This window comes from Dysgonomonas gadei ATCC BAA-286, from assembly GCF_000213555.1.
Taxonomy (GTDB): Bacteria; Bacteroidota; Bacteroidia; order Bacteroidales; family Dysgonomonadaceae; genus Dysgonomonas; species Dysgonomonas gadei.
The window spans coordinates 57,672-115,342 of sequence record NZ_GL891985.1; the positions used below are offsets into that span (position 1 = coordinate 57,672).

Annotated in this window: 51 protein-coding genes (2 of these 51 cut by a window edge); 24 read left to right on the top strand and 27 right to left on the bottom strand. The window is 40.7% G+C overall.

Annotated features, from left to right (window positions below):
• Window positions 1-647, top strand: the 3' portion of a protein-coding gene (locus HMPREF9455_RS12765; RefSeq protein WP_006800122.1) for a hypothetical protein. The gene continues 223 nt to the left of window position 1, outside the view; the window shows 647 of its 870 coding nt (coding positions 224-870); its start codon lies beyond the left edge, outside the window; its stop codon occupies window positions 645-647.
• 7 nt (window positions 648-654) lie between these two features.
• Complete coding sequence (locus HMPREF9455_RS12770) at window positions 655-2,040, top strand: hypothetical protein (RefSeq protein ID WP_006800123.1); 1,386 nt, start codon at window positions 655-657, stop codon at window positions 2,038-2,040.
• A gap of 4 nt (window positions 2,041-2,044) precedes the next feature.
• Here the strand turns inward: HMPREF9455_RS12770 and HMPREF9455_RS12775 are convergent, their stop codons facing one another.
• From HMPREF9455_RS12775 to fbp, 3 genes are all read right to left on the bottom strand, one after another.
• Window positions 2,045-3,241 carry an MFS transporter gene (locus HMPREF9455_RS12775; RefSeq protein WP_006800124.1) on the bottom strand — a complete coding sequence of 399 codons (1,197 nt, stop codon included), beginning with the start codon at window positions 3,239-3,241 and terminating at the stop codon, window positions 2,045-2,047.
• A gap of 572 nt (window positions 3,242-3,813) precedes the next feature.
• A complete protein-coding gene (locus HMPREF9455_RS12785) occupies window positions 3,814-4,365 on the bottom strand; it encodes a YcxB family protein (protein ID WP_044216258.1) in 552 nt (183 codons plus the stop codon).
• 65 nt (window positions 4,366-4,430) lie between these two features.
• Window positions 4,431-5,462 (bottom strand): class 1 fructose-bisphosphatase, encoded by a 1,032-nt coding sequence (fbp, locus tag HMPREF9455_RS12790; protein WP_006800126.1) that lies wholly within the window; start codon window positions 5,460-5,462, stop codon window positions 4,431-4,433.
• 213 nt (window positions 5,463-5,675) lie between these two features.
• Between fbp and ybeY the strand changes: the two genes are divergently transcribed.
• On the top strand, window positions 5,676-6,095 hold the full coding sequence (gene ybeY / locus HMPREF9455_RS12795; protein ID WP_006800127.1) for an rRNA maturation RNase YbeY: 420 nt from the start codon (window positions 5,676-5,678) through the stop codon (window positions 6,093-6,095).
• A 4-nt stretch (window positions 6,096-6,099) separates the two neighbouring features.
• The gene (locus HMPREF9455_RS12800; protein ID WP_006800128.1) at window positions 6,100-7,023 is read left to right on the top strand and encodes a YeiH family protein; all 924 of its coding nucleotides are present in this window, start codon (window positions 6,100-6,102) and stop codon (window positions 7,021-7,023) included.
• 236 nt (window positions 7,024-7,259) lie between these two features.
• Here the strand turns inward: HMPREF9455_RS12800 and HMPREF9455_RS12805 are convergent, their stop codons facing one another.
• Window positions 7,260-7,703, bottom strand: a complete 444-nt coding sequence (locus tag HMPREF9455_RS12805) for a hypothetical protein (RefSeq protein ID WP_148401903.1) — start codon at window positions 7,701-7,703, stop codon at window positions 7,260-7,262.
• Window positions 7,704-7,974: 271 nt separating this feature from the next.
• Here HMPREF9455_RS12805 and HMPREF9455_RS12810 point away from each other — a divergent pair, with 271 nt between their 5' ends.
• The 3 genes from HMPREF9455_RS12810 to gltA all read left to right on the top strand — a co-directional run bounded on the left by HMPREF9455_RS12810 (window position 7,975) and on the right by gltA (window position 12,219).
• Complete coding sequence (locus HMPREF9455_RS12810) at window positions 7,975-9,633, top strand: tetratricopeptide repeat protein (RefSeq protein ID WP_006800130.1); 1,659 nt, start codon at window positions 7,975-7,977, stop codon at window positions 9,631-9,633.
• 262 nt (window positions 9,634-9,895) lie between these two features.
• Complete coding sequence (locus tag HMPREF9455_RS12815) at window positions 9,896-10,678, top strand: sulfide/dihydroorotate dehydrogenase-like FAD/NAD-binding protein (RefSeq protein ID WP_006800131.1); 783 nt, start codon at window positions 9,896-9,898, stop codon at window positions 10,676-10,678.
• Window positions 10,679-10,746: 68 nt separating this feature from the next.
• Entirely contained in the window at window positions 10,747-12,219 is a 1,473-nt protein-coding gene (gene gltA, locus HMPREF9455_RS12820; RefSeq protein ID WP_006800132.1) for an NADPH-dependent glutamate synthase, read from the top strand.
• A gap of 93 nt (window positions 12,220-12,312) precedes the next feature.
• Here the strand turns inward: gltA and HMPREF9455_RS12825 are convergent, their stop codons facing one another.
• Window positions 12,313-13,356 carry a hypothetical protein gene (locus HMPREF9455_RS12825; RefSeq protein ID WP_006800133.1) on the bottom strand — a complete coding sequence of 348 codons (1,044 nt, stop codon included), beginning with the start codon at window positions 13,354-13,356 and terminating at the stop codon, window positions 12,313-12,315.
• Between the two features lie 803 nt (window positions 13,357-14,159).
• On the opposite strand from HMPREF9455_RS12825, the gene HMPREF9455_RS12830 reads away from it, so the two are divergent.
• The 4 genes from HMPREF9455_RS12830 (at window position 14,160) to HMPREF9455_RS12845 (ending at window position 18,404) form a co-directional block, all read left to right on the top strand.
• Complete coding sequence (locus HMPREF9455_RS12830; RefSeq protein WP_044216307.1) at window positions 14,160-14,723, top strand: YdeI/OmpD-associated family protein; 564 nt, start codon at window positions 14,160-14,162, stop codon at window positions 14,721-14,723.
• 387 nt (window positions 14,724-15,110) lie between these two features.
• Entirely contained in the window at window positions 15,111-16,892 is a 1,782-nt protein-coding gene (locus HMPREF9455_RS12835; RefSeq protein WP_006800135.1) for a biotin/lipoyl-containing protein, read from the top strand.
• 124 nt (window positions 16,893-17,016) lie between these two features.
• Window positions 17,017-17,778, top strand: a complete 762-nt coding sequence (locus HMPREF9455_RS12840; RefSeq protein WP_083820972.1) for a DUF5040 domain-containing protein — start codon at window positions 17,017-17,019, stop codon at window positions 17,776-17,778.
• The gene (locus HMPREF9455_RS12845; RefSeq protein WP_006800137.1) at window positions 17,778-18,404 is read left to right on the top strand and encodes a 4'-phosphopantetheinyl transferase family protein; all 627 of its coding nucleotides are present in this window, start codon (window positions 17,778-17,780) and stop codon (window positions 18,402-18,404) included. Before HMPREF9455_RS12840 ends, HMPREF9455_RS12845 begins: the two co-directional genes overlap by 1 nt.
• 18 nt (window positions 18,405-18,422) lie before the next feature.
• Here HMPREF9455_RS12845 and pepE read toward each other — a convergent pair whose 3' ends face one another.
• The 3 genes from pepE to eno form a co-directional block, all read right to left on the bottom strand.
• Window positions 18,423-19,130, bottom strand: coding sequence for a dipeptidase PepE (gene pepE, locus HMPREF9455_RS12850; RefSeq protein ID WP_006800138.1), 708 nt, complete (start codon window positions 19,128-19,130; stop codon window positions 18,423-18,425).
• A 133-nt stretch (window positions 19,131-19,263) separates the two neighbouring features.
• A complete protein-coding gene (locus HMPREF9455_RS12855) occupies window positions 19,264-20,292 on the bottom strand; it encodes an N-acetylmuramoyl-L-alanine amidase family protein (protein ID WP_006800139.1) in 1,029 nt (342 codons plus the stop codon).
• Window positions 20,293-20,429: 137 nt separating this feature from the next.
• The gene (eno, locus tag HMPREF9455_RS12860; protein ID WP_006800140.1) at window positions 20,430-21,725 is read right to left on the bottom strand and encodes a phosphopyruvate hydratase; all 1,296 of its coding nucleotides are present in this window, start codon (window positions 21,723-21,725) and stop codon (window positions 20,430-20,432) included.
• A gap of 537 nt (window positions 21,726-22,262) precedes the next feature.
• Here eno and HMPREF9455_RS12865 point away from each other — a divergent pair.
• The 6 genes from HMPREF9455_RS12865 (at window position 22,263) to HMPREF9455_RS12890 (ending at window position 31,309) form a co-directional block, all read left to right on the top strand.
• Complete coding sequence (locus HMPREF9455_RS12865) at window positions 22,263-25,088, top strand: FAD-binding and (Fe-S)-binding domain-containing protein (protein WP_006800141.1); 2,826 nt, start codon at window positions 22,263-22,265, stop codon at window positions 25,086-25,088.
• Window positions 25,089-25,141: 53 nt separating this feature from the next.
• Complete coding sequence (locus HMPREF9455_RS12870; protein WP_006800142.1) at window positions 25,142-26,296, top strand: Gfo/Idh/MocA family protein; 1,155 nt, start codon at window positions 25,142-25,144, stop codon at window positions 26,294-26,296.
• 179 nt (window positions 26,297-26,475) lie between these two features.
• A complete protein-coding gene (locus HMPREF9455_RS12875) occupies window positions 26,476-27,867 on the top strand; it encodes a TolC family protein (RefSeq protein ID WP_006800143.1) in 1,392 nt (463 codons plus the stop codon).
• A gap of 35 nt (window positions 27,868-27,902) precedes the next feature.
• Entirely contained in the window at window positions 27,903-28,895 is a 993-nt protein-coding gene (locus HMPREF9455_RS12880; protein ID WP_006800144.1) for an HlyD family secretion protein, read from the top strand.
• 35 nt (window positions 28,896-28,930) lie between these two features.
• A complete protein-coding gene (locus HMPREF9455_RS12885; protein ID WP_006800145.1) occupies window positions 28,931-30,100 on the top strand; it encodes an ABC transporter permease in 1,170 nt (389 codons plus the stop codon).
• A gap of 12 nt (window positions 30,101-30,112) precedes the next feature.
• Window positions 30,113-31,309, top strand: a complete 1,197-nt coding sequence (locus HMPREF9455_RS12890) for an ABC transporter permease (RefSeq protein ID WP_006800146.1) — start codon at window positions 30,113-30,115, stop codon at window positions 31,307-31,309.
• Between the two features lie 42 nt (window positions 31,310-31,351).
• On the opposite strand, the gene HMPREF9455_RS12895 is transcribed toward HMPREF9455_RS12890, so the two are convergent.
• Complete coding sequence (locus HMPREF9455_RS12895) at window positions 31,352-31,648, bottom strand: putative signal transducing protein (RefSeq protein ID WP_006800147.1); 297 nt, start codon at window positions 31,646-31,648, stop codon at window positions 31,352-31,354.
• A 208-nt stretch (window positions 31,649-31,856) separates the two neighbouring features.
• On the opposite strand from HMPREF9455_RS12895, the gene HMPREF9455_RS12900 reads away from it, so the two are divergent.
• Window positions 31,857-33,362, top strand: coding sequence for a catalase (locus tag HMPREF9455_RS12900; RefSeq protein WP_006800148.1), 1,506 nt, complete (start codon window positions 31,857-31,859; stop codon window positions 33,360-33,362).
• A gap of 69 nt (window positions 33,363-33,431) precedes the next feature.
• Here the strand turns inward: HMPREF9455_RS12900 and HMPREF9455_RS12905 are convergent, their stop codons facing one another.
• The 8 genes from HMPREF9455_RS12905 to HMPREF9455_RS12940 form a co-directional block, all read right to left on the bottom strand.
• A complete protein-coding gene (locus HMPREF9455_RS12905; RefSeq protein WP_006800149.1) occupies window positions 33,432-33,668 on the bottom strand; it encodes a hypothetical protein in 237 nt (78 codons plus the stop codon).
• A 125-nt stretch (window positions 33,669-33,793) separates the two neighbouring features.
• Window positions 33,794-35,596, bottom strand: a complete 1,803-nt coding sequence (gene rpsA, locus HMPREF9455_RS12910; RefSeq protein WP_044216312.1) for a 30S ribosomal protein S1 — start codon at window positions 35,594-35,596, stop codon at window positions 33,794-33,796.
• 137 nt (window positions 35,597-35,733) lie between these two features.
• Window positions 35,734-36,897: an acyltransferase family protein gene (locus tag HMPREF9455_RS12915; RefSeq protein ID WP_006800151.1), complete on the bottom strand. Its 1,164-nt coding sequence runs from the start codon at window positions 36,895-36,897 to the stop codon at window positions 35,734-35,736.
• A gap of 38 nt (window positions 36,898-36,935) precedes the next feature.
• Window positions 36,936-37,973, bottom strand: coding sequence for an inorganic phosphate transporter (locus HMPREF9455_RS12920; protein ID WP_006800152.1), 1,038 nt, complete (start codon window positions 37,971-37,973; stop codon window positions 36,936-36,938).
• 12 nt (window positions 37,974-37,985) lie between these two features.
• Window positions 37,986-38,633: a DUF47 domain-containing protein gene (locus tag HMPREF9455_RS12925; RefSeq protein ID WP_006800153.1), complete on the bottom strand. Its 648-nt coding sequence runs from the start codon at window positions 38,631-38,633 to the stop codon at window positions 37,986-37,988.
• A gap of 161 nt (window positions 38,634-38,794) precedes the next feature.
• On the bottom strand, window positions 38,795-39,439 hold the full coding sequence (locus HMPREF9455_RS12930) for a carbohydrate-binding family 9-like protein (protein ID WP_006800154.1): 645 nt from the start codon (window positions 39,437-39,439) through the stop codon (window positions 38,795-38,797).
• 36 nt (window positions 39,440-39,475) lie between these two features.
• Window positions 39,476-40,072: a ribosome biogenesis GTP-binding protein YihA/YsxC gene (yihA, locus tag HMPREF9455_RS12935; RefSeq protein ID WP_006800155.1), complete on the bottom strand. Its 597-nt coding sequence runs from the start codon at window positions 40,070-40,072 to the stop codon at window positions 39,476-39,478.
• 15 nt (window positions 40,073-40,087) lie between these two features.
• Complete coding sequence (locus HMPREF9455_RS12940) at window positions 40,088-40,450, bottom strand: MmcQ/YjbR family DNA-binding protein (protein WP_044216314.1); 363 nt, start codon at window positions 40,448-40,450, stop codon at window positions 40,088-40,090.
• Window positions 40,451-40,557: 107 nt separating this feature from the next.
• Here HMPREF9455_RS12940 and HMPREF9455_RS12945 point away from each other — a divergent pair, with 107 nt between their 5' ends.
• Window positions 40,558-40,977, top strand: a complete 420-nt coding sequence (locus HMPREF9455_RS12945; RefSeq protein WP_006800157.1) for a hypothetical protein — start codon at window positions 40,558-40,560, stop codon at window positions 40,975-40,977.
• A gap of 3 nt (window positions 40,978-40,980) precedes the next feature.
• Window positions 40,981-41,466, top strand: coding sequence for a GNAT family N-acetyltransferase (locus HMPREF9455_RS12950; protein ID WP_006800158.1), 486 nt, complete (start codon window positions 40,981-40,983; stop codon window positions 41,464-41,466).
• Here HMPREF9455_RS12950 and HMPREF9455_RS12955 read toward each other — a convergent pair.
• From HMPREF9455_RS12955 to HMPREF9455_RS12965, 3 genes are all read right to left on the bottom strand, one after another.
• On the bottom strand, window positions 41,461-42,726 hold the full coding sequence (locus HMPREF9455_RS12955; protein ID WP_006800159.1) for an FtsX-like permease family protein: 1,266 nt from the start codon (window positions 42,724-42,726) through the stop codon (window positions 41,461-41,463). The genes HMPREF9455_RS12950 and HMPREF9455_RS12955 overlap by 6 nt on opposite strands.
• A 3-nt stretch (window positions 42,727-42,729) precedes the next feature.
• Window positions 42,730-43,083, bottom strand: a complete 354-nt coding sequence (rbfA, locus tag HMPREF9455_RS12960; protein ID WP_006800160.1) for a 30S ribosome-binding factor RbfA — start codon at window positions 43,081-43,083, stop codon at window positions 42,730-42,732.
• A 96-nt stretch (window positions 43,084-43,179) separates the two neighbouring features.
• On the bottom strand, window positions 43,180-43,824 hold the full coding sequence (locus HMPREF9455_RS12965) for an O-methyltransferase (RefSeq protein ID WP_006800161.1): 645 nt from the start codon (window positions 43,822-43,824) through the stop codon (window positions 43,180-43,182).
• A gap of 222 nt (window positions 43,825-44,046) precedes the next feature.
• Between HMPREF9455_RS12965 and HMPREF9455_RS12970 the strand changes: the two genes are divergently transcribed.
• Together HMPREF9455_RS12970 and HMPREF9455_RS12975 are read left to right on the top strand one after the other, a co-directional pair.
• A complete protein-coding gene (locus HMPREF9455_RS12970) occupies window positions 44,047-44,400 on the top strand; it encodes a cupin domain-containing protein (protein ID WP_006800162.1) in 354 nt (117 codons plus the stop codon).
• Window positions 44,401-44,610: 210 nt separating this feature from the next.
• Complete coding sequence (locus HMPREF9455_RS12975; protein WP_006800163.1) at window positions 44,611-45,693, top strand: linear amide C-N hydrolase; 1,083 nt, start codon at window positions 44,611-44,613, stop codon at window positions 45,691-45,693.
• Window positions 45,694-45,804: 111 nt separating this feature from the next.
• Here HMPREF9455_RS12975 and pyk read toward each other — a convergent pair whose 3' ends face one another.
• The 7 genes from pyk to thiM form a co-directional block, all read right to left on the bottom strand.
• On the bottom strand, window positions 45,805-47,271 hold the full coding sequence (gene pyk, locus HMPREF9455_RS12980; RefSeq protein ID WP_006800164.1) for a pyruvate kinase: 1,467 nt from the start codon (window positions 47,269-47,271) through the stop codon (window positions 45,805-45,807).
• 48 nt (window positions 47,272-47,319) lie between these two features.
• Window positions 47,320-47,748, bottom strand: a complete 429-nt coding sequence (gene aroQ / locus HMPREF9455_RS12985) for a type II 3-dehydroquinate dehydratase (RefSeq protein WP_006800165.1) — start codon at window positions 47,746-47,748, stop codon at window positions 47,320-47,322.
• A 191-nt stretch (window positions 47,749-47,939) separates the two neighbouring features.
• Window positions 47,940-49,202 (bottom strand): PLP-dependent transferase, encoded by a 1,263-nt coding sequence (locus tag HMPREF9455_RS12990; RefSeq protein WP_006800166.1) that lies wholly within the window; start codon window positions 49,200-49,202, stop codon window positions 47,940-47,942.
• Between the two features lie 110 nt (window positions 49,203-49,312).
• Window positions 49,313-50,122 carry a bifunctional hydroxymethylpyrimidine kinase/phosphomethylpyrimidine kinase gene (gene thiD, locus HMPREF9455_RS12995; RefSeq protein ID WP_006800167.1) on the bottom strand — a complete coding sequence of 270 codons (810 nt, stop codon included), beginning with the start codon at window positions 50,120-50,122 and terminating at the stop codon, window positions 49,313-49,315.
• An 83-nt stretch (window positions 50,123-50,205) separates the two neighbouring features.
• Window positions 50,206-50,859, bottom strand: coding sequence for a thiaminase II (gene tenA, locus HMPREF9455_RS13000; RefSeq protein WP_006800168.1), 654 nt, complete (start codon window positions 50,857-50,859; stop codon window positions 50,206-50,208).
• Window positions 50,860-50,861: 2 nt separating this feature from the next.
• Entirely contained in the window at window positions 50,862-51,500 is a 639-nt protein-coding gene (thiE, locus tag HMPREF9455_RS13005; RefSeq protein ID WP_006800169.1) for a thiamine phosphate synthase, read from the bottom strand.
• 1 nt (window position 51,501) lies between these two features.
• A complete protein-coding gene (gene thiM / locus HMPREF9455_RS13010; protein ID WP_006800170.1) occupies window positions 51,502-52,302 on the bottom strand; it encodes a hydroxyethylthiazole kinase in 801 nt (266 codons plus the stop codon).
• A 794-nt stretch (window positions 52,303-53,096) separates the two neighbouring features.
• On the opposite strand from thiM, the gene clpB reads away from it, so the two are divergent.
• Both clpB and HMPREF9455_RS13020 read left to right on the top strand, forming a co-directional pair.
• A complete protein-coding gene (clpB, locus tag HMPREF9455_RS13015) occupies window positions 53,097-55,688 on the top strand; it encodes an ATP-dependent chaperone ClpB (RefSeq protein ID WP_006800171.1) in 2,592 nt (863 codons plus the stop codon).
• Window positions 55,689-55,871: 183 nt separating this feature from the next.
• Window positions 55,872-57,671 carry the 5' portion of a S9 family peptidase gene (locus HMPREF9455_RS13020; protein ID WP_006800172.1) on the top strand. 135 nt of this gene lie beyond the right edge of the window, so the window shows 1,800 of its 1,935 coding nt (coding positions 1-1,800); the start codon lies at window positions 55,872-55,874; its stop codon lies beyond the right edge, outside the window.

A 57,671-nucleotide genomic window follows, 5' to 3' on the forward strand; every position in this document is an offset into this window, starting at 1 on the left:
AAAGAATGAATGACGGGGACGTGCTGCTGTATGCCGATTTGGGTTGCTTCTATAATCCGGACGGGCGCAAGCGTATGCTGGAATACTACGACATATTGGATAAGTCGGAAACAGGTATCCTTGGCTTCAGAGGGCAGGTTATCCCTACAAACGATATGCCCGAAATGATACGCTGCGACAATGAATGGACGAAAGGCGATATATTCGACTATTACGGTGTACGCAACGATAAGACTTTCACCCATACACCCCAATTCGAATCCACGGCTATATTCCTTAAGAAAAGCCCTTTGGTAATGCAATTTGTAAAGGATTGGTACCAGCCGTATCTGGACAATTATAGCATTATCACAGACGAACCTTCTCGCTCGCCAAACCTTGAAGGCTTCGTAGAGAACCGGCACGACCAGAGTATATATTCCATGCTGGCAAAGAAATACAAGATAGCTGAGGTTTCCCTGAATGAGATTTGCCCTTTCGATGAACATTACGACTGGGGTTTACTAAAGGATTATCCGATATGGGCCACCCGCAATCTGTATTATGAATCGACTTTCCATTACAGGCACCGTTACCGTTACAGGCAGCTTTATACCAATTGGTGGAAGGTAAAGTATTTCTTCAAAGACCTTTTAGGGAAATCATAAGTAGGCTATGAATATTAACAAGGCCGGAAAGGCTCGTCTGCTCTTCTTTGGTATCGCATTCCTACTGCTTACCTTCAGCTTTTATAGCAACCTTTTCAAGGTGGCCGTCCCTGTTCATTACAAGGAGTACGAAACCTTTGAAGAAGGGCTGGTTATAGGGCGGATGGTAAAGGCAGAGAAAGACGGACTCTTCGCTTCATCCGGATTCATGGGTGTGAATTACATTAAACCCGATAGCGTAAAGGATGAACTGCGTGTTAATGACTTGGGCTTGCGAGATTCCATTGTATCCGAAAACCAGTTCGATCAGATTAAATATTATCTTGGCGAGAAGGATGCTCCTAACGGCTATTGTGTCTATGTCAGCCATTCCGGAGGGCAGGCTTCCCTCTATTACCTGATACAGAAAGCGCTCCCTTTCAGCAATGAGACTAGCTATCAGATGCTCCGCTTTCTGAATGCCATGTTGATGGCAATAGGTTTCCTCGTATTTATCGGGTGGGTGTTACGCAACTTCGGGATTACTCCTGCCATAATCACTTTCCTGTTTACATTCCTTTCTCCTAAGATTGTTATGTTTGGCGGGAACGGACTATGGTGGTCGCTGTGGAACTTTTATGTTCCCTTCCTCGCCCTGCTTCTGGTTTTGGAGAAAAGGCACTCATTTCCGGGGAGTATATCCGATAAACGGATTTTTGTCACGTTGTTCCTTGCCGTCCTTGTCAAATTCTTCTTCTCTGGACTTGAGTTCAGTTCTACAACAATGCTGTCTATCTTCATCCCGATAGTGTATTACTCCTATCTGGAAAGGCAACGATTCTCAGAGTTCTTCATGTTTTCTTTCAAAGCCGGATTAGCCGCTTTAGGTGCAGTATTGGTACAATTCCTTGTCCTGATCCTTCAATTATGGACTTATCTGGGCAGTCTAGGAGGAGCCCTTGGCTACCTGCAAACGGCCTTTGTCCGTCGTTCATCGTTTGTCCAGTTCTCCGATCTGGAGGGAACGGATAACGACCCTTCATCACTTTCGTTTGTATGGAACAATGTCATTAAATACTATCTTCGCGAAAATAGCTGGGATTGGGGCTTTACTCCTGTTTTCATCCGTTTCCGCTTTGCCTATCTCATATTCATTATCATCGTATGTGCAGGCATTGTCTGGTTTCTTACCCGTAAATTACATGACCGAAAATATATCGCTTTGATACTTGCTACATTTACCTCGGTAGTGTGTCCTTTATCGTGGTTCATTATCTTCAAAGAGCATGCGTTCTGGCACATCCAACTCGATATAATCGTATGGTACATGCCATTCCTTTTACTTGGCTTTGCCGTGACAGGTACTGCAATATCCTTGTTGATATCCAAGATGAAAAGGGCAGAAAAACTCTAACTGCTTACATCTTGTATTTGGCTTTACTGCATAACAGCATATGTACGGATAAGCAAAGCAGGACAAGCAGACCACCGACACCTACAACACCATTCCATCCGTAGTATTGCCATGCTATACCTCCGAGGAATGTACCTAAAGAGCCTCCTATGAAATAGGATACCATATATACCGTATTTAATCTGTTAGAAGCTTCCGGATGTGTAGAAAAAACGATGGTCTGGTTGGTGACATGCATTCCCTGTAGCCCCATATCGAGAAGGATAATACCTGCAATCAGTCCTATATAAGTATTTCCGGAGAATCCGAATATCCCCCACGACAGAAGCATCAGGAGGCAGGCTATAAGAATTATCTTATTCTTATTTACTTTCCCCGACACAGAGCCGGTTACCGATGCTGCCAATGCGCCGACTATGCCGACAATACCCAGCGAACCCGCGACATCGCTTCCCTGAAAGAACGGCGCCTGTTCGAGCCTGAAAGTTAGGGTGGTCCAGAATATGGAAAAAGAACCAAAGCCTAATGCACCCCGTAAGGAAGCTAATCTGAGGGTGGGTATTTCTTTCGTATAACGGAATATAGATCCCATCAATTGACTATAAGTCCCCTTAAAGGTCGGTTGCATATCCGGCAACAGCCATGCGATAAGAACGCCCAGTACAACCATCATTCCGGCTGCAATGTAAAATACCTCACGCCAGCCGAGATATTCTCCCAGCAGGCCGCTAAAGACGCGTGAGGCCAATATACCGATAAGCAGGCCACTCATTACTATTCCTACATTTCTGCCTTTCTCTTCAGGTGCAGATAACTGGGCGGCTATGGGCACGAAGATTTGTGGTACTACAGATGTAAGCCCTATGAAAAAACTGGCGGTAATCATTACTGAAAGTGATTTGCTAAAAGCAAAGATCAGCAATGAAAGGATAATAAAGATAAAGTCTGTCAGTACTATCTTTTTCCGTTTAAACATGTCACCTAACGGGATTATGAGCAGAAGTCCTGCCGCATAACCTATCTGGGTAAACATGGCCACCCTGCTGACAGCGGCTTCGGACTCACCAAACTCTTTGGCTATCATCCCCAACAAAGGCTGGTTATAATAGTTATTTGCGACAACCAGTCCGGCTCCGACTGCCATCAGCCAAAGCGTACTTTTTGCCAGATACTGTTTATTTTCGTTGTTAGATAAAACCATTTTCTACTATTAATGTATTCTTAAAAGGAGACAAAGGTAACACAGAAAGCAATGAATAATTAATAATTAGCTTTTATTGATTAACAGAAACCAACGACTTATTACTTAAACTTACTACTTGTTAAAAGGTAACATTTGTCTCAGTAAATAGTCGGCAGTTAACAATGTTGCGCTTCGTTATAGTGAAGTGAGATTCATAACTCATCGTCTGATTTTCATTTATTAACCATATTTCGTTAAAACCTGACACATCTGACAGTTTTTCCACTGCTTTTATCTTGCCGTTTTCACATCTGTTGACTATATATAGTTGAAAAGCAACAAAGGTAACAGTTTTTATAATTTTTGTAGGGGCGAAAGATGTTTCGCCCCTACAGTTCCACAAAAAGTAACAAAGGTTACACTATTTCACTCATTTGCTAATTTACAAATTTGCTAATTTATCAATTCAAAGAGCTATCGGCTAACAGCTAAATGCTATTGGCTATATACATAGATAAAGTTGCAGGATAAGTATAACAATGTAAGTAACTATAATCTATTATAAAATATTTGAAACAGGCTTAACTCCCCTATTTCCATTTCCAATCCATATCTTCAACAAAAGAGACCTGATTATTCTCTTTGTATCGTAACAATCGCATCTTTACCTCCTCAGCATTATTCATCCGGTGCTTCGGTACTATAATACTTACCTGACGGCTCGTCACAATAAAGAAATGATGCTCCGTTTCAATTATAGTATCCATCTCTTTTACATCATAATGCCGATAGCCTTTCTTTGTTTCAATTTCGATAAATTCGCTTCCCAATAAGAGCTTTGTATTATAAGGAAATTCTGCCCGCATACTTTCTGATATATGTTTTCTATACATCCGCTTATAGAACCAGACCGACCACCATGGATAAATAATAAAAAAGAGAACTGATGAGCCTAGAAAAAAGTAGGAGAGCAGGCGATAGCCTTCATCGAAAAACAACAGAAGTCCGCACAGGAGCGACAGGCCTATCATTCTGTATTTTTCTTTTCTACGTTGTTTTATTTGCATCTCGTCCTTCGATGCAAAATACAATTGAAGTTGAAGTAAATCTTCTTCTTCGAGTTCATAATTCAATTCTAACATTGATAAGCTATATAGAAAAACTCCCATTGTTTTAAAATTGACAATGGGAGTTTTATATTTTTATATTATTGCTGTTTCTTCTCCTTTTCTTGTGCCTGAACAATAAAGTCCTTCAATTTCTCCACCATATTAGAACTTCCGCAATAGAACGGTGTGCGCTGATGAAGTTCGGTAGGCTGCAACTCCAAAATACGGTTTACGCCATCTGTGGCACTACCTCCAGCCTGCTCGGTAATGAAAGCCATCGGGTTACACTCATAGAGCAGCCTCAGTTTTCCTTTTGGCGACTTATGTGTAGACGGATAAAAATAGATACCTCCGGTGATCAGATTACGGTGACAATCGGAAACCAGACTACCTATATACCGGGCAGAGTAAGGACGATCTTCCTTCTCTTCCTGACAATATTTGATATAATCTTTTACACCTTGCGGAAAATGCACGTAGTTGCCCTCATTCACTGAATATATCTTCGCATTTTTGGGACATCTCATATTGGGATGCGACAGATAGAAGCTGCCTATAGCCGGATTCAGCGTAAACCCGTTTACCCCACGTCCGGTTGTATATACTATCATGGTAGATGTGCCGTACAGGATATATCCTGCTGCTACCTGATTGACTCCCGGCTGGAGAAAATCTTCCATTGTCACAGGAGATCCTATTGGCGAAATGCGCCGATAGATGGAAAAGATAGTCCCCACAGATACATTTACTTCAATATTCGAAGAGCCATCCAATGGGTCCATCAATACCACATATTTATTGTTATGTCCCTCATCCAGCCCCTGTATGGTTATAAAATTGTCATTCTCCTCGGAAGCAATACCACAAACAATTTCACGGTTAACCAACGTTTGTATAAATACATCATTGGCATATACGTCCAGCTTTTTCTGTTCTTCGCCTTGTACATTCACATTACCGGCTGCACCAAGTATATCTACTAGTCCGGCTTTATTCACCTTATAGCTTACCACTCTGGCAGCAAGCAATATAGAATTTAAAAGACGGGAAAGTTCACCTGTAGAGTACCTGAAATCCTCTTGTCTCTCAATAATAAACTCGTCGAGAGTTTTTCTTGTGATATTCTTCATACTATTAAATGCGTTAGTTATGTTATTAATGTTTCAAAGATAGTGATTATTTATATTGTTTAGCGGCTTCTTACATAAGGTTTATTTATTATCAGATAAATACCGTCTATAGTGTCTGTAGTCGGATTCGTATTGCTTTTCCCGATATTTTCTTGCTCCTGATTTTATTATGATTTACCTTTGTAAAATCATTTCTCTAATCAAAAATCGGTTATGGCGATAATATATCAGGCGGAAGAGGTAAAACTACCCTCTATAAAAAAGCGTGAGACCACAAGCTGGATAAAATCCGTAGCGGCTTCTTATAAAAAAAGAGTCGGGGATATTTCCTTTATTTTTTGCTCCGACAAGAAAATCCTGGAAATAAATAATCAATATTTACAGCACGATTATTATACAGATATAATTACCTTCGATTACACTGAAGGTGAGACTATTTCCGGAGATATATTCATAAGCCTGGATACAGTAAAGAGTAATGCTGAAAAATTTGAGACAAATTACAACGAAGAAATTCACCGGATTATAATACATGGAATCCTTCACCTGTGCGGGATCAATGACAAAGGCCCCGGAGAACGTGAATTTATGACCGGGTGCGAAAACAAAGCACTTAAAATGCTGGAGGAATAAAATCATGCAAAAATATCTGGGTAAATTATATTACATCATTCCTATCTGCTGTCTTTTCCCGTTCTTCTCCGCTCCTTTGGCCCTGTTTATCGGTATATTGCTTGCTATCTTCTATAAAGGGGAAGAGGTCGTAAAGACAGGAAAACTAACAAAATATCTACTACAGGCATCAATTGTATGCATGGGATTTTCCATGTCGGTACACGATGTTGTGCAAACGGGAAAAACAGGATTTATGATCACCGTTGTCTCTGTCGCCGTCACCATGGTTTGCGGTATTATTCTCGGAAGATTTCTTCAGGTACAGAAAAATACGACTATGCTTATTTCGGGAGGGACCGCTATCTGCGGAGGAAGCGCCATAGCAGCGATAGCACCTGTATTAGGGGCAAAAAACAACGAAATAAGTTTTTCTCTGGCTGTGATATTCGTATTAAATGCCGTGGGACTATTTATATTTCCCGTGATCGGACATTTACTGGAAATGGATCAGACGCATTTCGGTTATTGGGCCGCCATTGCCATTCACGACACCAGTTCTGTAGTCGGTGCCTGCTCTGCATATGGGGAACAAGCCTTACAGGTAGGTACTACCGTAAAACTTACCCGTACGTTATGGATTATCCCTTTAGCTTTGTGTATCGCATTCTTCAATAAAAACAAAGCATCTAAAATAAATATCCCCTGGTTCATCTTCCTATTCGTCGTTGCTATCATTATAGGTAATTATATACCGGGAATGGCCGAGACTAACGATCATTTGAGCTGGCTCGGGAAGAAAGGGATGATGGTTTCTTTATTTTTCATAGGCACATCCATAAATATGAAAGAGGTAAAGGAAACAGGTGTGAACACATTCCTGTTGGGTATAATCTTATGGATCATAATCGCCGTTCTTTCGTATTGCTGGATCCGCTTTGTTTTCTAAGAAACTGTTTTGAGTTATATCTATATCGCCAGTCTGTTTTGAACCGTTTTTAAGATAGATTTTAGCGTTTATTCCGGAATAATTCAATAGTCTCTAAAATGCAAAAGGGCAAATCTGTCCAGATTCACCCTTTCCATAGCTATTTGCAAGTAGCTGTTGCAAAAGACTTCCCCAATAATAAATTGTAATTGTAAGTAAGCTAAGTCTTGCGGGAAAAGTATCTTTGCCTAATAAACCTAACGTATATCGAATTCTCCGACAGCAATATTTGTTCCTGTTGCATCTGATAGAGTAATAGTATAACTACCACTATTCCACCCGGAGGTATTTATCTCAACTTTAGTATTAACACCATCGGGTGTAAATTGCCGTAAATAAACCGGCATACCTGCGTTATCAACAATTTTGATATTTATCTTTCCGTAAATGAACAGATTGACCTTTAAACCAAAATTACTTTGATAAATCTGTACAGGCTTAAACAGAGATACAGTCTTGCCGGCATCTGCCATCCTTGGTCTATTGGATCCTGTGAGGATCTTTACTGTAATTTCCCAGTCAACATCATCATCATTCACACTTAGGATGTAATAACTATTCTTACTATTGAACGAATACATATACGTGTTTATAATAAATGAAACAACCAAAACCAAAAAACACAGATAAATCTTTCTCATAGCCACAAGTAATTGCAAGGTTGTCTTTCTCTGTAAGTCTGATACAAAACTAATGGATGAAATAAACAAATGCAATGTTTTTTTGAATGATATAGATTTTTAAAAGTCCTATTTTACTTATATATTTAATAATAAAATGATTATAGTTTAAAATATATTATTTTATATAGATTTTTTCTTAGAATAATTATGTCATATTCCTTGTTTTGAAACCTTTTTTTGATTAACTATGAAGTCATTTTCAACAATTATCCTTCGAATGATTAAAATTATGTATAGAAATATTGGGTTTATATTCATGTTATGCGCTGCATTTTCATCATGTGATCCGAATGGAAATAAAGCAGAAGAAATATTAAGCAGGGCGGAGGTACTTTTAGAGCAAGACCCCAATGAGGCACTACAGATACTCAACAATGAGATCGATCCTAAGCATCTGGATAAAGAACTCTGCAACAAATATATACTTCTGAATATACAAGCCAAAGACAAAGCATTGGAAGATATAACGAATGACACTATAATCTTTGAAACAAAGAAATATTACGAAGATAAAGGCGATATGGAAAATACAGCCATAGCTTCCCTATACAGTGGATATGTTCTGGCCGCACGAGGAGACACTCAAATGGCTATGAGTACATACTTAAATGCTGAAACTTACGCAAAGGAGAGCGACAACAACGCCCTTAAGGGACTGATAGAAGTTTACATAGGAGACCTTTATCAGGATCAACTTTTGAATGACGAAGCAATTCTCAAATATAGACAAGCGATTCCACATTTCAATAAAGCGGGAAACTATAAGAATGAAATCATAGTCTATGACAAGATAGGTTCCAACCTGCTTATGAAAGGAGATATGGATAGCAGCTTCTACTATTATAATAAAGGTCTATCTCTGGCCAAGGCACACAACGACTCTATAGAACAAGCCTTTATTATTCGCAACATGGGTTTCGCTCTCGGCAGCGTTGGCAAACGGGACCAAGCCAGAGCATATTTCAGGCATTCGATACCTTACTTAAATGATAATGAAGAGGTAGCAAGAAACTATCTCAACATAGCTTATTCATTCGACGATGAACAGAACAAGGACTCCACATTATTCTATATCAATAAATCACTGACGTTGATAGAAGGGTATGATAACCACCCGTTAAAATTAATAATCTATCAACTACTGGCCAAGACAGCGGAAAAAGACAAAAACTATCAACAGGCATTGAGCGATTATAAAGAATATACCGCACTCCTGAAAAAGATGCTCAAAGACACAAATAATCATATAGCTCTTGATGTACAGAAAAAGTATGACATCGAGCTGTTACAGAACGAAAACAACCGGCTTCTTATTCAGAGACAAACAGCATTTCTCATTATATTGCTGATGTTTATACTTATTCTGGCTATGAACTTTGTTTTTTACCGGAAGAGAATTAAAGACAAAGCGGCACTGGCTGTTGCTCAGGAAAAAATATTCCAAATGCAGGAGATGGCCGATAACATTGATGAGAAAGAAAACTCCTTCCGAAAAGTTTTATTCCAGCACTTCGATATCTTCAAAAAGGTCGCTTTACTTAAAACAGAATTGAAAGGAGAGGAAAAGAAACATGGTCAGAAACTATTGAAAAAGGTAAACGAAATCGTTTACAATCAGGAGAATCTTGACTGGAATAAATTATTTGATATAATGAACCAGCTATATAAAGGCGTTCCGGATACAATTCGAAAAAAGTATCCTCAACTCGACGAAATTGAAATCCGCATATGTTGCCTTGAATATGCAGGGCTCAGCAACAATGAAATAGCTATCATACTGGAATTCAGCATCAACACTATTCAGATGAAAAAATCTGTTATCCGTAAGAAATTGGAAATAGAAGGTTATGGAAACATTGTCGAATTTTTTCACAAAAACTTAAACTAACAAATTATATGATATTTTATAGCAGATAATGACTTAGTAAATAAACTTTGTCGTAACTTTGCACGTCAGGCTTGAAAAATATCTTGACAAAAGAATTATTTTAAACCCTAATCACATATTTTTTCGATGAAAAGGCTGCATTTTGATATTTTAATAGCCCAATCTCTATTTTTTTAATATAACACGTAAAGAGGTAAATTGTTTATAACACTAAAAAAACTAATCATAAAATCTAAATAGTCTCTTAAACTAATATTCTGGAATGAATAAAATTGTAGACAAAGAGTATTTCTCTGAAAATGTAGTAAAGTTTGAGGTAGAAGCACCTCTGATAGCACGAAGTCGTAAAGCCGGGCACTTTGTAATTGTACGGGTAGGCGAAAAAGGAGAGCGTATTCCTCTCACAATTGCCGCTTCTGATGTGGCCAAGGGTACGATAACGATAGTTATACAGGCTGTAGGCGCATCATCTAAAAAGATTTGCGACCTCAACACAGGTGATTATATCACAGATGTTGTAGGACCTTTGGGACAAGCTACCCACATCGAGAATTACGGCACCGTAATATGTGCTGGCGGTGGTGTTGGTATTGCACCTATGCTGCCTATTATAGAAGCCATGAAGAAGGCCGGAAATAAAGTAATTTCAGTTTTGGCTGCACGTACAAAGGATCTGGTGATCCTCGAAAAGCAGGTTGCCGAGTATTCCGATGAGGTAATTGTTATGACAGACGACGGTTCGTATGGATACAAGGGTTTGATTACAAACGGAATCGAGATGGTAGTAAATAGGGAGAAGGTAGACCTGTGTGTAACCATAGGACCTGCCATTATGATGAAATTCGTATCCCTTCTTACCCAGAAGTATAATATACCTACAATGGCCTCCCTGAATACTATAATGGTAGACGGAACAGGAATGTGTGGTGCATGCCGTATCACCGTTGGAGGTAAAACCAAGTTTGTATGCGTAGATGGTCCGGAATTCAATGCTCACGAAGTTGATTTCGATGAAATGTTGATGAGATTGAAAGCATACAATTAATCAGAGGACTAAAAACAAACCATAAGACTAACAACCATAAGCCAATAGCGATCAGCGAAATATAAGTTATGACAGAACAAGAGAACATACAGGCAAGACGTAGTGAACCTTGGAGAGACGAACTACGCAGAGGCATGAAAGCCAAAGAGCGTGGCGACAGGCCTCGTGTGCATATGCCGGAACTGGATGCCGAATACAGAAGCCATTCATTGAAGGAGGAAGTTAATCTGGGATTAACAAAGGAGCAGGCAATGTTTGAAGCTGCACGCTGCCTCGATTGTGCCAACCCTACATGTATGGAGGGTTGTCCGGTAAACATACAGATACCTTCATTTATTAAGAATATTGAGCGGGGAGAATTCCTCGAAGCTGCAAAAGTACTGAAAGAGACCAGCGCCTTGCCTGCCGTTTGCGGACGTGTATGTCCACAGGAAAAACAGTGCGAAGCAAAATGTATCTATATACAAAAAATGAAAAAAGAACCTGTTGCTATCGGTTATCTTGAACGATTCGCAGCAGATTACGAACGCGAAAGCGGGCAAATGTCCTTACCTGAACTAGCTCCTGCCAACGGTATTAAAATCGCAGCAGTAGGGTCAGGACCTGCCGGTCTGGCTTTTGCCGGAGATATGGCGAAGCTGGGATATGACGTCACTGTATTTGAAGCATTACACGAGATCGGTGGTGTATTGAAATATGGCATACCCGAGTTCCGTCTCCCTAATGAGATAGTGGATGTTGAAATAAATGTCCTTCGCGAAATGGGTGTGAAGTTCATCAACAATTGTATAGTAGGTAAAACTATTTCGCGTGAGGATTTACTGAACGACGGATTTAAAGGAATATTCGCTGCCAGTGGCGCCGGATTACCTAATTTTATGAATATTCCGGGAGAGAACCTTATCGGCGTGATGTCATGCAACGAGTTCCTTACCCGTGTAAACCTTATGGATGCATCAAATCCGGAAAGTGACACTCCTGTGCAGATGGGTAAAAAAGTTGCTGTCATAGGAGCAGGGAACACAGCCATGGACGCCGTACGTACAGCGAAACGCTTAGGCGCAGAAAAGGCATATATTGTATATCGTCGTTCGGAAGAGGAAATGCCGGCACGTATCGAAGAAGTGAAACATGCCAAAGAAGAAGGTATAATATTCCATACTCTACACAATCCGCTCAGATACGAAGGGGACGAAAATGGACGTGTACAGCGTATGCTTCTTCAAAAAATGGAACTGGGTGAGCCTGATGCTTCGGGACGCCGTAAACCGGTTGCTATCGAAGGTGCAACCGAGTGGTTCGATGTAGACCAGGTAATTGTGAGTGTGGGAGTTTCTCCTAACCCATTGATTCCATCTACATTCAAAGGACTAGAGGTCACTAAATGGGGCACAATCGTTGTAAATCAGGAAACCATGCAATCCGCCCTGCCGGAAGTATATGCCGGAGGAGATATTGTACGTGGAGGAGCAACCGTAATCCTTGCCATGGGTGATGGAAGAAAAGCCGCCGCAGCAATGGATAAAGCGCTGAAAGGATAAGAGATCTAATTACATATAAAGAGTCCCTGGTGATAAGAATCAATAGGGACTCTTTTTATTTAAAAGTATATTCTAATACAGATCCGTGACTATTCAGGGTTCTGCGACATCGGGCAATACGATGAAATGACCATTCAGGTGGTCAATTGTCATTTCTACCTTCTCAGGCTGATTGCTCAGCACCGGAATGATGGCTACTCCGAGAAGCCCTCCTACTATCCCGGCAGCAATTCCCGCGCCAACATATGCTCCCATATCTATTCTTATATTACCGTCATTCAAAAACTTAAATTCATCTTTCACCTTATACACAGGGATATAGCTTTTATTACTGGTGATATAAGGCTGCCCATCAACCACTACAGCATAAAAATCCTTAGGATTGAGCTTTTTAAGTTTGTTTTGCTCATTGAGTTTTTTTATTTCCTTTAAGTTATTACTACTATCAAATTTAGGAGTAAGTTCATCTGCTATCGGAGTCTGATTTGCAAAAGAGGTGAAATCCGGATAAATGCCATCTATATACGTATCGGCACTGTAAAGCTTCATATTATTTTTCTCAAAAAAATCAATATTATGAATATCTGCCAGCAAAAAGGGAGCTTCATCTGTTCTTTTGCTAACTAGGTTATCCGAAATAAATGTAGTAATAATACCGGATGAACTTTTTATCAGTTTACCGGTAACATCCATTGCTTTAACTGTAAGTAATGTATCGAGGGTGGCTATGAGATAATAATCCGGGTATTCTTTTTCATATAAACTCATACGGACATGACAATATCCGGTTTCACTCATCGCCTTGGTTATTTCACTAAAATTCAGGTTGCGCAATTGCAGCAACAATGTTTTGTGTTGTGCCGTTTCATTTGTAATACTATTTATGAGGGAGTCGAATTGGTGCGCAAAAGGAATCTGGTCTACCAAATATGCATAATTATTGAGCATTCCCGTTTGTACATATCCAAGATCTTCTTTGTATAATCTTGAGTCGAGGAATTCTATGTTGTTATATAAACTGTTCTCTACAACATTTTCAGGCATTACAAGATTAAAAGCTTTAGTGCGCTTGTCTTGTGCCATAATGCCGATGATAAATACATAGGCTAACAAAGTCAGTATAAATAGTTTTTTCATGGTAGTTATTAATTACTTACCAAAGATAATATAATACTCAAAATACACAAGAGCCTGTTTGAATTTTCCAGGGTAGAGAGATTTAATCTTTTTGAAAAAGTTTATCTATGTATTTTGAAGTATACTAGTTATCACTTTACTAGTTTACAAGAAAAAGAGTTCTTTGAAATAATTAATTAGCAAATAAGTGAAATAGTGTAACCTTTGTTACCTTTTATTTTTAACCACAGAGTAAACGGAGTAGCACGGAGTTTTTAGAAGAAAAAGAGACAATAAAAATTGTGTGAAAAGTCGTCAGGTTTGTCAGGTTTTGTACATAAGCTATCGGCTAACAGCTATCAGCTAATAGCTAAAAGCTGTTACCTTTGTTACTTTTTAACCACATATGGTTAACAGATGCAAAAACAACAAGATAAAAACAATAAAAAACTGTCAGATGTGTCAGATTTTAACCAAATATAGTTAATAAACGTAAATAAAATGATGAGCGATGAATTTTAAGTAGTGGGTAATGAGTTGAAAGTTATATGAGATACGGGTAGACAAGACACGAGATACAAGTTGTTAACTGATGACTGTTAACTGAAAAAAGTGTTACTTTTGTTACCTTTTGAAGGAAGATACGAGATGCTCTGTTCAGCAAGCTAATTATTAATTTTTCATTCTTAATTATTAATTACTTTCTGTGTTACCTTTGTTATCTTTATTGTGCTTTAGCATCTCCGGGTGAGAATACCGGCATATAAATGCTGCGTTATTATGAAAGTAAAGGCAGTATAATAATTAGTTTGAATGATCCTGTTATGTCAATAGAAATAAAGTACTTTGAAAATAGAAAAGATTGGCGAAAGTGGCTAACCGACAACTTTGAGACTGCCAATGAAATCTGGTTTGTATTCCCCACGATATCATCGGGCAAAAAAAGTATTATATACAACGATGCCGTTGAAGAAGCACTTTGTTTCGAATGGATTGACAGTACGATAAAGTCGCTTGATAAAGAACATAAAATTCAGCGTTTCACGCCCAGAAATTCTAAAAGTACATACTCACAAGCCAACAAAGAAAGACTTAAATGGTTATTGGAAAATAAAATGGTACACCAAAAATTTGAGGATAAAATACGAAATCTCTTGTCTTACCCTTTTATTTTTCCAAATGATATCACCGACAAATTGAAAGGAGATGATATAGTATGGAAAAACTATCAACATTTTTCCGACACATATAAACGTATCCGGATTGCATACATTGAGGCAGCAAGGAAACGACCGGAAGAATTTGAAAAGCGATTAAACAACTTTATCAATAAAACAAAAGAGAATAAAATAATAACAGGATTTGGTGGAATTGAAAAATACTATTAATCTGAATAAAGTGCTAAAAGTGTTACATGTGTTACTTTTTCAAACTGTAGATATACTATAAGCTGAAATAAAACCAAATAGCAATTATTCTTCCATTCATTACAAAACCCTTATTGATCAAAAAATAAGATTTATCAAACAAAAAGACTGCTCACTTTTACCTTCTTTGTGCAAGCCTTACAGATAGGGGATGAAAAACGGAAATATTACGCTTTTTTTATGACAAATTGATAATTTTAATAATTATTTTATTCTTTTATTCAGATATAAAAACTTAAATTTGTGAGGCAATCAATAGATTGATATACAGTTGGTGAATTAACAGATTTTAGAGTCTGCATAAGCCGTTTTATGCTACTCTTTTTCAATATAACTCTAAAAACAGTCATGGGAAAAGAAATTAAATTTAGCCTCGTTTATCGTGACATGTGGCAGTCATCCGGAAAGTACCAGCCGCGTGTTGACCAATTAACACAAATTGCACCTGTAATCATCGATATGGGCTGTTTTGCCCGTGTTGAAACAAACGGTGGTGCTTTCGAACAAGTAAACCTGCTTTATGGTGAAAACCCCAATAGAGCGGTTCGCGAATGGACAGCGCCGTTCAACAAGGTCGGTATACAGACTCATATGCTCGAACGCGGACTGAATGCTCTGCGCATGTATCCTGTTCCGAAAGACGTGCGTCGCCTGATGTTCAAGGTAAAACATGCTCAGGGAACAAACATCTCCCGTTCTTTTGACGGGTTGAACGATCCCCGCAATCTGGAGTTATCGGTAAAATATGCAAAAGAAGCAGGTATGATTTCCCAGACTGCTCTTTGTATCACACATTCCCCGATACACACTGTTGATTACTATGTAAATTTCGCTGATAAACTGATTGATTTCGGAGCAGACGAAATCTGCTTAAAAGATATGGCCGGAGTAGGCCGCCCCGCTTTCCTCGGTAAACTTGTAAAAGCATTAAAGGACAGACATCCGAATATCCCTATCGAATATCACGGACATACAGGCCCCGGATTCTCCGTTGCGTCTATGCTCGAAGTTGCAAGAGCTGGGGCTGATTATCTGGATACTGCTATCGAACCATTAGCTTGGGGAATGGTACATCCTGACGTTATCACAATACAGGCCATGCTGAAAGATGCCGGCTTCTCTGTTCCTGATATCAATATGAATGCATATATGGAAGCTCGTGCTCTGACACAGTCTTTCATCGATGACTTCTTAGGCTACTGGATCGACCCATCCAATAAGTTCCTGAACTCTCTGCTTGTAGGCTGTGGACTTCCGGGTGGTATGATGGGCTCTATGATGGCTGACCTTCGCGGTATGCATTCTGCTATCAATATGGCACTTCGCAACAATGGAAAAGCCGAAGTAACACTGAACGACCTTGTGGTTCAGCTATTCGAGGAAGTAGAGTATATATGGCCTAAACTTGGTTATCCGCCATTGGTAACACCATTCAGCCAGTATGTGAAGAATATCGCACTGATGAACATCTTTGCTATGGCTCAGGGACAACCTCGTTTCTCAAATATAGACAAAGACAGTTGGAACATGATTCTGGGTAAAACCGGTACTCTTCCGGGCAAACTGGATGATGAAATCATTGAACTGGCCAAGTCTAAAAATCTTGAATTCTATACCGGCAACCCTCAGGACGAATATCCTGATGCGTTGGATACATACCGCAAGGAAATGGACGACAACGGATGGGATTATGGCCAGGATGATGAAGAACTGTTCGAACTCGCAATGCACGACCGTCAATACCGTGACTATAAGTCCGGTCTGGCTAAAGAACGTTTCAATGAAGATTTGGAGAAACAGAAGGAAAAAGCCGGAGCTCCTATTATCGTTACACGTCAGGTAATTGAAGTACCTGCATTCGACGCAGAAGCTATTCAGGCAAAATACCCTGATGCAAAACCTATTCAAGCTACAGTAAGCGGCCAGGTGATCTGGCAGGTGGATGTAGATGATGTATCTACTGCTCCTGTAATAGGTACAGAGGTAAAAGAAGGCGATGTTATCTGCTTCGTTCAGACTTACTATGGCATAGAAGAAGTGAAGGCTCTTTCTTCCGGTAAGGTCATCCAGATAGAGACTAAACAAGGTGCAAAGGTTCAGAAGAACCAAGTACTGGCATACGTTAACTAATATTCCACAAGTATACTTGGGAAGGAGTTTTATAACAATAGAGCTCCTTTCTCTTTTTATGTCATTTACATAATTAAAATAAGCAGCAGTGAAGAAAGTAGTACTTTGTCTATCGCTGATCCTTATGATATTCTCAAACGCACAGTGCAAGGATAGAAAAGGAGAAGCAGGAAAAGGAGAATATAATAATAAATACACTATCCTATTGACCGGAGCATCTTTTGCCTCATCGAACAACGGCTGGTTCGAACTGGCCTGCAAACAACTGAACGCGAAACCGATCAATACTGCCATAGGCGGCACAGCGATCTCCGATGCCGCAAACCGGATGGCTAAAGGGGAACTATATACCCAAGAAGAACTTGAGGACATAGACGCATTCGTTATCATGCATGTTCACGACGAGAATGTTGCCGATACAGCCGGACTAAAGCAGAATTACAAAGATTATCCTGTCCCATTCGACCGTTCTAACTATGCGGCAGCATACGATTATGTGATCAAACGCTACATTACCGAATGCTATAATCTGAAGTTCGACAAAGACTCTAAATACTATGGTACAGAAAACGGCAAGCCTGTCGTAATCGTTATGTGTACCCACTGGCACGATGCCCGTACCATTTTCAATCCGGCTATTCGCAAACTAGGGGAAAGATGGGGATTCCCCATCGTGGAATTCGATAAATACACCGGTTTTTCACGAAACCATTTGCACCCTGTTACCGGAAAGCAATACAGCATATTATACGCCCATAATAATGAGACAATTAACGGAGAAGAATTTGGCTGGCATCCCGACGAAGGACAGGATAAATATATTCAGCAACGTATGGCTGCCATCTTTGCTGAGTTGATGGAAAAAGTTTTACCTTTGAAACCGTAATGCTTTACTACAAGGAATATATAACCGCAGCTACACTGATAGGTGTATGGAAAATAGGAGAGACCAGGGAAGAACTTCTCTCGGCCTTATCTCATCATAACTGGGTTGAGAACATATATTCCATCAAGTCCGAATCCCGTGTTTTGGAAATACTCTCTGCCCGGCTATTGATCAAAGAACTGGCAGGTGAAGAAAAGCAGGTATATTACAACCTGTCGGGAAAACCTTACCTGACAGACAAGTCGTTCCATATAAGTGTATCACATACCAAAAAATTCGTTGCTGTAGCCATTAACAGAGAAAAGCCAATAGGACTCGATATAGAACAGATATCCGATAAGATAAAGCGGGTACAAAGCCGCGTCATAGGGAAAGATGAATACATAGATAAGGATAACGAACTGGTGCATCTCCTCCTGCATTGGTCAGCCAAAGAAGCTATGTTCAAATTTCTGGATGCGGACAGTATTGATTTCAGGGAACATCTGTTTGTCGGAAATTTTATCCCCGGACAGAAAGGTATATTCGAAGCATCGGAGTACCGTACAGGTTCAGGGCATCAGTTCACAGCTTATTACAAAGTGGAACCAGACTTTGTGATGGTTTGTCTGGAGGAGCAGAACTGACCCCCCAGACCAATACCTTTATTTCATCAAGAAGTTAAAATCATCTTTATCAGTCAGCTCCTTTGGTTCCTGACCATATTTAAATATGCGGCCAGATCTTTTCCCTATCAGCTTCAATACATCTCCTTCCAGATTGAGCATCGTTGCTTCACGCAAACCGACTACATATACATCTTGATTTTCGGTGATAAACTCGTTAATACGCACTTCTCTGGTCTCTCCCCCATGATTGGAAGGATGATCATCCAGATAATGAGGATTGATCTGGAAAGGAACTAAATTAGCTACATCAAAACCTTTAGGGTCGATAATAGGCATATCATTCGTCGTACGCAATGTAGGACAAGCTACATTTGAACCCGCACTCCATCCAATATATGGTGTTCCGCCCTTTACCTTTTTATGGATAATATCAATCAACCCATTATCACGCATCATACGTACGAGCTTCCATGTATTTCCACCGCCAACTATAATAGCTTCAGCTTCTTCCACAGCTTTCTTCGGATCATCGTAATGATGGATACCAACCACACTGTGTCCTATCTCTTTGAAGCGGTTATTTACTTTTTCTTCGTACTCATCATAAGAGAAAGTCACCGCCGCATAGGGAATAAACAGTGCCTTAACCGATTTCTCTCCTAAAAATTCTTTGATATTGTACTTCGGATAGTCCAGATAAGCTTCTCCGGGATTGGTCGAATTGCTGATTAATAGTAATCTCATAATAATAACGTTTTTCACAAATATACGAAACTATTTAAACTTACAGAAGACGTACGCTGTTTTTCAAGTCCCATACTCCCCTTGGAGCTTGGAGATAATAAAAAGTTGAATAACTGATAGAATAAAAGCAAGATTACTTCCCCTTCTTCCAGTTCTCATAATCCGTAATGAATCCTCGGCACATCCAGTTTGCCAGAGCCTGACGATTATTTGGATCTAAAAATCTACGCTGATCGAAACTGTTTTGAATATTACCGAGTTCGGCATAAATACCCACAGGTGTAGTCTTATCCAGCATAAAAAGGCTGCGCTCGCCAATCGTCCCCGTAAAACCCCGGCTTGGCTGATGCTTATCGTAATGGCTTTCGAAAGTGGTTCTCATTGTATTCGCCAGCTTTTTACCACCACTGCTTTTAGGCGCCCAGTAAAAAAAGACATCCAGTTGCTGTTTCTGACTACGACTATCCACATGGATAAAAACAGCCCTTTTATATTTCTCTTTCGTCCTTTTCGCCAGACTGTTTATCTTATCACTCCGTTGCTGCAATCTTTTTACCTGATTGAGTGGAATCACGTCACCCATACAGGTCTCACGGTCACTGTTCGAAAGATACCTGTCGTCCCGGATACCATCCACCGCATCCTGTATAATCATATGCACCGTCGCTCCCTCTTCGAGCAGGGCTCGGGCAAGCCGCAGGGTTATATCATAGGCATATTCATCTTCGTGAAGTTCATAACCGTCAACCTTGCCGATAGCCCCCGGATCAGGGCCGCCATGTCCACTCGAAAGATAGAAACACGTACCTTTCAGCTTATTCGATTTAACTGTATATTCCTGATACTTGCTTCCGAACAGCTTGTTCACACGTGTTTGCCCTGATTGAGTGCTGACAGAAGAGTTTGTCTCCTGAGATGCAGAACTATTATCGCCCGACAAAGGAGGCAAAGTATATGTAACTCCCATCAATAAAGAGTTCTTGCGCCCGAATTTACCTTTATTCAGCTCCAGAAACTGCTCATATTGAACGCTGTTCCGGTTGTTCCTTTTTAGGAATGCCTTCACTCCTTCACCGCTTCGCGGGGTAGCCTTATCGTTCTGGGAGAAAACGCTGATATATGAAATAGAGAAGAAAAGTAATAAAATATAAATCTGATTCATAAGCTTGAACTGTCTGTCTGAGGAAGAAACAATAGCCTTCCCGCATAGGCTTACACAAATATATGCAGATTCATATAAAAATCAAAAACCGATGTCTTTTCAGACACCGGTTTTCTATAATATTAAGAATTGACTTCTTATTTTTTGCGTTGAACGCGTTTCCAGCCATAAACAGCTTTGTCGCCAAGTTCTTCTTCGATACGGAGAAGCTGGTTGTATTTAGCCATACGGTCTGTGCGGCTAAGAGAACCTGTTTTGATCTGTCCTGAGTTAGTAGCAACGGCGATGTCAGCGATGGTAGCATCTTCTGTTTCACCCGAACGGTGAGATGTTACGCTTGTATATCCTGCACGGTGAGCCATTTCGATAGCATCCAATGTTTCGGAAAGTGTACCGATTTGGTTTACTTTGATAAGGATAGAGTTAGCACATCCGCTTTCGATACCTTTTTGAAGGAAGTCAACGTTAGTTACGAACAAGTCGTCTCCTACAAGCTGAACTTTGTCACCGATAGCATCTGTAAGTTTTTTCCAGCCATCCCAGTCGCTTTCGTCCATACCGTCTTCGATAGAGTCGATAGGATATTTTTCAGTCAGTTCTTTAAGGAATTTAACCTGGTCAGCGATTTTGCGTTTTGCACCGCCTTTTCCTTCAAATTTACTATAGTCATACACTTTAGTTTCTCTGTTGAAGAATTCAGAAGCAGCACAGTCAAGAGCAATAGTGATGTCTTTTCCGGCTTTGTAACCTGCATCTTTGATTGCTTTAAGGATAGAATCCAAAGCATCTTCAGTTCCGTTAAGAGCAGGAGCGAAGCCACCTTCATCACCTACCGCAGTGCTAAGGCCACGGTCGTGAAGCACTTTTTTTAATGAATGGAAAACTTCAGCACCCATTCTCAAACCTTCTTTGAATGATTTTGCACCTACAGGGCGGATCATAAATTCCTGGAATGCGATAGGAGCATCAGAGTGAGAACCACCATTGATGATGTTCATCATCGGCACAGGCAGCGTATAAGTGTTAGTACCGCCGATATAGCGATACAAAGGAAGTTCAAGATAATTAGCAGCAGCTTTAGCTACAGCAAGAGAAACACCAAGAATAGCATTAGCACCAAGTTTAGATTTGGTTTTAGTTCCGTCCAGTTTAAGCATTTTACTGTCGATTCCTCTTTGGTCAAGAGAAGATTCACCTAGTAAGGCAGGAGCTATTATTTTGTTTACATTATCTACGGCTTTAGTTACACCTTTACCTCCATAACGTTTTTTGTCACCATCGCGAAGTTCCAAAGCTTCGTTTTCTCCTGTTGAAGCACCTGACGGTACAGCAGCGCGGCCAAGTATACCGCATTCAAGGGTTACATCAACTTCAATTGTAGGATTTCCTCTTGAATCCAAGATTTCACGTGCGAAAATTTTCTCGATTCTCATTGTTTTTATTTGTTTAAAAATGAATAATGTATTTCGTTTTTTCGTTTGTTAGAGTCTGTTTAAATTTTATAGCTGAACTTTTTTATAATTATTTCGAGATGAATTTTTTGATTTTCACTTGCAGAACCAACGGTCAGCGGAGCTAATTAGCAGGCTAAATCAAAAGAAAAAAGTAAAAAAGACGCTCAAAAGAATACAAAAAAGTAGCTAAGATTTAGTTAAAAGAGCCAACGGAAAAATTTTCGCTAAAATTTAAACAGGCTCTTAAATTTGACCCACAAAATTAGTCTTTTTTCTTGTATTTAAAGAACTAATAAGATGGAATTTATAGGTTTTGTATTTTTTTAAACAGCCATTCATCATTTACTATACCTATAAAGTAAGATACCACATCATGCCTGCAACTCCCATTTAACGATTTTTGATAGAGACCTTATTATCCACCTGCTATTAGCACTGATTTCTCGAATATGTTTTATAACTTGCATCTGTTTTATTTCAAACTGTTTATTTTCAATCAACTAAAAGAAGTATGCTATGCTACCTGCTAATTATCAGCAATTAAGAGACGAATTATCAAAGACAATCCCTGTCAAACGCATTATTACAAATCCGTTGCAATTGTTAGCTTACGGGACAGACGCCAGTTTTTACCGCCTGATTCCGAAAATAGTAGTACAAGTACATACCGAAGAGGAAGCCGTAGAGGTAATCCGCCAAACCGGACGTTTGAATCTTCCCGTAACATACCGGGCGGCAGGCACAAGCCTTTCCGGACAGGCAATTTCCGATTCCGTGCTTATGGTAGCGACTCACGAATGGCGCAAATATACCATCCTGGATGATGACGGTATGAAGATCAGGCTGCAACCGGGAATCACCGGTGCAAGAGCCAATATCTACCTGCAACCGTTCGGTCGGAAAATCGGTCCCGACCCTGCCTCAATAAATGCAGCCATGATTGGTGGAATAGCCGCCAACAATGCCAGTGGAATGTGTTGCGGCACGGCCCAGAACTCATATAAAACAATTGCCGACATCCGTATCGTTCTTTACGATGGCACCGTCCTCGATACATCGGACGAGGAAAATAAAAAAGCATTCAAAGCAAAGCATCCCGGCATAATAAAGGAGATAGAACAGTTAAGGGACGACATTAAGTCTGATACTGTTTTGAATGAACGCATCAGGCGTAAATTCAAGATTAAAAATACAACCGGCTACAGCATTAACGCTCTGGTAGACTATCAAGACCCTTTCGATATCGTCAAACACCTCATGATAGGCTCGGAAGGGACACTTGCCTTTATTTCCGATATCACCTATCATACCGTTACCGACGAGAAATACAAGGCTTGTGCCCTGATGATATTCGAAACCATCGAACTGGCATGTGAAGCTGTTCCGCTTTTGCGTGAAAGCCCTGTTTCAGCTGTAGAATTACTGGATAGGGATTCTATCCGTTCGGTGGAAGATGATCCAGATGCTCCGGAATATTTCCGTACTATGCCCGAAACCGCTTGCGTGCTGCTGGTAGAAATACAGGCGAACGAAAAAGCGGATATGGATGCCCGAGAAACCGCTGTGCGAAAGGCTGTACAAACGATCCCTACCATACAACCATACAGATTTACTTCGGACCCGAAAGAATATAATTTCAACTGGAAAGCCCGTAAAGGACTGCTTTCCTCAGTAGGAGGTCTTCGAAAGACAGGAACTACATGTATTATCGAAGATGTGGCTTTTCCTGTTCCCCGTCTGGCGGAAGCATGTATTGCCCTGAAGGCCCTGTTCAAAAAATATGAATACCATGACGCGGTACTTTTCGGACATGCGCTGGAAGGCAACCTGCACCTGAATTTCTCGCAGGATTTCAGTACCCCGAGCGAAGTGCAACGCTATGCCGACATGATGGATGAACTCGCGGATATTGTTGTCAACAAGTTTGACGGCTCACTCAAAGCCGAACATGGAACAGGCCGTAATATGGCGCCTTTTGTGGAGAAAGAATGGGGCGAAGCCGCCTACAAGATAATGCTCCGCATAAAGAAAATATTCGATCCTTACCACCTCATCAACCCGGGTGTGGTGATCAATGAGAATCCGAAGATACATCTCGAGAACCTGAAACCGTTACCTGCCGTAAATGAAATTGTAGACAAATGTATGGAATGCGGTTTCTGCGAACCTAACTGCGTCTCCGAAGGCCTGACCTTATCGCCCCGTCAGCGTATTGTCATAGCCCGGGAGATTTCAAGGCTGAAAACACAGGGAGAAAACCCGGCACGGCTGAAACAGATGTTGCACGACGCGAAATATTATTCGGACGAAACCTGTGCAACCGATGGCCTTTGCGGGCTGATATGCCCTGTAAAGATAGATACGGGCAAATTTATAAAGGACCTGCGGCACAATGAGACATCAGATACAGCCAAAAGTATCGCTTCATATATAGGTAATCGTATGGCAGGAACCACTTCTCTGATGCGGGGCGGACTCAACTTCGTACATGCTTTCCATACTATATTGGGAGATACGCTGATGGGAGGCATTGCATCCGCAATGAGAACCGCATCATTCAAGACCATTCCAAAATGGAACAGTGATATGCCGAAGGGCGCGCACAAGATAAAGGACAGTGTAGTTAACAAGGGGCAGACCGATAAAGTGGTTTATTTTCCATCCTGTATCAATCGATCGATGGGTAAATCGAACGGCTATGAGAAAGGGGATGTGGAACTTACTCAAAAGACCAAAGAGCTACTCCAGCGTGCAGGCTTTACCATCATCTATCCCGAAGGCATCAACCATCTGTGCTGCGGTATGGCATTTAGCAGTAAAGGGTTGAAAGAGGAAGGCGCACGTAAATCGAAGGAACTCGAAGACGCATTATACAAAGCGTCTGAAGGAGGTAAATACCCGGTGCTGTTCGATATGAGCCCGTGTTTCTATACTTTCCATGAAGCCTATACGAATAAAGACCTTCAGCTATACGACCCCATAGAGTTTATGATCGACTTTGTAATGCCTAAGCTACAAGTTAATAACCCACGGGAGGTAGTAACTGTATTTCCGGTCTGCTCTGTTAAGAAAATCGGCATGGAACAAAAGTTGCTGCAACTTGCTAAAATGTGTTCGAAAGAGGTTGCCTTTGTAGAAAGTAACTGCTGTGGATTTGCCGGAGACAGAGGGTTTACTTATCCCGAACTGAACAAGCACGGGTTAAGGCATCTGTCCGAACAGGTTCCTGCCGACTGTAAAGACGGGTATTCTACCAGCCGCACCTGCGAAATAGGAATGAGTGAATACAGCGACATCAATTTCAAATCTATTTTTTATCTGATAGATGAAGTGACACGCTGAAAAGCGTTTTCAAATGTCTCAATATTAATTACCGCAATCTAAATACCTAGATCATGGAACGAAAAATAAGAATGGGAATGATTGGTGGAGGAGAAGGTTCCTTCATCGGTCCTGTACATCGTATCGCCGCCTTTCTCGATGGACAAATCGAGTTGGTATGCGGATGCTTTAGCTCATCCTTCGAAAACACGAAAACTACGGCCCGTGCTTTATTTATTCCTGAGAACCGGGCATACCGGACATTTACTGAGATGATAGAGAAAGAGGCTTTACTTCCCGAAGGAGAGCGGATGGATTTTGTGGCTATCGTAACACCTAACGACTTACATTTCGAACCTGCGATGCTCGCTCTCAACAATGGATTCCATGTAGTATTGGATAAGCCTATGACTTTCACTTTAGAAGAGGCGTATCAGCTGCGAGACAAGGTTAAGGAAACAGGACTTTTATTCGCACTTACACACACATACACCGGGTATCCGATGATAAAAGAATCACGTCACCGTGTACGTAGAGGAGATTTAGGAAAGATACGCAGGATATATGTGGAGTACCCGCAAGGATGGTTGTCTAACGATATTGCCGGAGAAAATAAACAGGCTGCATGGAGAGTAGACCCCCGGCGGGCCGGTAAGGGTGGTTGTATGGGGGATATAGGAGTACATGCTTACAATCTGGCCGAATATATTTCAGGCCTGGAAGTAGATGAATTATGTGCCGAGCTAAACTCATTCGTTCCTAATCGTATATTAGATGACGACGGGGTTGTTATGATCCGCTACAAAGGCGGAGCTAAAGGTATGCTGGCTGCCTCCCAAATAGCTATAGGAGAAGAGAACGACCTTACAATCCGTATTTACGGAGAAAAAGGCGGCTTATCGTGGCGACAGGAAGAGCCGAATACCATAATCCTTAAATGGGCCGATAAGCCGAATGAAATAATCCGTACGGGATCGGGCTATATGTCATCCCTCTCACAACATAATACACGTGTTCCCGGAGGTCATCCCGAAGGCTATATAGAAGCATTCGCTAATATTTACCGGAACTTTGCGCTGGCTTTAGACTGTATTCTGAAAGGGAATGAGCCAAAACCTGAATATCTTGATTTTCCCACCGTAAAAGACGGGGTGAGAGGTATGCAGTTTATAGAAACCGTTGTAGCATCATCAGAAAGTGAAGATAAGTGGATAAAGATGATTGAGTAGACCTGACCTTTGATTAACATATAAATGACTATTTAATGTACTCCTACATGAACCTTTCTTTTTTCTAAATGTTAAATTATTAGTAAAAAGTGATTGTAATTATCATAATTTAGAAAATGTATATAATTTTGCAAATAGTTGCATAGACAATCAATAATTGATTTATTAGAATAACCAATATGATTAAAAAAAGTTGTGGGGCGATTCTCCTTATTATATTCGTTTTCAACACAAACGTTGCTGCACAGCAACTTCTTAGTCTGGAGCAATGCCGCCAATTGGCAATAGAAAACAATAAGGCATTGAAAATAGCATCGGAGCAGGAAAAGATTGCATATTACAATAAGAAAGACGCATTAACCAAATTCTTTCCGGAAATACAATTTCTGGGAGGGTACATGCATAACCAGAAAAATCTGCATCTGATCTCATCTTCTGCTATACCCAGCGCAATCCCTTTACCTGTACCTATTGGAGAAATATCTTCCATCCCTATTCCTGATAACATAAGGGATGGCATCTGGAAGATGGGAGAAGTAGATATAAAAAACATTTGGGCAGGAGGCTTCAACCTTACCCAACCGATATTTATGGGTGGAAAAATAATCGCTTATAACGATTTGCGCTCCTACGCCGAAGAACTTGCCAAAACAATGAAAGAAACCCAGATGACAGATGTAATCGTAGAGGTGGATAATGCATACTGGCAGGTAGTATCGGTTGCAAATAAAAGAAATTTAGCCGGGGCCTATGTGGAACTGATGAAAAAAATGGACTCAGATATCTCAGCTATGGAGCAAGAGGGTGTTGTTACCAAGGCCGACCGCTTATCCGTAAATGTAAAACTGAACGAGGCAGAAATGACGCTCACCAAAGCGGAAAATGGGCTTAGCCTGGCCAAAATGCTGCTAACCCAAATATGCGGATTGGAAATCAGCGATGAAATCACGCTGCAAGATGAAAATCTCGATAATCTGATTATCAATGGAGAGAATGAGATGATGCCTAACGTAGATGAAGCATTAACCAACAGGACTGAAATAAGAAGTCTGGAACTGGCCACAAAAATATATGGCAAACAGGAAAAGATAGCGCAGGCCGACTTTATGCCGAACCTGGCTTTTACAGCCAATTACCTCTGGACAAATCCGAATTTATTTGATGGTTTTGAGAAAAAATTCGGGGGTATGTGGAATGTCGGAGTAGTACTAAAAGTGCCTCTGAATTTTGTTTCCAGTTCAGCAAAATTAAATGCAGCAAAAGCTGAAACCCGCATTAAACGATTTGAACTGGCTGAAGCAAAAGAGAAAATCACATTACAGATAAACCAGTCCGTATATAAGCTAAACGAAGCAAATAAGAAACTGGCATCTACACAAAAAAACACTGAAAAAGCCGATGAAAACCTGCGATATGCTAATGTAGGGTTCGAAGAAGGTGTTATTGCGGCATCCGATGTAATGGCAGCGCATACAGCGTGGCTCGCGGCCCATTCCGATAAGATAGATGCACAAATAGATATAATTCTCTGCAAAATATATCTGAATAAAGCATTAGGCCGTAAGTTCTAAATAAAGAATTAAAAAATCTCCAACTATTAAAAAATATGGATACAGAAAACAAAAAATCAGGATCGAAACTTATACCTATACTGGTTTTCGCAACAATAATCATTGTAGTGGGCCTTTATGGCTTCTTTTTCCTGAATCAGGAAGATAATATCATACAAGGAGAGGCCGATGTTACAGAGGTCCGTATATCCAGCAAAGTACCCGGACGTATCTCCCGATACCTCGTAGACGAAGGTAGCTTCGTAAAAAAAGGAGATACACTGGCTATACTTAGCATCCCGGATATAGATGCCAAACTGGCTCAGGCCAGCGCAGCCGAACAGGGTGCGGCCGCGCAGAACCAGAAAGCCATAAAAGGCGCACGTGTGGAGCAGATTCAAGGTGCATACGAAATGTGGCAAAAAGCCAAAGTGGGTGTAGACATAGCCCAGAAGTCGTTCACGAGAGTACAAAATCTATATAACAAAGGAGTAGTAACGGCACAGAAACGCGACGAAGTAGAAGCTCAGCTAAATGCTGCCATCGCTACGGAAAAAGCTGCGAAATCACAGTATGACATGGCTGTGAATGGAGCTGAAAGAGAAGACAAAGAAGCAGCTCTGGCTTTATTAGAGAGGGCAAAAGGTGCAGTTGCAGAAGTAGCTTCATACATATCGGAAAGCTTCCTTATATCACCGACTGACGGAAAAGTAACTGAGAAATTCCCTAATGAAGGCGAACTTGTAGGTACAGGAGCCCCAATAATGAATGTAGCCAAACTGGATGACAAATGGGGTTCATTTAATATCCGCGAAGACCGTCTAAAAGATTATAAAGACTTGGGTAAAACATTTAAAGCGTATGTACCGGCACTGGATCAGGAAGTAGAGATGACCGTCTACTACGTTAAAGACCTCGGCTCATATGCTGCGTGGAAGGCTACAAAGACAACGGGACAATACGACCGTAAAACGTTTGAAGTAAAGGCCCGTTTCAATGACAAATCGATAGATGTGCTTCCTGGAATGTCCCTGATCATAAAAGAATAAGAATAATAAACAATCTGCAACCCGTAACTAGATAGATGACCAAAGAAACCGGCATATTCGCAATATTCAAAAGGGAATGGTTGCGCATCTCCTCTTCCAAAATATGTATCTGGGGGATATTTGTCGCACCCTTACTATCCATGATTATACTGCTGTGGATGATGAGCAGCGGACTGCCGTCACGCATTCCCATTGCGGTTGTAGATCTCGACAACACAACCACCACACGTACACTGATTCGCCAGCTCGACGCTTTCGAGAAAACAGATATCAAGTACAAAAGTCTTTCTTTCAGGGAAGCAAGACAGCAGATGGAGCGGATGGAAATATATGCAATATTGACCATCCCAAAAGATTTTACAAAAGACGCCATATCGGGGAACCGCCCTAAACTTGTTTATTATACGAACAATGCATTCCTTATATCCGGCTCTCTCCTGTTTCAGGACTTAAAGACGATATCCACACTGGCCTCAGCAGCCGTAGGACTGCAAACCGCCGAAGCAAAGGGCTTTACGGAAAACCAGATAATGCCGATACTACAACCGATAACAATAGATGCGCACCCCTTGGGTAACCCTTGGCTCAACTATTCGGTTTATCTGAATAATATATTGATGCCCGGAATACTACAACTTATTATACTGATGTTTACAGTATCCTGTTTCGGTTCGGAAATAAAAGCGGGTAGCGGACGTAATCTGATGGCAATGGGAGACAACTCGATATTAAAGGTAATCGTTGGAAAATTATTGCCATATACCATTATCTATACGGGCATTGCGTTCTTTTTCATATCGATATTCTATTATATCAATAAGTTCCCACTGCATAGCGGATTCTGGCCAATGTTCCTGGATTATCTCTGCCTTATTCTGGCAGCGCAGGGAATGGGCGTTATCCTGCTGGGTATATTCCGCAACTATCGCTTGTCTTTAAGCATTGCAAGCCTTATAGGAATGGTATCGTTCTCTATCACCGGATTTTCATTTTCCACGTTGGCGATGGATGGTAGTTTAAGTGCGTTGAGTAACTTTTTCCCTCTGCGTCATTTCTTCCTCATATATGTAGACCAGGCACTCAATGGTATCCCTGTAGGATATTCTATGTATCAGTATGCAGCCTTACTCGCATTTGTACTGCTTGCAACCTTTTTCTTCGGTGTGATCAGAAAAATGCTGACGGATAATATTTATGAAGAATAAATCAGAAACAGCATGAAGAAATTACTGCTCGATATATATTATGTTTGGATCAATGAACTAAAGGTTGTCTTCAAAGACGGAGCCGTCATACTCCTGTTCTTCATTGTGCCTCTCGCCTACCCTGTTTTATATAGTTTTATATATAATAATGAGACTGTGCATGAAGTCAAAGTGGTAGTCGTAGACAATTCCAACTCTGCCCTATCCCGCGAATTCAAACGAAAAGTAGATGCTACAGCCGACGTGAAGATTATCGGATATGCAACAGATATGGAAGAAGCCCGTGAAGCCATGAGAAAGAAAGAGGCATACGGTATCATGTATATCCCGAGAGATTTCAGCAAAAACATAAACACACAGCAACAAACACAGATCAGTGTATTCTCCGATATGAGCAGCCTGCTGTTTTATAAGGCTATGCTTTTAAGTGCAACAGAGGTATCCCTCGATATGGGAGCCGATATACGGGTTGCAGAAACAGGCGGAGGAAGCCAGGAAGAAGATGCCGCAACACGTCAGACAGTAGAAAACCAGTGGGTAACGATGTATAATCCTCAAAATGGCTTTGCCAGTTTCCTTGTTCCGGCGATCTTAATATTGATTATACAACAGACACTTATATTAGGCATAGCTACACTAGTTGGTACACACAACGACAGGAAGCGTTTTACGATTGCCTCTCATACAGCGCAAGGCAAAAGCGTTCACCCGGTAAAACTTACCATAGGGAAAGCTTTCTGCTATGCATCACTTTATATGCTTATATCTGTATGGGTACTGAGAGTCATACCTTATATTTTCAAATTCCCTCAGATAGGTGATCCCCTTACTATTGCAGCTTTTCTGATGCCTTTCCTGCTGGCTGCTACATTCTTTGCAATGACATTGTCATACTTCTGTTCTCAACGGGAGTTCGGTATGATGCTGTTTGTTTTCACCAGCGTACTTTTCATATTCATTTCGGGCATATCATGGCCCTGGACAGCTATCCCCGCACCTATAAAGGCAATTGCCTATATAGCTCCATCTACACCGGGTATTCACGGTTTTATAAAGATAAATACAATGGGGGCGACATTAAGCGACGTCTGGTTCGAATATATCGCGTTGTGGATACAGGCCGGAATATATTGCATCACCGCAGTATTCATGTATAAGTGGTGGATACAAAATTACGACCCGGAATATAGGGGAATGGTTAGAAAATAATTTTTTGATTCCTCACTACCCGGTAGGAGTAAAATAGCATTCCTATTTCTTCCCAAACCATGAGGCTATTTTCTCATACCATTTTACCAAAAACAAGGTGGATTCGGGTATTTCATAATCTTCTTTCCGGGTAAAGCCGCCTTCAAGCAAAAGTTTGATTGCCTCTTCCGCATCCTCCTCTCTCACTTGTAGCTTTATCCCGCCTACGGCATAGGGATGAACCTGATTTATCAGCTCATCCTTCAGAAAACAATAAATATCATTATCTTCTAAATATGATTTCGCGACAGCCAGTTCCCCCGGAATATTAGAAGTCTTTACAGTTATCATTTCGCCCATAGTATCATACGATTAGTTATTTTTAAAGATACATATAACCTATAATTTATCCAAGCCATCATCCGCCTTTCTTAAGCTCTGATCTGAAAATAGTACAACATCACCAAAACAAAACACCGCTCTGATTGTTTTAATAATTAAGACTATCTATACACATCCGGATCAAACAGTTATTTGAACTTATATACCACTTTAAACACACTACATTATGGAAGAAAACAAAAAGATTCTAACTACAAATCAGGGAAATCCCGTAGACAATGACCAGGCCTCTATCACCACCCAAAAACACACGATGACTTTGCTATCCGATGTACATACCGTAGAAAAACTGGCTCATTTCGACAGGGAACGTATTCCTGAAAGAGTTGTACATGCCAAAGGTTCCGGTGCATTCGGTTATTTTGAAGTAACACACGATGTGACAAAGTACACTTGTGCGGACTTCCTTTCACAGGTAGGCAAAAGGACAGAGATGCTCGCGCGCTTTTCCACAGTAGGAGGAGAAAAAGGCTCTGCCGACACTGCCCGTGACCCTCGCGGTTTTGCTTTGAAGTTTTATACCAATCAGGGGAATTATGATATGGTAGGTAATAATACCCCCACATTCTTTATCAGAGACGGTATAAAGTTTCCCGATTTTATCCATACACAAAAAAGAAATCCGCTTTCCAACCTGAAAGATGCGGATGCATTCTGGGACTTCCTGTCACTCACTCCGGAAAGTATCCATCAGGTTACCATTCTTTTCTCTGACAGAGGGACACCTGACGGTTATCGTCATATGCATGGTTTTTCGAGCCATACATATATGTGGTACAATGAAAAAGGAGAGCATGTTTGGGTAAAATGGCATTTCAAAACAGATCAGGGAATAAAGAACCTGACAGACCAGCAAGCTACCGAGCTGGCCGGCACTGACCCTGATTACGCGACACGTGATCTGTTTAACAGTATTGAGAAAGGTGATTTTCCTTCCTGGACCGCCTATGTGCAGATTATGAAACCGGAAGAAGCCGATAACTATAAATTCGATCCTTTCGATATTACCAAGGTATGGTTCCACAGCGACTATCCACTCATCCCTGTAGGTAAATTCATATTGAACAGAAATCCCCAAAATTACTTTAACGAAATAGAACAAGCGGCTTTCTCACCAAGTAATTTCATACCGGGCATAGCTTCATCGCCCGACAAGATGCTTCAGGTTCGGCTTTTCAGCTATCCGGATACGCAGAGGCACCGGTTGGGCACAAACTTCGACCAGCTCCCCGTAAATGCGCCTAAATGCCCTATGCACAATTATCAACGTGACGGACATATGAATATCGGGAGCCAGGAAAGTGCGCCTAATTATTATCCAAATTCCTTCAACGGGCCTGCGCCGGATGCAAAATTCACACCTCCCGCAATTGATGTGCAGGGAATGGCCGCTCGTCACGAATACCCATTGGGAGATATAGACTTTGTACAAGCCGGAGCTTTATATTCACGCGCCATGTCAGACTACGACAGAAGCAATCTCATAAGCAATATAGTAGGGCATATCAAAAATGCGCAACAACGCATTCAATACCGACAATGCGCGATATTCTATAAGGCGCACCCGGAATACGGGACACGTGTTGCCGAAGGATTGAAACTGGATATTGCGAAGGTAAAAAATCTGGCTGCAATGAGTCAGGAAGAGAGGGTGAAAGCTACTACCAATTAACTATATTATCAGCAAAGCAAGGCGGCCATTTAATATAAATGGCCGCCTTACTTTATATATTAAAATAACTCATTCGCGGAAATCATAATCCTCACGCTTTGCAAAGCCCCCTTTAATGAGTAATTCTATTGCGCGGTTATAATCACCGGACATCACCTGCAACCTTGCTCCTCCCCCCTCGGGTAAGGAAATTGTAATATACTCCCCATTAACGACACAATCAATGCCATTATCTATCAAATATGATTTTGCGATAGCCAAATCAGCCTCAAAATCAGACGTTTTTACAGTTACCAGCTCATCCATAATGTTATTCTTTAGTGAATACGGTTTATAAATATACATAAAATTAGCAAGTAATACTATATAAACAAAAAGATAGGGGACGACTTTTACAGTCGTCCCCTATTCTATAGATAGAATATCAGTTCTTATTTAGCGTCGCTTCCGCCTGAAAGTTTTTCTTTAAGAGCTGCCAGTTCTTCGATATCACCTAATGTGGTTTTTTCCATATTAGAAGATTGACTTACTGTTTCGTCTTTTTCTTTCTTCGCAGTTTTTCTAGCTTTCTTTTCAGCTGCTGCTTCCTTAGCTTCCGGTTTTTCGTCTTCGAATACACGGCTGTGAGAAACGATAATACGTTTAGAGTCCTTGTTGAATTCGATTACTTTAAAGTCAAGTTTCTCATCTACTTTCGCTTGAGAACCATCTTCTTTCACCAAGTGTTTTGGAGTTGCAAAACCTTCTACTCCATAAGGAAGAGAAATCACAGCACCTTTGTCAACCATTTCAACAACTGTTCCTTCGTGTACAGAACCTACAGTAAAGATAGTTTCAAATACATCCCACGGATTTTCTTCAAGTTGTTTGTGGCCAAGGCTCAAACGACGGTTTTCTTTGTCGATTTCAAGCACCTGTACTTCGATATCAGCACCTATAGAAGTTACTTCGCTAGGGTGTTTGATTTTCTTAGTCCAGGAAAGGTCTGAAATATGGATCAGTCCGTCTACACCTTCTTCTATTTCAGCAAATACACCGAAATTAGTGAAGTTGCGAACTTTAGCTGTATGTTTGCTTCCCACAGGATATTTTTCTTCGATATTTTCCCATGGATCCGGCTTCAATTGTTTGATACCAAGAGACATTTTACGCTCGTCGCGATCAAGAGTAAGCACTACTGCTTCTACTTCATCACCAACTTTCATAAAGTCCTGTGCGCTGCGAAGGTGTTGTGCCCAGCTCATTTCTGAAACGTGGATCAAACCTTCTACACCCGGAGCAATTTCAATAAATGCACCGTAATCAGCCATAACAACAACTTTACCTTTCACCTTATCACCAACTTTAAGTTCAGCGCTAAGAGCATCCCAAGGATGAGGAGTAAGCTGTTTCAAGCCGAGAGCGATACGTTTTTTATCATCGTCGAAGTCAAGGATAACAACGTTGATTTTCTCGTCCAGTTTAACCACTTCTTCCGGATGTTGAACACGTCCCCAAGAAAGGTCTGTAATGTGGATAAGTCCGTCTACGCCGCCAAGGTCGATAAATACACCATATGATGTGATGTTCTTAACTGTACCTTCAAGTACCTGACCTTTTTCAAGTTTCGAAATAATATCTTTCTTCTGTTGTTCAAGTTCAGCTTCGATAAGAGCTTTGTGTGAAACAACAACATTTTTGAATTCGTGGTTGATCTTAACAACTTTGAATTCCATTGTCTTACCAACGAACACATCGTAGTCGCGGATAGGCTTCACATCGATCTGAGAACCCGGTAAAAATGCCTCGATACCGAATACGTCAACGATCATACCGCCCTTAGTACGACATTTGATGTAACCTTTGATGATTTCATCTTTTTCCAGAGCTTCGTTAACACGATCCCAAGAACGTGTCGCACGCGCTTTCTTGTGAGAAAGGATAAGTTGTCCTTTTTTATCTTCCTGGCTTTCGATGTATACTTCTACTTCGTCACCAATTTTCAGATCAGGATTGTAACGGAATTCATTCATTGATACAACACCGTCTGATTTGTAACCGATATTAACTACGACTTCGCGTTTGTTCATAGCAGTTACTTTACCCATTACCACTTCTTTGTCGTTTACTTTATTCAGCGACTGGTCATAGGTTTCTACAAGTTCTTCTTTGCTCTTACCTGTATAAGAGTCTCCTTTTTCGTACGCATCCCAGTCGAAATCTACAACCGGCTGTACATTTTTTAAATTATCAATCATTCAAAATTCGATCTGGCGCCTGTCCTGATCAGTATCATTAAAAAGTTAAACATTATTTGCTTCGAAAAGCGGTGCAAAGATATTGTTTTTCAGAATATAAAGCAATTCTGAAGTATATTTTAATAATCTTTTTCTCATTTATGAACATTATCCCCGCTCAATATCTTAGAGAACTTTCCTTTCATCTGTATAAAGCGTTGTTCGAAACCATAATACGACAGAGTCGAAATCAGTACAGTTATACCCAGAGAAAAGCAGGTCTGAACACCCCACGCATAAACGCCAAATCCATCTAATAACCTAACAGACAGCACAATACCTAAAATATGATACATATATAATCCATATGAGATCTTCCCTAAAAAACTGAACACCTTGTTTTCGAGGTTGAGAATAGGGTTGGGATTCGTTGCCAGATTCAGGATCAAAACACCAAAAAGTATAGCAAAGAATTCATTATTAAGATTTGGCAAGCGAAAGGTAGAGAAGAATACTGCACACAAGAAAAGGACTATAGACCAGTTCAGTATGGGGCTATATAAGTAGCGGATAATGGCCTTTTTTTTATAATGCCATATTGCAAACAGTCCTCCTATAGCCATACAATCGATACTGAATTTGTCCCAGATCTTGGAAAAGACATATACATGATAACTCCCTGTCATATCTTGAATATATGGAATGGTAAATTTTATTAAAAGATATGTTACTATCACACCAATCAATAGCCGTTCTTTCTTCTTTACGAACTTCATCAATACAGGCCAGATGATATAAAACTGCTCCTCCACCCCAATTGACCATGAATGGCCAATATAGGGTACAACTACTTCCATACCATGAAGGATCACATTTGGCAAAATGAGTAGATATAATATTAAGCTCCGTGGCGAATAAGCATTTTCTATATCAATATATGGCCATTCAAAAAATGGAATATATCTAAGGACGAAAAAAGAAAGTAATACAAGGAAGTAATATAAAGGCCAGATGCGCAATATACGCCTGACATAAAAATACTTGATGGAAATAGTCTTGGTCTTGGCCTCTTCCATCAATAACAGATAGGTAATAAGAAATCCGCTCAGTACAAAGAACAGAATAACCCCCAGTTGTCCCGAATCGGGATTCTTGAGCAAAAAATACGGTTCTACCCCCAGATAATATTCTTTCATCAATTCCTGATGTCCCAATATCACCAGAAAAGCAGCGAAAAAGCGCAATCCGTTCAGATTCGGAAAGTAAACTTTATCGCCTTTCATCAGAGCACCGGAGTGCTCTATTTGTTCTTTTGTCATAAAAAATACGTTTGTGTCAATAAGGGGGGAACAGCGAACTATGCAATAAACAGACCTAGTCCGTAATAAAAAAGCATAGCCATAACTGCACTCACAGGAATAGTCAGAATCCAGGCAACAAGCAAATCTTTTGTTACACCCCAGCGTACCGCTGAAAGACGCTTTATAGAACCTACTCCAATAATACTTCCGGTGATCACATGCGTTGTACTTACCGGCACATGCAACACTTCGGTAATAAATAAAGTCAATGCACCGGCCGACTGGGCACAGAAGCCTTCTATAGGTGTGATTTTAGTAATACGGTTACCCATTGTTTTCATTATCTTCCATCCTCCACACATCGTACCCACTGCTATTGCAGTAAAACACGCCAACGGAACCCAGTCGTGCATATCTGCCATTGAGTCCATCTGCAACCATGGATGTACATCAACATTGGTTTGGGAGAAGGCGATCAATGCAGCAGCTATGATACCCATTACTTTCTGTGAGTCATTAAGACCATGACCTATACTAAGTAATGCGGATGATATAAGTTGTAATCGTTTGAACCATCGGTCTGCTTTATTCGGCTTAACCTTTTTCACGAGATGAAGCGTCAGCAGTGTAATAAAATTACCGCCAACCATACCTATCAGTGGAGCAACAACAATAAACAATGCTATAACGCCTATCACCCCTGCATGCACAGCCTGAAAGCCCGAAGCGGCAATACCGGCTCCGGCAAATCCGCCGATAAGCGTATGTGATGAAGACGAAGGTATACCCAGCCACCATGTAATCAGATTCCATGTGATAGCAGCTACCAACCCAGCAATAATAACATGCGAAGGATTGGCTATAAAACTCATATCCACGGTTTTCGAAACAGTGTCGGCAATACCGAAACCTCCGATAATAAATTTGGCGATAAAATAAGCGACAAAGTTGAAAAATGCAGCCCAGATAACGGCCTGGGTAGGGGTAAGAACTTTTGTGGATACGACTGTGGCTATCGAGTTAGCCGCATCGTGAAATCCATTGATAAAATCGAAAATAATGGCTAAAACAATAATTATTATCAGTAATGTCATTTCTACGTTTGATTATGAGTACTTAACAATCATTGTCTTTATAATCTTCCCGACTGCTTCGGAGGCGTCAGTAGCCCGCTCGAGCTCATGGAGGATATCTTTAAGTTTTATAACTTCGATGGCGTCTGTTTCATTCTCAAACAGGTCGATAAGGAAATGCTCATACACATCGTCGGCCTTCTTTTCTATAACGCCTAATTGTTCACAATATTCTTTGATCTTCGTAGTGCTTTTCTTCAGGATATCAAGCTCATCAATTGCCTGAACAAGAAAACCTGCAGATTCGCGCACAAACATAGCAAGACGTGTTGCAGCCTCTGGCATCACTTTCGGACTGTAAAGCATAATACGCTTTGCACAACTGTTGATCAAATCAGTCACGTCGTCCATCGTAGCAGAAAGATGGTTGATATCTTCCCTGTCGAATGGAGTAATAAACGTTTCGTTCAACTCTTCAAAAATTTTGTTTTGGATAGCATCCGCTTTGCGTTCCTGTTCTTTGATTTTCTTGTAGTATTCTACAGCATCATTGTGGTTAGTAACTTGGACGCACTCGATGATCAGGTCAGATGCAACCAAAATTATCTGAGCCATCTCGCTCATTAGCGGAAAGAACTTGTTTTCTTTAGGTTTAAACCTATCGAAGAAATTATTTTTCATAAAAATTTAAATATATCCATATTTGAAAAGGAGTACAAGAAGAATGCAACTCCAAACGCATGCAAAGATAAAAAAAAATCTATTCTATGAAAGCTTTTTTAACATAAAAATAAAAACGATATCTTCCTCTAAATTTGACTATTAGCTTCAATTCTGCATTTTTATTCAAAGTATATATCCCCGAAGTATAAAGGCATGTGAAAATTTGGCGTTTTTGTCTCAACCGGATTCCATGAAAGATAGTGCGGAATAGTCAAATTATCTCCGCATTTATAAAAATTCCCTCGTGCTTTAACTCCACGAAATGTCTCCAATCCGGATTGCCAATAAGCAGAAACCGGGACAACGATTAACACATTCCATTTAAAATCGCCCTGTCTTCTTCCAATAGGCTCTGTACCCAGGCTTGGATATCGTTTTATAGAAGACAAAAGAGCCGGAGATGCATGCTCCGAATTCGCCTTATTCTCTCTGTAACCCAAGAGTACCTTAGCGATACAAGATACTTCCAGATTATAATAATGGAGAGAGTCCCCGAATGACATAAAAAACTCAACACATGAATCTTTCCAGACAGGGCCGTTATCTTCACTCGCTTCTGCCAGAATTTCATTTTCTTCCACAAAGAATTGAAGGAACAAATGTGTTCCGTTATGGGCTATTTTGAAGGCCACTTCGGGCCGGGAAGGATAAAGTTCCGGCCAGTTTACACAGGCAACTTCATTCTTCTGCACTTCATGCATATACTCTATTACACTTGTGTAATTATTGGCATCAGCTACATCGATCATGGGAACTAACAGCATGCTATATTCAATTTAGGTTTTTAAATATCGGACTTTTTATAAACTTTTATTTATCTGCTCAATATAGCCTAATATTTCATCTGCCCCCAATCTATGCTCAGCAGATGAATAAAATATAGGAGGAATTTCTTCCCATGTTTCTTTCAGGGTATCGGTATATGCTTCCATATTCTTTTTCAATGCGCCTTTACTCAACTTATCTATCTTGGTGAACACAATCACAAATGGCACACCTTCTTCACCCAGCCAGTTCATAAATTCAATATCTATCTGTTGCGGCTCATGGCGGCAATCCAACAATAGGAACAAACAGGTTAGCTCTGCCCTGTTTATAATATAGCTGTCAATAATCTTCCTTATTTGGTCACGTCCTTCCTTTCCTCGTTGAGCATAACCATATCCTGGCAAATCGACCAGATACCATTCATCATTGATTATAAAATGATTTATCAATTGTGTTTTCCCCGGCTTGGAGGAAGTCATGGCCAGTCCCTTTCTGTTTGTCAGCATATTAATAAGTGAAGATTTGCCGACATTAGACCTTCCGATAAATGCATATTCGGGCTTTCCGTCCTGCGGACATTTACGGTAATCGGTATTACTTACTACAAACTGAGCGTCTCTTATAATCATTTTCAATTTCTTCGTTTACGAATTTAAATACTCTTCTCTTTTCTTTTTAGAAAGCTTGCTTATCACTTCATCTACGGAATGTCTTATCTGTTCTTTTATGACCTCATCAGGCACATCGCTATCCAGAGTGACCAGATTCCATGTAAGCGTTTTAAAATCAGTTTCGCCAACTCCCGCATACCTTTCTCTGAGCCTGGCTGACTTTTCCGGATCGCATTTCAAGTTTACCCTGAACACTCCATCCTTCGGTTCCAACGGAATATAAGCAAACATCTTTTCCATTACTTTAAAAACTAAAACATTGTGTTTCAGAAAAGGCAATGACTCCGTGCTACCTTTCACAGACATGCAATAGTTTCTAAGTTCTTCAATATTCATAGGCTTACTTTTTGAACCCTTATGCAAAAATAGTCTAAAAATATGAATATCTTTGTTTTCTGAACATAACATCTTATATATTATTTTAACATAAAACATAAAGGATTATGACGGCAAAAAAAGTCATTATAACAATCGTGGCCATCATTATAGCTGGCTTTCTCATATTCGGATATGTCTGGTATTTTGTTCCATTCAGCGATTCAGGCGTTAAGGCCGGCATATTGAATAATGTAAAACACAAAGGGGTTATCTTCAAAACCTATGAAGGAGAACTTATCCAGTCCGGATTCGGCCAGGGCATGCAAGGTCTCCAGTCAAATGAATTTAAATTTTCGATAGACGATAAAGATTTGGCTATAAAACTGATGGGCATGAGTGGCCAGAACGTAAAACTCCACTATAAAGAATATTACGGCAGACTGCCCTGGCGCGGCTACTCTAAATTTGTTGTCGACAGCATCGTCTCAGTAGACCCTGTAATACCCAATAAGACAGATGAAATTCCTCCACTTGTAGCACAGTAATTTATGATCAGAGACGTGACCCCGGAGGATGCAAAGAGAATTGCAGAAATATATAATTACTATATAAAAGAAACCATCATAACATTCGAATACGATCCGGTAAGTGAAGAGGATATAAAGGAACGCATAAAAAAGGTAACAGGTAAAAATTTCCCGTATTTCGTTTATGAGCAAGACGGCATCGTTATCGGCTATGCATATCTTAACAACTGGAGGGAGCGGGTCGCATATGATATAACTCTGGAAACCAGCGTATATCTCGATCACAAAGCAACCGGAAGCGGAATTGGAAGTATTCTTTATCAGGAATTGATAATCAGGGCGCAGAAGATAAACATCCATTCTCTGATAGGCGTCATATCCCTGCCAAACCCCGAGAGTCAGAAACTGCACCGTAAATTCGACTTCGAGCTTATAGGTAATTTTAAGGAATCGGGAGTAAAATTTGACAGGCTAATCGATGTGGAATTCTGGCAACTGATGCTATAAGCGTTTGCGCAGATTATTTACAGGATAAATAACAGCAAGAAGGCCAATCATACTTACAGTGACAAATATGAGCAAAACATCCAACAGCTCCACGACTACCGGATAAGCATCCATAACAAATGTCCCCGGCGTAGAGCCAAGTTGTAACAATCCGAAATACTCCTGCAACAGACATATTATAAGACCCAATACTATCCCTGCAATAGTACCCACGAAAGTTATCAGACCGCCTTCGAACAGAAAAACTTTCAATATAAGTTTATTATCAGCTCCTAAATTTTTAAGAATCCTGATATCTTCATTCTTTTCTATTATAAGTATCGTCAACGAACCTACGATATTAAAAACCGCAATTACCAGTGTTATAGCCAGAATAAGGAAAGTGACCCATTTTTCTATACTCACCATACGAAACAGATCTTCCTGCTGTTCAAAACGGTTTTTAACAAGGTAATTCTCGCCTAAAACAGACTTTATCTTCGCCTGAACCCTATCTACTTCCGCTGCATCTTTCAGCTTTATATCGATAGAAGACACTTCGGTTTCATATCTTAACAGTTCGCGCGCAAGATCTATGGATACAATCATCATCTGATCGTCATATTTTGCCTGATTCAGGGCAAACACTCCGCTTATAAATACATCGGAACGGTCGAAGGCTGTAGATGGATTAGCCGGATTAACCCTTACATTTCTTTTAGGCACATAAACCTCTACCGGATTGACAAAGTTGGCACGCACACCGAGAAACATTGCCAGACCTGCTCCGACAACCCCATTGTCTATATGCCATTCCTGCAATGAATCAGCACCGGAAGCCTCAACGGCACCGGAAGTATCCTCCCTTAATAGAAAACGGCCGTCTATAATCAGCTTATCGATATCGGCAAGGTTTTCAAATTTCTTCGATACCCCCTTTAGTATGATAGGCTCCTGACGATCGCCATTTTTCAACAGGGCGTTCTCTTCAAGTGATTCGGATATAAATGCTATTTCAGCTATCTTTTTTACTTCCTCCATTTGAGGATTGTTAGGATCAAACACCTTTCCACTTGCAGGTGTTATCTGTAATTCGGGATCAAATGCGCTGAATGTTTGGGAAACAACTCCGGTGAACCCGTTAAATACAGAAAGCACACAAACCAAAGCAGCTGTAGCCAAAGCTATCCCAAACACCGATATCATGGATATGACATTGATGGCATTATGCGACTTCTTGGCAAAAAGATAGCGCCGGGCTATATGGAGCGAAAGGTTCAAGGTTTATTCTTCTGTCTTATTATCTTTTCCAAGCAGTTTATCTATATTATCCAGATAATCGAGCGAATCGTCAAGATAAAAGCTCAATTCGGGAATCACGCGCAACTGTTTGCCAACCTTCTGGCCTAAATCGAAACGCAAAGCCTTTACATTGGTTTTGATATTATCGAGGAGTTCCTTCCCTTGCTCGGACGGAAAAATACTCAAATACACCTTTGCCAATCCCAAATCGGGACTAACACGCACGGTACTCACAGAAACGAGCACACCTCGCATCTGCTGTGTCTGTTTCCTAAATATTTCACTTAATTCCTTTTGGATAAGGCGGTTTATTTTTTGTTGTCTGGTAGTATCCATATTATATATTTTGGGTACAAAGGTAATACTTTTCAGTTAACAGTAATCAGTTAACAATGGTTATCCTTTATGCTGTAAAGATAAAATACCAACCTGCTATTTTTTCCATATCAGAGTCAATCCGTCCCTTACAGGCAATATCACTTTCTCCACCCTGTCATCTTTAGCAAGCATATCATTAAAAGCCTGTATTCCGATAGTCTGTTTATCTGAGGGTTTCGGAGTATCCAACACATGTCCGTCCCACAAAGTATTGTCCGCGATAATCAGCCCTCCGGGACGTACTTTATCGTAGATGAGATTGTAATATTCTATATAGTGACGCTTATTGGCATCGATAAATACCATATCGAATATGCGGTCTATTTTAGGTATAATCTCCATAGCATCGCCTATATGCAGATGTATTTTATCTTTCAGTTTCGTTTTATGAAGATATTTCATGATGAAATCTTCCAGTTCGTCGTTTACCTCTATGGTATGAATCTCTGCATCATCGGCTGCGCCCTCAGCCAGACAAAGAGTCGCATAAGCTGTGTATGTTCCTATTTCCAGTATATATTTCGGCTGCATCATCCGGCAAAACATATTCAACATCCTGCCTTGCAAATGCCCCGACAGCATACGTGGCTTCAGTAGGTTTACATGTGCATCCCGGTTGAGTTGCTTTAACAAATCCCCTTCATCATCTATGTGGGAAAGAATATAATTTTCTATGGCTTCGTTTTTGTCTAATGACATTGTTTATTACGATAAATTGAATAAGCTAAGTAACAGAAAGTATTTAATGCAACATCACTTAACCGTAATCGGCTCTTGTTGTTGCAGATAAAAAGTATTAAACAGGTCTGCGACCTTAACACAGGTTAAAGATAATCATTTCGCAATTATTTTTAGAAAACAACGATATTTTCCGATATATTTCTTAATTTTAAGACATTGCACCTTAAAATTTATAGAATTATGAGCAGAGTGATAGATAAAAAATCGGCGCCTCATTATTTCTGGGGCGACAAATGTAGTAGTTGGATTCTCATGAACAGAGATTCCTTATCAGTGAAAATCGAAACCATGCCGGCCGGAACACGGGAGACCTTACACTTCCATACCTCCTCACGGCAATTCTTCTTTGTACTGAAAGGTCCGGCAATATTTTATGTAGAAGGTAAAAAAGTAACCGTAAAAGATCAGCAAGGTATACTGATAGAACCTATGATGAAACATTATATTGCAAATGAAACATCCGAGCCTATCGACTTCCTGTTAGTGTCTCAGCCAGACAATGACACAACGAACGACCGAACCGATCTCGAATAAAAACATAAAAAAGGATGCCTCATTAAGCATCCTTTTTTATTCCGGATACTCCATTCATAATCAGAAAACTACCTCTGGTACAAACCGCCTCATACCCCTTCCTGATAATAGCATGTATATCATGAAAATAACTTACTGACTATTGAACTTATCATCCACGGCATTTGTTAATTTTATATATATTATTTGTTAATCATAAAAACAACTAACATGAAATCAAAACTATCTGCTACACTGCTGGCGATTGCCATTTCATTTATTTATCCACTTCCAACAGAATCATGTACCGGTATAACTTTGAAAAGCAAGGGAGGAACCACCATTGTTGCACGCACTATAGAATGGGGTGGAAGTAATCTGAACAGCCAGTATGTTATTGTACCCAGAGGGTATACCAAACAATCATATATCCCCGGAGGAATTGGCGGCATGTCTTTTACGTCCCGTTATGGATATGTGGGACTGGCTGTGGAACAAAAGGATTTTGTAGCCGAAGGCTTAAATGAAATGGGACTTTCGGCCGGACTATTCTATTTTCCAAATTACGGAAAGTATGAAAACTATGATACTGCAAAAAAAGAAAAGAGCATAGCTGACCTACAACTCGTATCCTGGCTACTAGGTGAATGTAAAACAGTAGACGAAGTAAAAGAAGCGGTAAAAAAAGTATGCATTATGAGTATTGACCCACGAGCCTCAACTATCCACTGGAGATTTACCGATACATCGGGGCGTCAACTTGTACTTGAAGTTATAAATGGTACCCCCCTGTTTTACGAGAATAAGCTGGGAGTCCTTACAAATTCTCCGGGTTTCGAATGGCATATGACGAATCTCAATAATTATGTTAACCTATTTACGGGTACAGCACCTACAAAACAACTGGGGAACACAGAATTAGTATCTTTTGGTGCAGGAAGCGGCTTTCTGGGTATACCCGGAGATATAACGTCTCCATCCCGGTTTGTCCGTGCGGCTTTTTATCAGACTTCAGCACCACAACAAGAGAGCCCTCTGGCAACTGTTCTTCAGTGTTTTCAGATATTAAATAATTTTGATATACCGATAGGAATAGAGTTTCCAATAGGAGAAGTGCCCTCCGATATACCTAGCGCTACACAATGGACTTCAGCTACCGACATGGAGCACCGCATTATTTACTTCCGCACTATGTATAACAGTGCTATCAGAAGTATCGACCTGAACACTATTGATTTTTCCAATATCCAATATAAAACAGTGCCAATGGATATCATAATGCAACAACCTGTAGATGTAATAAATATAAATTAGAAAACGAATATAAAATAAAAAAGGATGCTTATCTAAGCATCCTTTTTCTATTTTCGTAAAGTGATAAATCAAAACTTATTTTCATAACGTATCACTTACAACTCTTACACCTTAGTCTACAGGTACCTCAAAAGCATCACCTGCATCTACTACACGGCCAACGCCATTGATTTCAAGGAAAGATGTTCCTTTGCCTTCTCCGAATGAACCACTAAGGTAAGCAACCTGATCGTCTTTCTTAACCAGCCCTTTGTCTAGCATAGAGTTAAGAGCCTTCAGGAAATATTGCTTATGCTGGTGAGTTGTAAATCCTGTCGATTCCTGATAACTTGCCTGTATTCCGTAGCATACTGAAAGTTGACGGGCAACTTCGTTACTACAGCAAACAGCATAAACAGGACACTTACTGCGGAATGCTGCAATTGTACGAGCTGTACGGCCAGTATAGCTATCTGTGATAATAGCAGCCAGACCCAGTTGAGTTGCAGCTTTCACAGCTTGTTTTGCAAGGAATGATGTAGTATCATATTCCTCATCTTTAAACGGAACAGGAATAACTTTCTCGTCCAGTTTAGATTGCTCTGTAGTAGCACAAATCTGTGCCATTGTACGAACAGCTTCCAATGGATATTTACCGTAAGCTGTTTCACCACTCAACATCACAGCATCAGTTCCGTAGTATACCGCATTCGCGATATCTGTTACTTCGGCGCGTGTAGGACGTGGATTCTCGATCATTGTGTGCAACATCTGAGTTGCTACGATAACCGGTTTCTTGTATTCGATAGACTTACGGATAAGCAAACGCTGGATTGCCGGAATTTTTTCCTGTGGTACTTCAATACCAAGGTCTCCACGCGCAACCATCACACCGTATGCTGTTTCGAAAATTTCGTCGATATTGTCAACACCTTCCTGATTTTCGATTTTAGCGATAATCTTGATAGGGCTGTTATATTCGTCAAGGATTTTCTGTACATCCAAAACGTCTTGTTTGTTTCTTACGAATGAGTGAGCGATGAAATCCGCTTTATTTTCGATCGCGATCTCGATACTTCTTTTATCTTTTGCTGTGATAGAAGGAAGATTTACGCTAACACCCGGTATGTTTACACTCTTACGGTTACCGATAGTTCCATCATTCTGGATTTCGCATAGCAGGTAATCAGCTGTTTTGTCAATAACTTTCATTGCAGTTTCACCATCATCAACGAGAAGCGTGCTACCTACAGGCACATCCTGTACGATACTTGGATAAGAAACACCAATTTGCTCTTGTGTGGAAAGGAAATTCAAATCTCCGACAACTTTAACTTTATCGCCTGTTTTTACAATGATTTTTTCTCCTGACGCATTTTTAGCTGTACGTATTTCCGGACCTTTAGTATCCATCATGATACCAATGTAAGGAGATACTGCGCGTACATTTGTCATTACTTGAATAAAGCCTTCTTCTGTCATGTGGGCTGAATTCATTCTAACAACGTTGATTCCTGCGTCATACAACGACTTGATGAAATCAACATCACAACGCATGTCTGAAATTGTAGCTACAATTTTCGTTTTCTTCTGAGTCATAAATGCAATTTAATTAATGTATATAGTTCTTTTTTTATTCTAATCTTCTCAGGCCTTTTTTGTCTTTCGAAAAAAGTCTATTGCAAGTTCGTATGAAAATAGCCCCAAGCCGACTACTGATCCTTTGCATGCTGCCGCAATCATTGATTTGTGCCGGAATTCTTCCCGTGTGTGGATATTGGATATATGCACCTCCACGACTGGCGTATTCACAGCTTTGATAGCATCATGAAGGGCAACAGATGTATGCGTATAGGCTCCTGCATTTAAGACGATTCCATCAAATGAAAAACCCATCTCATGTATTTTATCAATCAGCGCTCCTTCGTGATTAGATTGGAAATATGATAGTTCGCAGTCCGTATAGGTTTGTTGCAACTGGGAGAAGTATGTTTCGAAAGAAGTATTCCCGTAAACATCCGGTTCCCTTTTACCCAACAAATTCAAATTTGGCCCGTTTATTATCAGTATCTTCATTTTTATCAGCTATTTAGCGCCGAATTCAGCTATTTTGTTTGTTTAGAGGACAAAAGTACTACTTTTCTTTGAAAGAAGTAACTAATATTTTACAATTAATGTAAATTAATGAACGTTTTTAATAGTGGAAGCAGTAGTAAAATTTATTTTGATTATACTGCCTCACCCAAAACATCTGATACGATTGGATATTAATTCAAATCATTCAGTGCCTGTATTATATCAGCCTGCAAATCTGAGATATCTTCCAATCCGACAGACAGACGCATCAGATTATCTTCTATTCCCATCACTACTTTCAGTTCAGGCGAAAATGTCCCATAGATTGTGGACTCGGGATGAATTATCAATGTTTTATTATCAAACAAGTTTGTTGCACGACGGATAACCTGTAGCCTGTCCATAAATTTATAGCACGCCTTTTTGCTCTCCAGGCTGAAAGTGAGCATAGCGCCGGGATTACCACGAAATAGCGTATCTGATATTTTTTTATAAGGAGAGCTTTCCAATTTTGGATAACCCACTTTTACAACTTCTTTCCGGCTAGCAAGGAATTGTGCCAGTTCGTATGCCGAAGCAGACATTCTTTCGTAACGCAACTGCAACGATTCCATTCCCAACGCCTGCAAGTAAGAAGCCTCGGGATCCATAGCCGCACCTATATTACGTGCAATCTCACGTTTCAGTTTGAATGAGAACTGCGATGTTCCGTCTTGACGGGCTACTGTAGCCAATCGCTTATTCTCTGCCCAATTGAAAGTACCATAGTCGAGAATAGCACCACCAATTGTAGTTGCACCGCCTGATATATATTTCGTAGTCGATACCACTTCGATATCCACTCCGGCTTTGCGGGCATCGAAACCACACCACGGAATGATAGTAGTATCTACAATCATCGGCACATTACCCACCTTCAACACCTTCGATATTTCGGGCAGATTGGCTATTTCCAAATGGGGATTTGTTATCAATTCACAGAAGAAAGCACAGGTATTTTCATCAATCGCCGAGGCTATTTCTTCAATATTATCTGTATTCACAAAACGCACTTCAACTCCGAAAGCCGCAAGCGTAAACTTAAACAACGAAAAAGTATTTCCAAACAGGTGTGGAGAAGTCACAATATTGCTTCCCGCATAAGCTATTGTAAGAAATGTATTGGATATAGCTGCCATACCGGAAGCTACCACCATTACATTTTCAGCACCCGATGCTGCCTTTATTTTACGTTCAAAATTCTCAACCGAAGGGTTCGTTATCCGGGTATAGGTATGGGATGCCACCTCCTCTTTATACTGGAATGCGGCGGCAATACTTTCCGAATCGGAAAATTCGAAGGCTGCATTACGGTATATAGGCATCGCTATAGCACCGTGTACATCCTGTTTATTAAACTTTTCGCTGATAATGCGGGTAGAAAATTTCTTGTTTTGAGAGTCGTTTTGAGCCATCAGTTTATGACATTTGAAAATTAAAGTTCAAAGGTAAAAAAGACTTATGGAATATTCATTACAATGTGATGAAATATAATCCTAAATACCATAAATATGGCAGACACTTTCTACTTCCAGAAATCGAAGAAATGATGTACAGGGCCGTGCCCCTTCCCTATTTCATATCCGGCACCGATAGTGATAGCTTTATTCATATAATCTTTAGCCTGTCTTATAGCATCATTAAGAGACAGTCCATGTGTGAGATATGCAGCAATGGCTGAAGAGAATGTACAGCCTGTCCCATGTGTATTTTTTGTATGGATGCGTTGCGAACTCAGTTCTATTATTTCATCGGTTTCGGCGTTATAGAATACATCGGTCAGTTTGTCTTCGGTCAGATGGCCTGCTTTCAGTAATACGGACACTTTGCTCCCAAACGAAAGATCTTTAATAACTTTTGGCAACTCCTCCTGACTTCGGATCTTTTTGCCCAACAATATCTCGGCTTCGGGAATATTCGGAGTTATCACCCTGACAAAAGGGATGAGCTCGCTTTTCAATGTTTCAATCGCCTCATCCTGCAAAAGCTTATCGCCGGATGTAGCAACCATTACCGGGTCGAGAACGATATTCTTTATATTGTACCGCGACAATGTTTCCTTTACAGCGAAGATGAGCTCCGAAGAATGAAGCATCCCGATCTTTATCGCATCAGCGCCGATATCATCCAACACCGATTTTATCTGTCCCGATACAAACGGGACGGGGATAGGATGCACATCCGTTACACCTATTGTATTTTCATCTACTACGGCCACAACGACCGTTGCTCCGTAGCAACCGCAGGCCGAAAAAGTTTTCAGGTCGGCCTGTATCCCTGCTCCCCCGCTGGGATCACTTCCCGCAATGGTAAGTGCAATTTTATAGTGTTTCATATTTTTAATTGAAAGTTGAAAGCTCAGAAGTGAAAACGAATATAATAATCTTCAATTTTCCATCCTCAACTTTCCATTATACATTATACAGGCCATTTTTCCAATCGCCATGCGCTATCCCAGAATATCCATTCCATTCTGGAACACATGACATATGCATCGGTCATCGCCTGCTGTTGTTGCAGGGTACATTTATCTGCAAGTTCGTCACAAATGGAAATTGCAGTTTTTACCGACAGTTCGAATTCTTCCCCGCCATATGTATTTATCCATTCCTGATAAGGGTTTTCACCTGTTACCTGATGTTCGAGAATATAATCTCCCACCTCTTTGTAAATCCAGAAGCAAGGCAATACAGCCGCAGCAATTACCTCCACAGGAGCGCTTGCCAGTTGCCTCAAAAGAAATGAAGTATATAATAAACAACCCGGAGATGGTTCAGGTTTGGATGTGGAAGATATTTTACTCACAAAAGTTTCGTGCAATGCTTTTTCTACCGCTATACTATCTCCGGCAAAGTGGATAAAAGCCTCTATATGCTCGGGGTTACTGAGCTTTGAAGCTATTCCGGTCAATACCTTGCCATATTCGGCAAGATATAGGGCATCCTGCTGAATGTAGAAGATGAATTTTTCCCTGTCGAGCGTACCATCTATCAATCCCTGAATAAAGGGTTGTTCCAGTATTTTATTATATATCGGTTTTGCTGCGTTCCATGCCTGTTCACTCCATTTCATAGCTATTTATTTTTTGATTTGTTTATGATTTCTTTTAGCTGACGGGCAGATTGCTGCGGATCAGGAGCCGACATAATGGCCGATACCACCGATATTCCATCTGCACCTGCCTGTATTATATCCTGCGCATTCGTCAGGTTGATACCTCCTATTCCCACACTGGGATGTCCGGATATGCGGGTTATTTCACCTATTCCCTCCAAACCTAAGGCTGGCGCTGTGTCTGTTTTAGTCTGTGTACCGAATACAGGCGAAATGCCTATATAGTCTACATCGAGATTATTAGCATCTATCGCATCTTGAATACTTTCAACAGAAAGGCCAATAATCTTATCTTTACCAAGTAGCTTGCGGGCAACTGAGTAGGGCATATCACTTTGTCCGATGTGTAGCCCTCCGGCATCGCAGGCCAATGCAATATCGAGCCTGTCGTTTATAATAAGTGGTACATTGTAAGATTTCAGTATGGATTTCAACTTCATTGCCAGATTATAAAAATCCAGCGTAGAAGCATCCTTTTCCCTCAGTTGTACCATCGTCACCCCACCTCTCACAGCTTCCTCTACAACCGTTTCCAATGGTCGTCCAAGCGAAAGCGAACGGTCTGTAACCAGATACAGGCTCAAATCGAATGCCGCCATCTTATTTTATTTGCTTTATAGTATCCTTTATTACCGCTTCATCCAGATTGTAAAGTTCGTCCAGAAAATTAACTTGTAAACTTCCGTTTCCAGAAGACTTGTGGGCGGCAATTTCTCCGGCAATACCCATAACAGCCATACCATGCGTAGCCGCTTCCAGCATATCACCATTGACTGCAGCAAAGGCTGCAACAACTGCCGTAGCCGTGCACCCCATACCCGTCACACGTGCCATCATCAGATGGCCATTCTCTACGGTGCAGGTATTCTCTCCATTGGTAATATAATCAGTCTGCCCACTGACAACTACCACTGCGCCTGTTTGCCTTGCCAGTGCCTTAGCAGGATCGAGAGCCGAATCAGAAGAATCGGTGCTATCGACACCTTTAGTCTGTACATTCGCATTCCATAAGGCCATTATTTCGGATGCATTCCCCCTTATAATGGAAGGCTTACACTCTTCAATTATCTGTTTGCACACTTTTGTCCTGTAAGTGGTTGCCCCTGCCCCTACCGGATCGAAAACGATCGGAGTATTTTTAGCCAGAGCGGTTTTACCCGCTATTAGCATAGCTTCCACCCACTGAGGTTCAAGAGTTCCGATATTTATTACTAATGCAGATGCTATACTCGCCATTTCGGCGACTTCTTCGAGCGAATGCGCCATAACAGGGGATGCCCCAACAGCCAGCAGCCCATTGGCAGTATTGTTCATCACCACATAATTTGTGATGTTATGAATTAAAGGGGACTTGCTTCTGACAATATTTAAATCCCTCACTAAATTTTGAATATCAATCATACCCAGATAATATTAAAAATAAAAAGCCGCTTCGAATAGTACGAAACGGCTTATAGATGTATGTTTATTATAACTAAAAATCTAAAACACGACCGTTTTCCTACGATGCCCATTACAGCACATCAGGTTCAAGGGTTTAATCTCAGCTCTTTCAGGAAAAGAACACCCCTAACAGTGACATGCAAACTTAACGAAAATTATTGGAGAAACAAGTCGTATTTTGAAAGAAGTTTATCTATGTATTTTGAAGTATACTAGTTATCGGTTTACTAGTTTACAAGAAAAAGAGTTCTTTGAAATAATTAATTAGCAAATTTGAAACATCGTTCAACGAAACAAAGTGTAGTTAAAATTAGCATATTAGCAAATAAGTGAAATAGTGTAACCTTTGTTACCTTTTAACAAGTAATAAGTTTTAAGTAATGAGTACAAAGTTGAAAGAACTGTATTTATGTTTACCCTAAAGTCTCTTGTGCGATAGCCTAAGCTAACGGCTGATAGCTATCAGCTAAAAGCTGAAATATGTGTTACCTTTGTTACCTTTTATTTTTAAACACGGAGAACCAGCGGTCGGCGGAGCCAAAAAGGAGTAGCACGGAGTTTTCAGAAGAGTGACAGGATGAAAAACATGTAAAAAGTGTCAAGTTTGTCAAGTTTTAGAGTCCCATTCGTGTTAGACTAAAAATGACGAATAAACTGACATTTTGTCAAAAATATCAGATTGGCAAATATTTTGAACAAGTGTAAACAGACAATAGTTATATAAAATACAAGCAAACAGAAAAACTAAACATATGAATTTCAATAATTTTACAATCAAATCTCAGGAGGCGATACAAAAAGCCATTGAGATAACAAAAGAAAAAGGCCAACAGTCTATAGAACCGGCACACATACTTATGGGAGTAATCATGACCGGGGAGAATGTCGTGAATTTCCTCTTTCAGAAACTGGGAGCAAATCCCGGTCATTTGACGAATATATTAAGCAAGGAGATCGATTCCCTTCCGAAGGTTTCGGGAGGAGGTGAAGCGTTCCTCAGCCGCGAAAGTAATGTTGCACTGGAAAAAGCTGCCGAATATGCAAAAAAGATGGGTGATCAGTATGTTTCCCTCGAGCATATATTGTTAGGTGTATTATCAGGCAAAAGCACGGCGGCGCAGATGCTCAAAGATGCAGGTATATCCGAAAAGGAACTGCAACCGGCCATCAATGAACTACGTAAAGGCACGAATGTAACCAGCCAGACTGCCGAAGATACTTATCAGTCACTGGAAAAATATGCTATAAACCTGACTCAAAGAGCCAAGGACGGAAAGCTGGACCCCGTTATCGGCCGCGATGATGAGATACGCCGTGTGTTGCAGATACTTAGCCGCCGCACCAAGAACAATCCTATACTGATAGGCGAACCGGGTACGGGTAAAACTGCTATTGCCGAGGGGCTTGCGCATCGTATTGTACGGGGTGATGTTCCTGAAAACCTGAAAAGCAAACAGATTTATTCTCTGGATATGGGCGCGCTGATTGCAGGGGCAAAATATAAAGGCGAATTTGAAGAACGGCTGAAATCTGTAGTGAATGAAGTTACCAAGTCGGAAGGAGAGATTATCTTATTTATCGACGAGATACATACATTGGTAGGCGCAGGTAAAAGTGAGGGAGCGATGGATGCAGCTAATATCCTTAAGCCGGCATTGGCAAGAGGAGAGTTACGTTCGATAGGCGCGACTACACTTGACGAATATCAGAAATATTTTGAAAAGGACAAGGCTTTGGAGCGCCGTTTTCAGACTGTAATGGTGGATGAACCGAGCGAGGCCGATGCAATCTCCATCCTGCGGGGACTGAAAGAAAAATATGAAAATCACCATAAGGTGCGTATCAAAGACGAAGCTATTATTGCTGCTGTGCAACTGTCGAGCCGCTATATATCCGACCGCTTTTTGCCCGATAAGGCTATCGACCTGATGGACGAGGCTGCGGCAAAATTGCGTATGGAAGTGGATTCCGTACCGGAAGAACTGGACGAAAAGAGCCGTCGTATCAAACAACTCGAAATCGAACGTGAAGCTATACGCCGCGAGAATGACAAGCTGAAGGAACAAGAGCTATCTAAAGAAATAAGCAGGCTGAAAGATGAAGAAAAAGACCTGAAAGCCAAATGGCAATCGGAAAGAGAAGTTATCAATAAGATCCAGCAGAATAAGATAGAGATAGAAAATACCAAATTCGAAGCGGAAAAGGCCGAGCGCGAAGGCGATTACGGAAAGGTTGCCGAACTCCGTTACGGTAAATTGAAAGAATTGGAAGATGGTATAGGCAAACTGCAAGGACAACTGCATGAAATGCAGGGAAATCAGGCAATGATAAAAGAGGAAGTCGATTCATACGATATTGCTGATGTGGTTTCCCGCTGGACAGGCATCCCTGTCAACAAGATGCTGCAAAGCGAACGGGAGAAATTGCTGAACCTCGAAGTGGAATTGCACAGGCGTGTCGTGGGGCAGGATGAAGCTATTTCTGCCGTATCGAATGCGATACGCCGTAGCCGTGCAGGACTGCAAGACCCCAAACGTCCCATAGGCTCGTTTATATTTCTGGGTACGACAGGTGTCGGTAAGACCGAGCTGGCGAAAGCCCTCGCCGAATTCCTGTTCGATGACGAGAATATGATGACCCGTATCGACATGAGCGAGTATCAGGAAAAATTCAGTGCTACCCGGCTTATCGGGGCACCTCCGGGATATGTCGGTTATGACGAAGGGGGACAATTGACAGAAGCTATCCGCCGTAAGCCGTATTCGGTAGTCTTATTCGATGAAATAGAAAAGGCGCATCCCGATGTTTTCAATATCTTATTGCAGGTATTGGACGACGGACGCCTGACCGATAATAAAGGGCGTGTGGTAAACTTCAAAAATACAATCATCATTATGACGTCCAATATGGGTTCTCCATTGATCCGGGAAAACTTTGCGGGAATAACACCAAAGAACCACAACGAAGTGGTGGAGAAAACCAAACGCGAAGTGTTGGATATGCTGAAAGTGAATATGCGTCCCGAATTCCTGAACCGTATCGATGAGACAGTTATGTTCGAACCATTAAATCTGGCACAGATAGAACAGGTTGTCCGCATACAGCTCGAAGGCATAGTAAAAATGCTGAAAGGCAACGGGGTGAAACTGGAATTTACAGAAGAAGCTATTGCCGGGATAGCGCAAATGGGTTATGATCCTGAATTCGGGGCACGTCCGGTGAAACGTGTTATACAGCGTACTGTACTGGATACACTATCGAGACAACTGCTCGCCGGAACAGTAGATAAGGAGAATCCCATCATAATAGATATGAAGGACGGGGAGTTGAGTTTCAATAACTAAAGATGTGGATATAAGAAATCCGGTTGATTTGCTAATCGACTGGATTTCTCCCATTTATGAGGAAATATATTGATTGCCTAAAAATCTAACGGAGCAACTTTTTTTAATAAAAAAAGTATTCTTGTGATTTTTTAATACATTTGTACGACAAGTACTTATAGTAGTAATAAAACCATTTAAACTATGAAAAGGAAATCATTCACATTAAGCATTATCACTTTATTTTGTTTAACACTTGGGCTGGCAACATCATGCAACAAGGCTCCGGTACCCGCTCCAATATTACCCTTAGAAGATTTTTTCAGAAACCCTGAAAAGGCTTCATATCAGATTTCTCCTGATGGAAAATACTTTTCTTATACCGCACCTTACGAAAAAAGGATGAATATCTATGTGCAGAAAATAGGGCAAGATTCAGCCGTAAGAATTACCTCGGAAACAGAGAGGGATATTGCCGGATATTTGTGGGGTAATAATAATCGCATCCTATTTCTGAAAGATACCGGAGGTGACGAAAATTATCAGCTTTATGGCGTTAATATAGACGGCAGTAATCCACTGCCACTTACTGCATTCGAAAAAGTGCGTACTCAAATCATTGACGACCTGCCTGAGATAGACAGTGAAGTCATTATCGGGCTGAATAAAAGAAATCCTCAGATATTCGATCCTTACCGTTTGAATATTGAGACCGGAGAGTTGACAATGCTCGCTGAAAATCCGGGAAATATTCAGGGATGGATGACAGACCATGACGGCAAACTGCGTGTCGCCACTGCTATTGATGGAGTAAATCAGAGCCTTCTGTACAGAGATAAAGAAGAGGACGCTTTCAAAGTCCTTATAACCACGAGTTTTAAAGAAACCCTCAATCCTTATTTCTTTACATCTGATAATCAGAAACTGTATGCAACATCGAATATAGGCAGGGACAAAGATGCATTGATCATATTCGATCCTCAGACAATGAAAGAAGATGAAAAGCTCTATGAAAATGATAAATACGATATATCCGGAGCATCATATTCTCTAAAGGACAAAAAATTGCAGTTGGTTGCATATCAGGGACATGATGGCATAAAACGTCATTTCTTTGATGATAAATTGAAGGGCATATACGATAAGATTTCCTCTAAGGTAGCAAACAGGCCGTTTGGCATTAATAGTCAGAACAAAGAAGAAAATATGCTGATTGTCCGCACGTACAATGACAAGACACCGGGAGCTTATTATGTCTATGATGTGGAAAAAGACGTGTTGACACATATCGCCGATATTTACCCGTGGCTGGATGAAAACAACATGGCGACAATGAACTGTGTCACATATAAAACACGTGATGGTCTGGAAATAGAAGGATACCTGACACTCCCGAAAGGATATACCATGGAGACTGCGAAAAACCTGCCTGTAGTGGTTAACCCGCATGGAGGCCCTTGGGCCCGTGACGGATGGGGATTCAATCCTGAGATACAGTTTCTGGCAAACAGGGGTTATGCCGTGTTCCAGATGAATTTCCGGGGTTCTACCGGATTCGGCAAGAAGTTCTGGGAAATATCATTTAAGCAATGGGGAAAAACAATGCAGGACGACATTACAGACGGTGTGGAATGGCTGAAGGCAAAAGGGATAGCCAATCCTGATAAAATAGCCATATACGGAGGAAGCTATGGAGGATACGCTACTTTAGCCGGCCTTACATTCACCCCCGATCTCTACACTTGCGGAGTGGACTATGTAGGTGTATCGAACCTATTCACATTCCTAAATACGATACCTCCATACTGGAAACCGATGTTGGATATGATGTATGAAATGGTAGGTGATCCGAAAAAGGACAGCCTTCTGTTAGCCGGTTCTTCTCCGGTATTTCATGTAGATAAGATAAAAGCTCCACTATTTATAGCGCAGGGTGCAAACGATCCGCGTGTAAATAAAGATGAATCGGACCAGATGGTGGCAGCTCTGAAAAAACGAGGAATA

Excerpts from the sequence above, each read along its gene's own strand:
- HMPREF9455_RS12840 (WP_083820972.1), top strand. The coding sequence starts at position 17,017 with ATGATATTCTCAAACGCACAGTGCAAGGATAGAAAAGGAGAAGCAGGA.
- aroQ (WP_006800165.1), bottom strand. The coding sequence starts at position 47,748 with ATGAAGATACTGATAATAAACGGGCCAAATTTGAATTTGTTGGGTAAA.
- tenA (WP_006800168.1), bottom strand. The coding sequence starts at position 50,859 with ATGAAATGGAGTGAACAGGCATGGAACGCAGCAAAACCGATATATAAT.
- HMPREF9455_RS12965 (WP_006800161.1), bottom strand. The coding sequence starts at position 43,824 with ATGTCATTAGACAAAAACGAAGCCATAGAAAATTATATTCTTTCCCAC.
- HMPREF9455_RS12905 (WP_006800149.1), bottom strand. The coding sequence starts at position 33,668 with ATGGATGAGCTGGTAACTGTAAAAACGTCTGATTTTGAGGCTGATTTG.
- clpB (WP_006800171.1), top strand. The coding sequence starts at position 53,097 with ATGAATTTCAATAATTTTACAATCAAATCTCAGGAGGCGATACAAAAA.
- HMPREF9455_RS12870 (WP_006800142.1), top strand. The coding sequence starts at position 25,142 with ATGGAACGAAAAATAAGAATGGGAATGATTGGTGGAGGAGAAGGTTCC.
- HMPREF9455_RS12895 (WP_006800147.1), bottom strand. The coding sequence starts at position 31,648 with ATGGGCGAAATGATAACTGTAAAGACTTCTAATATTCCGGGGGAACTG.
- eno (WP_006800140.1), bottom strand. The coding sequence starts at position 21,725 with ATGAGAATCGAGAAAATTTTCGCACGTGAAATCTTGGATTCAAGAGGA.
- HMPREF9455_RS12975 (WP_006800163.1), top strand. The coding sequence starts at position 44,611 with ATGAAATCAAAACTATCTGCTACACTGCTGGCGATTGCCATTTCATTT.
- HMPREF9455_RS12810 (WP_006800130.1), top strand. The coding sequence starts at position 7,975 with ATGTATAGAAATATTGGGTTTATATTCATGTTATGCGCTGCATTTTCA.
- pyk (WP_006800164.1), bottom strand. The coding sequence starts at position 47,271 with ATGACTCAGAAGAAAACGAAAATTGTAGCTACAATTTCAGACATGCGT.
- HMPREF9455_RS12800 (WP_006800128.1), top strand. The coding sequence starts at position 6,100 with ATGCAAAAATATCTGGGTAAATTATATTACATCATTCCTATCTGCTGT.
- HMPREF9455_RS12945 (WP_006800157.1), top strand. The coding sequence starts at position 40,558 with ATGACGGCAAAAAAAGTCATTATAACAATCGTGGCCATCATTATAGCT.
- HMPREF9455_RS12775 (WP_006800124.1), bottom strand. The coding sequence starts at position 3,241 with ATGGTTTTATCTAACAACGAAAATAAACAGTATCTGGCAAAAAGTACG.
- HMPREF9455_RS12845 (WP_006800137.1), top strand. The coding sequence starts at position 17,778 with ATGCTTTACTACAAGGAATATATAACCGCAGCTACACTGATAGGTGTA.
- thiD (WP_006800167.1), bottom strand. The coding sequence starts at position 50,122 with ATGAAACACTATAAAATTGCACTTACCATTGCGGGAAGTGATCCCAGC.
- HMPREF9455_RS12855 (WP_006800139.1), bottom strand. The coding sequence starts at position 20,292 with ATGAATCAGATTTATATTTTATTACTTTTCTTCTCTATTTCATATATC.
- ybeY (WP_006800127.1), top strand. The coding sequence starts at position 5,676 with ATGGCGATAATATATCAGGCGGAAGAGGTAAAACTACCCTCTATAAAA.
- HMPREF9455_RS12970 (WP_006800162.1), top strand. The coding sequence starts at position 44,047 with ATGAGCAGAGTGATAGATAAAAAATCGGCGCCTCATTATTTCTGGGGC.
- HMPREF9455_RS12900 (WP_006800148.1), top strand. The coding sequence starts at position 31,857 with ATGGAAGAAAACAAAAAGATTCTAACTACAAATCAGGGAAATCCCGTA.
- yihA (WP_006800155.1), bottom strand. The coding sequence starts at position 40,072 with ATGATTATAAGAGACGCTCAGTTTGTAGTAAGTAATACCGATTACCGT.
- rbfA (WP_006800160.1), bottom strand. The coding sequence starts at position 43,083 with ATGGATACTACCAGACAACAAAAAATAAACCGCCTTATCCAAAAGGAA.
- HMPREF9455_RS12835 (WP_006800135.1), top strand. The coding sequence starts at position 15,111 with ATGGGAAAAGAAATTAAATTTAGCCTCGTTTATCGTGACATGTGGCAG.
- thiM (WP_006800170.1), bottom strand. The coding sequence starts at position 52,302 with ATGATTGATATTCAAAATTTAGTGAGGGATTTAAATATTGTCAGAAGC.
- thiE (WP_006800169.1), bottom strand. The coding sequence starts at position 51,500 with ATGGCGGCATTCGATTTGAGCCTGTATCTGGTTACAGACCGTTCGCTT.
- HMPREF9455_RS12805 (WP_148401903.1), bottom strand. The coding sequence starts at position 7,703 with ATGAGAAAGATTTATCTGTGTTTTTTGGTTTTGGTTGTTTCATTTATT.
- HMPREF9455_RS12880 (WP_006800144.1), top strand. The coding sequence starts at position 27,903 with ATGGATACAGAAAACAAAAAATCAGGATCGAAACTTATACCTATACTG.
- HMPREF9455_RS12815 (WP_006800131.1), top strand. The coding sequence starts at position 9,896 with ATGAATAAAATTGTAGACAAAGAGTATTTCTCTGAAAATGTAGTAAAG.
- HMPREF9455_RS12940 (WP_044216314.1), bottom strand. The coding sequence starts at position 40,450 with ATGAATATTGAAGAACTTAGAAACTATTGCATGTCTGTGAAAGGTAGC.
- gltA (WP_006800132.1), top strand. The coding sequence starts at position 10,747 with ATGACAGAACAAGAGAACATACAGGCAAGACGTAGTGAACCTTGGAGA.
- HMPREF9455_RS12990 (WP_006800166.1), bottom strand. The coding sequence starts at position 49,202 with ATGGCTCAAAACGACTCTCAAAACAAGAAATTTTCTACCCGCATTATC.
- HMPREF9455_RS12885 (WP_006800145.1), top strand. The coding sequence starts at position 28,931 with ATGACCAAAGAAACCGGCATATTCGCAATATTCAAAAGGGAATGGTTG.
- HMPREF9455_RS12770 (WP_006800123.1), top strand. The coding sequence starts at position 655 with ATGAATATTAACAAGGCCGGAAAGGCTCGTCTGCTCTTCTTTGGTATC.
- HMPREF9455_RS12950 (WP_006800158.1), top strand. The coding sequence starts at position 40,981 with ATGATCAGAGACGTGACCCCGGAGGATGCAAAGAGAATTGCAGAAATA.
- HMPREF9455_RS12925 (WP_006800153.1), bottom strand. The coding sequence starts at position 38,633 with ATGAAAAATAATTTCTTCGATAGGTTTAAACCTAAAGAAAACAAGTTC.
- pepE (WP_006800138.1), bottom strand. The coding sequence starts at position 19,130 with ATGAGATTACTATTAATCAGCAATTCGACCAATCCCGGAGAAGCTTAT.
- HMPREF9455_RS12865 (WP_006800141.1), top strand. The coding sequence starts at position 22,263 with ATGCTACCTGCTAATTATCAGCAATTAAGAGACGAATTATCAAAGACA.
- HMPREF9455_RS12785 (WP_044216258.1), bottom strand. The coding sequence starts at position 4,365 with ATGTTAGAATTGAATTATGAACTCGAAGAAGAAGATTTACTTCAACTT.
- HMPREF9455_RS12915 (WP_006800151.1), bottom strand. The coding sequence starts at position 36,897 with ATGACAAAAGAACAAATAGAGCACTCCGGTGCTCTGATGAAAGGCGAT.
- HMPREF9455_RS12875 (WP_006800143.1), top strand. The coding sequence starts at position 26,476 with ATGATTAAAAAAAGTTGTGGGGCGATTCTCCTTATTATATTCGTTTTC.
- HMPREF9455_RS12920 (WP_006800152.1), bottom strand. The coding sequence starts at position 37,973 with ATGACATTACTGATAATAATTATTGTTTTAGCCATTATTTTCGATTTT.
- HMPREF9455_RS12890 (WP_006800146.1), top strand. The coding sequence starts at position 30,113 with ATGAAGAAATTACTGCTCGATATATATTATGTTTGGATCAATGAACTA.
- HMPREF9455_RS12830 (WP_044216307.1), top strand. The coding sequence starts at position 14,160 with ATGTCAATAGAAATAAAGTACTTTGAAAATAGAAAAGATTGGCGAAAG.
- HMPREF9455_RS12930 (WP_006800154.1), bottom strand. The coding sequence starts at position 39,439 with ATGCTGTTAGTTCCCATGATCGATGTAGCTGATGCCAATAATTACACA.
- HMPREF9455_RS12825 (WP_006800133.1), bottom strand. The coding sequence starts at position 13,356 with ATGAAAAAACTATTTATACTGACTTTGTTAGCCTATGTATTTATCATC.
- fbp (WP_006800126.1), bottom strand. The coding sequence starts at position 5,462 with ATGAAGAATATCACAAGAAAAACTCTCGACGAGTTTATTATTGAGAGA.